We start from the raw sequence: 56,095 nt of genomic DNA, 5'->3' as shown, positions 1-56,095 counted from the left end.
TGGCCCGCGCCGCCGAACGCCGCGCCATTGAAATCGCCGAAGGCGCGGTGGCCTGATGCGCTACGCCATCCCCCTCGTCGTCCTCGTCGCCCTGATCGGCCTGTTCATCTTCGGCCTGCAAAGCGACCCGCGGCTGGTGCCCAGCCCCCTCATCGGCAAGGCCGCGCCGGCCTTCGACCTGCCCACGCTCGACGGCCAGCCGCAGCGCATGTCGCAGGCCGATCTCCAGGGCGCGCCGGTGCTGGTCAACTTCTTCGCCAGCTGGTGCGCCGGCTGCCAGGAAGAGCACCCTTACCTGATGCAGCTCTCGCGCAATAGCCAGGTCAAGCTGGTCGGCATCGACTACAAGGACGCCGAGGCGGACCTGCGTCCCTGGCTCACCCGCAAGGGCAACCCCTACGGCCAGATCCTCACCGACCTGGAGGGCAGGGCGGGCATCGACTGGGGCGTCTACGGCGTGCCGGAAACCTTCGTCCTCGATGCCAAGGGCACCATCCTCTACAAGCAGGTCGGACCGATGACGCCCGAGGTCTGGGAACACGAGATCCAGCCGCTGCTGAAGGCCACGTCCTGATGCCCTTCGACGCAAACACGCCGTCGTCCCCGCCCGGGCGGGGACCCGGTTTTGCTTTGCACATGCATTTGCGTAACGCCAAAAACTGGATTCCCGCCTGCGCGGGAATGACGAAGAGGCTGGGGGCGGCGCTGTTGCTGCTGACCATTTTCACGGCCAACGCAGAAGTCGAAACCGTCCATCCCCCCATCCCGCTCACCGAGCAGCAGGAAGCCCTCTACAAGGGCCTGCTGCCCGAACTGCGCTGCCTGGTCTGCCAGAACGAATCCCTGGCCGAGTCGCAGGCCTCGCTCGCCGCCGACCTGCGCTACGAAGTGCGCGGCCTCGTCGCCAAGGGGCAGGACGAAGCGCAGATCAAGAAATACCTCACCGACCGCTACGGCGACTTCGTCCTCTACAAGCCGCCGTTCGAGCAGCGCACCGCCTTGCTCTGGGCCGGCCCCGGCTTGCTGGTGTTGCTCGGCTTGATCATGCTCGTCGCCTACACGCGCCGGACGCGCGGTGTCCCCACAGCGCCTCCGAAAAACGACGAAGCCGCTCTTAAAAAGATTCTGGACGACGCACCATGACGCAGTGGTTCCTGATGGCGGCGCTGCTCCTCGCCGCCGCGGCCGTGATGACGCGCCCCTGGTGGCGCGGCGCCAACCGCAAGACCCTGCGCCGCCGCGGCGCCAATATCGCCGCCTACCGCAGCCGCCTCGACGAGCTCGAGATCGAGCGCGAAGCCGGCCTGGTCTCGGCCGACGACGTCGCCGCCCTGAAGACCGAGCTGGACGCCCGCCTGCTCAGCGAAGCCCAGGTGGAAGACCAGGCCATGCAGGCCGGCAGCGGCCGAGGCTGGCTGCCGGCGCTGCTCACCAGCCTCCTCCTGCTGCTCTTTGCCGGCGGCTGGTACATCATGGGCGGGAGCTGGAAGGCGGAGCAGCAGCTCGCCGCCGGGGCCACCCAGCAGGAGCAGGTCGCCGGCATGGTGCAGATGCTGGCGGATCGCCTGCAGAAGCAGCCGGACGACCCCGAGGGCTGGGCCATGCTCGGCCGTTCCTACTTCGTCACCCAGCATTTCGACGCCGCCGCCAAGGCCTACGGCGAGGCCAATGCCCGCGCCGCCGCGCCCAACCCGGAGTGGCTGGCGGGGCAGGGTGAGGCCCTGGCCTTCGCCCGCGACCGCGACCTGCTGGGCACGCCGCTGGAGCTGTTCCAGCGCGCCCTGGCGGTGGACCCCGACTACGGCAAGGCCCTCTGGTACGCCGGCATGGCCGCCGCGCAGGCCGGCGATACCGCCACCGCCCGCGCCCGCTGGAGCAAGCTCCTGGCCCAGACGGACCTGCCGCCGCAGATGCACGACGTCATCCAGACCCGCTTGCAGGAGCTGGATGGCCAGCCCCCGGCCGGAGCCGGCCCGATGGCCGCCGCCGCTGGAGCCCCCGCGGCTGGCGGACCCGCCGGCCAGTCTGGAGCCCCGGCCGGCGCCCCGGTAGCCGCCGGTCCGGCCCTGATGTTCCACGTCAGCCTGGCCCCCGAAGTCGCCGCCAAGGTGCCGCCGGGCGCCGTCCTCTTCGTCTTCGCCAAGGCCGAGCAGGGCCCGCCCATGCCCCTGGCGGTGCAGCGCCTGCCGGGCCAGACCCTGCCGGCCGACATCAAGCTCGACGACAGCATGGCCATGGCCCCGGCCCTGCGCCTGTCCGCCTTCGACCGCTACATCGTCACCGCCCGCCTCAGCGGCGGTGGCGGCGCCCAGGCCCAGTCCGGCGACCTGGAAGGCATTTTGCATGTACAGCGCGCCCAGGCCGGGCAGCCGCTGGATTTGCGTATCGATCACGTCGTGCCCTAAAAAAAAGATGAACGCAAGCCGACCGTACAGGTCAATGGCGCAATCTGAATGGTGATGAAGCCCGGCGTAGGGCGGCCTGTGGCCGCCGGGACCGCTGCGGCGAATCTGCCCGGTGTTTGTAAGCCTTCGAACCCAGGTCCGTTCGCCCCGAGTGCCCGCGCAGCGGGCGTATCGAGGGGCCGGCACGGGGCTCTTTCACCGGCTCGCAGTCCTTCACGTTTGCATTGCAACCCTGCAACAGCCCGCATTCCGTCACCAAACCCCTTTAAAATGCCGCTCCCGGCCCGATTTTTCACATTGCCACGATGACCAATCCCCAGGTATTCGATCTGCCGGCCCTGCCGCCGACGCTGCCGTCATTCGTCAAGGCCGGCCTCTCGGCCTCGCGGCGCCCCAAGGGCACGCCGGTGCTGCCGGACTGGCAGGTGCGGGTCCGCGCCCTACGCGTCGACCGCGCCCGCCTCAATGCCTACAGCGCCCTCTGTGGCCTGCCGGAATCGCCCGAGCTGCCGATCCTCTATCCCCAGGTCCTCGCCACCCCGCTGTTCCTCAACCTGATGACGCGCCCCGGCTTCCCCCTGCCGCTGCTGGGCCTGGTGCATGTGCGCAACGACGTGGCGCAGCAGCGCCCCCTGCGCGTCGACGAAACCTTCGACCTCAGCATCCGCATCGGCGAAGGCCGCGAGGTCAAGGCCGGCTTCGAATTCGACCTCATCATGGAAGCCACCCCGGTGGAGAGCGAGCCGGTCTGGCGCGCCACCATGACCGTCATCCACCGCGGCCCCAAGCAGCCCTCCAAGGGCCTCTCCCGCAGCAAGGCGCCCTCGTCCGTCGTCGACGCCCGCCTCTCCGAATACCTCGCCCTGTCCGCGCCCGAGGACACCGGCCGCCGCTACGCCGCCGTCTCGCAGGACTACAACCCCATCCACCTGTACAGCCTCACCGCCAAGCTGTTCGGCTTCCCGCGCGCCATCGGCCACGGCCTGTGGTCCGCCGCCCGCTGCCTGGCCCTGCTGCAGGACCGGCTTGGCGCCGCCCCCAAGGCTTATTCCGTGCAGTTCAAGCAGCCGCTGCTGCTGCCGGGTAGGGCAGCGCTGCGCTACGCCGTCGAAGGCGGTGTGATCGACTTCTCCTTGCTCTCCGCCAGCAGCGACAAGGTCCATCTGAGCGGCACGCTGCGCTAAACTATTACGTCTAAACCGTCACACGTACACCTCACCCGTCACACGTCTCCAACTAGCTGAAAGGATTCAGCACTCACGAGTTTTTCTCGGGATTCGAATTTATGAGAATCAGAAAAGCAGTCTTCCCGGTCGCCGGCCTCGGCACCCGCTTCCTCCCGGCCACCAAGGCCAGTGCCAAGGAAATGCTGCCCATCGTCGACAAGCCCCTGATCCAGTACGCGGTGCAGGAAGCCATCTCGGCGGGCGCGGAAGAACTGATTTTCATCACCGGCCGCTCGAAGAATTCCATCATGGATCACTTCGACAAGGCCTACGAGCTCGAAGCCGAGCTCGCCAGCCGCGGCAAGAACAAGCTGCTCGAAACCGTGCAGGAAATCCTGCCCCCGGGCATCACCTGCATCTTCATCCGCCAGGCCGAAGCCCTCGGCCTCGGCCACGCCGTGCTCTGCGCCTGGCCGGCGGTGGGCGATGAAGACTTCTCCGTCATCCTCGCCGACGACCTCATCGACGGCCGCCTGCGCCCTTGCCTCGCGCAGATGCAGCGCGTGTACCAGGAATACGGCACCAGCGTCATCGCCACCGAGCGCGTGTCGCCGGACGACGTCTCCAGCTACGGCATCGTCGACACCCAGCCGGTCGGTCCGGGCCTGGGCGAGATCCGCCGCATCGTGGAGAAGCCCAAGAAGGAAGATGCGCCGAGCAACCTCGCGGTGGTCGGCCGCTACATCCTGACCCCGCGTATTTTCAAACTGCTGGAGCGCACGCAGCGTGGCGCCGGCGGCGAGATCCAGCTGACCGATGCGATCAGCATGATGATCCAGGAGCAGACCGTGCTCGCCTACGAGTTCGAAGGCGTGCGCTACGACTGCGGCAGCAAGCTGGGTTATCTGAAAGCGAATGTGGAATATGCACTCAAGCACCCGGAGCTGGCGGACGGCTTTCGGGAATATCTGGAAGACCTGACCGGCGATTGGAAGCAGCCGGAAAAAGCATTGAAAGCCGCAAAGAAGTGAGGGGCTAGAGGTTCAGCCTGCCGTTTGATTTGTCATTCGACGTACAGCGAAGGATCTGGTCCCCCGACCAGGCGGCACCTTCGCGGCACCTGGAATGACATCCCAAGCGGCACACTGGACGCCCGGCCTCCCTGACAGCGGCGACGGAGCGTGCAATGAGCGGAGCGAAGTATCAGAGCCTGATCGAGTCATCCTCGATCCAGGGCGGTAATGCGGCCTACGTAGAAGACCTCTACGAGCAATATCTCAACGACTCGAACTCGGTCGACCCGGAATGGCGGGCCTATTTCCGGGGGGTGCAGGGACCAACCGGCACGCCGGATGTACCGCACGGCCCGGTGCGCGCCAGGTTCGAAAAGCTGGCGCGTGACGGCGTACGCGCCGCCGCCGTCGCCACCCCGGCCGCGGACGTCCGCGCGCTGGAGAAGCAGGCGGCCGTGCTGCGCCTGATCAACTACTACCGCGTGCGCGGCCACCAGGCGGCGCGGCTCGATCCGCTCAACCTCTCGCCGATCCCGTCGGTGCCGGATCTGGACCCGGCCTTCCACGGCCTCGGCCCCGAGGACATGGACACGGTGTTCAACACCGGCTCGCTCGCCTCCGCCGACCGCATGTCGCTGCGCGACATCATCAAGCTGGTCAAGTCGGTCTACACCGACACCATCGGCTCCGAGTACATGTACATCACGGAGACGGCGCAGAAGCGCTGGATCCAGAAGCGCCTGGAAGGCGAGGCCTTCAAGCCGCGCCTCACCGTCGAGCAGAAGAAGGAAGTGCTGACCCAGCTCGCCGCCGCCGAAGGCATCGAGCGCTACCTGCACAACAAGTACGTCGGCCAGAAGCGCTTCTCGCTCGAAGGCGGCGACTCCCTCATCCCCATGCTGGACGAGGTGATGCGCATTTCCGCCACCCGCGGCGTCGAGGAAATGGTCATCGGCATGGCCCACCGTGGCCGCCTCAACGTGCTGATCAACGTGCTCGGCAAGTCCCCCAAGGACCTCTTCGCCGAGTTCGAGGGCAAGTACTCCGCCGAAAGCCTCAGCCGCGCCGGCGACGTGAAGTACCACCTGGGCTTCTCCACCGACGTGGAAGTGGCCGGCAAGCGCCTGCACCTCGTGCTCGCCTTCAACCCCTCGCACCTGGAAATCGTCAACCCGGTGGTGGAAGGCTCCGTCAAGGCCCGCCAGACCCGCCGCAAGGACGAGCGCGGCGACCGCGTGCTGCCCGTGCTGATCCACGGCGACGCCGCATTCGCCGGCCAGGGCGTGGTGATGGAAACGCTGCAGCTCTCGCACTCCAAGGGCTACAGCACCGGCGGCACCATCCACATCATCGTCAACAACCAGATCGGCTTCACCACCCCGAACCCGATCGAAGCCCGCGAAGGCCACGAAGCCCGCACCTCGCGCTACTGCACCGACATCGCCAAGATGCTCGAAGCGCCGGTGTTCCATGTGAACGGCGACGACCCCGAGGCCGTGGTCTTCGTCACCCGCCTGGCCACGGACTTCCGCAACCAGTTCCACAAGGACGTCATCATCGACCTGTGCTGCTACCGCCGCCATGGTCACAACGAGGCCGACGAGCCTTCGGCCACCCAGCCGGTGATGTACGCCGCCATCAAGAAGCAGCCCACCACCTTCACCCTCTATGCGCAGCAGCTCGCGCAGGAAGGCGCGGTGCCCAAGGACGAAGGCGAGCGCCTGGCCAAGGCCTACCGCGACAGCCTGGACAAGGGCGAGAACACCGCCCGCACCACGCTCGGCATGGTCGGCAACCAGTACACCGTCAACTGGGCCAACTACCAGAAGGGCACCTGGGATACCCCCGCGGAAACCGCGGTGAGCGCGGACACCGTCAAGAGCCTGGCCGCCCGCCTCAACAAGCTGCCGGACGGCTTCGTCCTGCACCCGCGCGTCGACAAGATCCACGAAGACCGCATCAAGATGGCCGCCGGCGAAATCCCCATGGACTGGGGCTTTGCCGAAACCATGGCCTACGCCACCCTGGTCAACGAAGGCTTCGCCGTGCGCCTCTGCGGCCAGGACTCGCGCCGCGGCACCTTTTTCCACCGCCACGCCACCCTGCACGACGTGAACAACGGCGCCCGCTACACGCCGCTGCGTCACCTGGATGCCGACAAGAACCGCTTCGTCGTCAACGACACGCTGTTGTCGGAAGAGGGCGTGCTCGGCTTCGAATACGGCTACAGCAGCACCGATCCGGACTCCCTCGTCATCTGGGAAGCCCAGTTCGGCGACTTCGCCAACGGCGCCCAGGTGGTGATGGACCAGTTCATCGCCGCCGGCCAGTCCAAGTGGGGCCGCCTGTGCGGGCTCACCCTGTTCCTGCCGCACGGCTATGAAGGGCAGGGGCCGGAGCATTCCTCCGCCCGCCTGGAGCGCTATCTCCAGCTGTGCGCCGGCAACAACATGCAGGTCTGCGTGCCGTCCACCCCGGCCCAGTTCTACCACATGATCCGCCGCCAGATGAAGCGCAGCCTGCGCCTGCCCCTCATCGTGATGACGCCCAAGTCCCTCCTGCGCCACAAGCTCTCCGTCTCCACCCTGGACGAGCTGAGCAAGGGTACCTTCCAGTACATCATCGGCGAGACCGAGCCGCTGGATGCGCAGAAGGTCAAGCGCATCGTCTTCTGCTCCGGCAAGGTGTATTACGACCTCATCGAAGGCCGCGCCAAGCAGAAGAAGGACGATGTGGCCATCGTCCGCATCGAGCAACTCTATCCCTTCCCCCGCGCCGAGTACGAAGCCGCCATCGCCGTTTACCCGAACGCGAAGGACGTGGTGTGGTGCCAGGAAGAGCCGGAAAACCAGGGCGCCTGGTACCAGATCAAGCACCGCCTGCGCACCTACCTGGCCGAAGACCACCAGCTCTACTACGCCACCCGCAAAGGCAACTCCACCACCGCCGTGGGTTACCTCAAGGTGCACGTGAAGGAACAGGAAGAACTCGTCAACGAAGCCCTCAACGCCGGCCTCCCCCTCAAGGGCGGCGCCTGAGACTCATGACTTCTGCCGTGCCCTCCCCAATACCCCCTCGTCATTCCCGCGAAAGCGGGAATCCAGGGCAGGTGAGTGCGCGGCCCGAGTCCCGAGCCACAGTTCACAGAATGACGCTCAGCCTCTCCCCCGGACGCAGTTCGCCCTCTCCCCACGAACGTGGGGATAGTGCTGGGGTGAGGGGCAAGCCCTAACAGGCTGCAACACCAACAAAGCACACCGAACTCCAATGCCTCTCTCCCCCTACAAAGCAGCATCCCCTCTCCCCTTGCGGGAGAGGGCCAGGGAGAGGGGTGCGCCGGCAAAACCGGCGTAATCCAGGCGCAAAGCCACCTCAGACAACCCCAAAAAACAAAACCCCCGGAGCCCAAATGAGCATCGAAATCAAGGTCCCCAACCTGCCCGAATCGGTCAGCGAAGCGACCGTCGCCACCTGGCACATCAAGGCCGGCGACAAGGTCAGCCGCGAGCAGAACCTGGTGGACCTGGAGACGGACAAGGTCATGCTGGAAGTGCCCGCCACCGCTGACGGCGTGCTCAAGGAAATCCGCATCCAGGCCGGCACCACCGTCAAGGCCGGCGACGTCATCGGCGTCCTCGAAGAAGGCTCCGGCGCCGCTGCCGCCGCCCCCGCTCCGGCCGCCAAGGCCGAAGCCGCCGCCCCGGCCACCGCCACCGCGACCGCCGCTCCGGCCAAGACCGCCGAAGACGACGCCCAGAGCCCCGCCGTCCGCAAGCTCCTCACCGAGCTGGGCCTCTCCGCCGGCGACATCACCGGCAGCGGCAAGGGCGGCCGTCTCACCAAGGAAGACGTCCAGGCCTACGCCGACAAGCAGAAGTCCGCCCCGGCTCCCGCTCCCAAGGCTGAAGCCCCCAAGGCCGCCGCCGCGCCCGCCGCCAAGCCCGTCATCGGCGCCCGCACCGAGCAGCGCGTGCCCATGACCCGCATCCGCGCCCGCATCGCCGAGCGCCTGGTCGAAGCCCAGGCCACCGCCGCCATGCTCACCACCTTCAACGAGGTGGACCTGAAAGCCGTCTCCGAACTGCGCGCCAAGTACAAGGAGCCCTTCGAAAAGGCCCACGGCATCAAGCTCGGCTTCATGAGCTTCTTCGTCCGCGCCAGCATCGAAGCCCTCAAGAAATACCCCGCCGTCAACGCCTCCATCGACGGCTCGGATGTCGTCTACCACGCCTACTACGACATCGGCGTGGCCGTCTCCACCGAGCGCGGCCTGGTCGTGCCCACCCTGCGTGACGCGGACGGCCTCAGCCTGGCCGACGTGGAAAAAGGCATCGCCGAGCTGGGCGTCAAGGCCCGCAACAACAAGCTGACGATGGAGGACCTCACCGGCGGCACCTTCTCCATCACCAACGGCGGCGTCTTCGGCTCCATGCTCTCCACGCCGATCCTCAACCCCCCGCAGGCCGCCATCCTCGGCATGCACGGCATCTTCGACCGCCCCGTCGTCGTCGGCGGCCAGATCGTCGTCCGCCCCATGATGTACCTGGCCCTCACCTACGATCACCGCCTCATCGACGGCCGCGAAGCCGTGCTGTTCCTCAAGACCATCAAGGAACTGCTGGAAGATCCGGCGCGTTTGCTGCTGCAGCTCTAAGCGTTTCGTTACAGAAGGAGGGCGGGTCAGCCAAGCGCTGACCCGCCCTTTTTTATGGGCGGCGGGAAGCTAAAAAGGCCTGCCGCCAACTCTCACCCTCTTGCCGCCCCCTCACACCCCGTCATTCCCGCGAAGGCGGGAATCCAGTTTTGCTTTAACCTCAAGCGCCGACTAACTCTATTTCAATTACAGATCGGCTGAAATCCAGCGACCGTAGGGCGCAATAAGCGAAGCGCATTGCGCCGAATGAAGGGGCTGCCCGTTACACAAAAGTGCGGCTTGACCAATCACTGACCCGCCCTCTTCTGCGCGCGCCGCAAGACGGCGACCCTGATGTATTCCATGCATCCCGGTGCTTGAAACATGGAGTCCATGGACTACACGGCATACATGGAGCCAAGGCAGGCCCGCTCCACCCTCGATCCGGCACGGAAAGCCCTGGCTTTGAACCGGCTGCCGGCGGCATCAAGCCTCCCGTATAAGCGTCTAACATATTGATTAAGTGCACCATTCTGGAAATTAATGATTGGTTAGTCGCCAAAGGTAGTAAATCAAAACGCTGAATGGTTCTATCTGGCGTCGCCAGAAGATGACGAGACCAAGTCACGTTCTGCAAGCAACAGCATCGACGTCCGCTGGCCCTCTCACGGAAGGCGGCTAAACCGCAGGAATCGTTCAAAAGGAGTTTGGTAATGAAAGCCGTCAAGAACCCGGGCCTCGCCCTGCTCGCCGTCGTCCTCTTCTCAGTGGGCCTGGCGGATTCCGCTTCGGCTCAATCCACGCCCCCCGCTGCCGGTGCTACCGCTGCCGCACCGGCCGCCACCGACGCTGCCCCCGCCGCCAAGCCGCACAAGAGCAAGAAAGCCAAGAAGGCGGCGCCCGCCGTCGTCGCGCCCCAGACCAATATTGAGAGCCATCAGCATTGAGGAGCGCTCGGTGAGCGTGGGGCGCAAGAAGCCGATTCCGGATAGCCCGCTTCGCGGACGGATCGAGGGGCGAGGGGCATTGCGCCTTACCAGCTGCGGAGAAGTCTCTCCGCGCACATGTCCAGCCCAATACCAGGGGTGAAGCGCCGTGCGCCGTAGCGCCGGCCAATCTGGAAGGGATTTCCAAGGTGTTGATGTTTTAGCCCGCTGGGCTGTCTTGAGAGTTTCGAGACGGCCCTTTTTTATTCCTGGGAATAGTTGAGGTCAGGGCCATCATTCATTTCCAGCAACGCGAACCCTCAATCTACCGTAGGCTCCCTCACATATGTAGCGTTTTGAGACGTGCCATACATGGTATACATGGTACGGAAGTAGGGTGCTAAAACAAACGTGACTTGCCAATTTTATTGAAAAATCAATAAGGTATTTGGGGGATGTTTTGGAAGGCCAAGCTATATTCTTCGGTACGTCATTTACTGTGGAAGGCAGTTGGTACGTCAGGCTCGAAGGCGAAAAAGGGGTTTTATTCCCCGTCGAGGGCAACAACGAAGCCTGTGCACAACTAGTCCATGGCCGGGCCTTTAGATTCCGTGGACTAATTGTTCGCAATCATCAGGGCTGCCCATTCAATTTGCGCATTTCAACTATTGAGCCGATTGGTATCAAGAATAGTCGGGGTTAAGACAAATGGCGGTCCTGCGTCAGGCGGTAATTAATCCCAACGCACGAAGCAATCCTGATATATCAGGTCCACGCGCTTCGCATTCCCAAATAGTCACAGCGTGCCAACCCAGTGCCTCAAGATATTTGAGTGAAGCTTCGTCGCGTTCCTTGTTTTTTCGAAATTTCTCTTTCCAGAATTCGGATCTCGATGAAGGAATCTTCCCGATATGGCACCCCTCATGGTGGTGCCAGAAGCAGCCATTGATGAAGATGGCAATTCGGCGCTTGGGCAGCACAATGTCGGGTGTTCCTGGAAGGTCGCGACGATGTAACCGAAATCGCACGCCCGAATTATGGAGCAATTTCCGGACAATGATCTCCGGCTTTGTGTCCTTGCCCTTAAAGCGAGCCATAAATTTACGGCGGACAGTAGGGCTAGTGTTCGATACGACCATACATTGTGAATAGTAGCCAAGCATAGCCATGGAAAAAAGGTTCAAGATTAGTTCAGCCCTGAAGGACATCATTGGGCGTGACCTCATCACTAACGATTTCGTCGCTATATTCGAACTCGTAAAAAATGCATTTGACGCGCATGCAAAGCGCGTTGATATCGAGTTTGATGGAGATTCCCTGATAATTTGGGACGACGGCAAGGGGATGTCACAAGAGGACATTACTTCTAAGTGGCTTTTTGTTGCGTATTCAGCCAAGCGTAACGGAGAGGAGGATGTCAATCTTCCGCGAGATTATCGCGACGAAATATCCTTGCGTCGAGGTTATGCTGGCAACAAAGGTATAGGGCGATTTTCTTGTGATCGTTTGGGCAAGCGCCTTGATCTTTATTCACGGCCAATAGGTGGGAAGCGTGTTGAGCACCTGCACGTCGATTGGACTAGTTTCGAGGAAGATTCGAAGCGTGAATTCGCCACAATCGACGTCGGACTATCACACAAAGCTGATTTCCCGATGCCAAAGCGAGCAAAACCTCCAAAGGCTAATGGGGTCATGCTCGTTATTAGTGATCTCCGCGAGATGTGGGATTACGACAAGATCCATCGTTTGCGCTCTTACTTGGCAAAGCTCGTGGATCCGTTCCAAGCCACGGCAGATCTGAAAATCTTTACACACGTCGCGGGCCAGAAATGGCACGACGTTGAGGGTAGAGTTGGCAATAAAATTGTTGACCTTCTCGACGAAAAGACGGCCAGAATTGTAGTGACAGTAAAGGATGGCACGATCCACACGACGTTACGTGATCGTGGTGTGCTTATTTACGAAATTGAGGAAGCTAGCCCTTACTTAGAGCTTGCAGCAAGTGAAGTGGAGACGCGACTCTATTTCCTTAATCGGAGCGCAAAGCACACCTTTACGGGCAGGATGGGGTTGCAGCCGGTCCAATTTGGCAATCTCTTTCTCTTTGTCAACGGTTTCCGAATCTACCCAGTTGGTGAACCTACAGACGATACCTTCGGGATCGGTCGACGAAAACAGCAGGGCACATCCCGCTACCTTGGATTGCGCGACATATTGGGGAAGATAAGTGTTTCCGCGCCTGTGGGAATATTCCGTGAAGCTTCAAGCCGCGACGCGGGGCTGACAGATACGCCGGCTAAGCTGCAGCTCTATGAAATGATTATGCGTCATGTGGTCCAGAGACTTGAGCGATATGTGGTGACTGTCAATTGGGCTGATAGCCTTGATCAAGACAGTGACAATGCAAGTGGATTGCGTTCCGATAGTGCGCGGACGCGGATTATTCGGGTGGTGCAAGCACTCGTTGGCTCGCAGAAGATTAAATTGATCGACTATGACCGTGAGTTGATTGACATCGTCAATGAGCGTTCAACGGGTTTCGAAGAAGCTATGGAAGGGCTTGCGCTCGTCGCTCAGGAGACCGGCGATCCAGTTTTGCTTGCTCGCGTGGAGCGATCGCGTCAGCGCTTCGAAGAGCTAAAGCAGGCCGAAATTGAAGCAAAGCAGCACGCAGAAGAGGAAACCCAGGCGCGGCGTGTCGCAGAAGGCCGCGCCCGGGCTGCAGAACTACGAGCCCAAGAAGTGGGTGTTAAGTTGCAGCGGGTCGAGAAGCAAGCCCAAATGCTTCTCAATTCCCAGGCGCAGGGGAGCGAGGAACTACAACTTCTCCATCATCAAGTCATCATCTACGCCACTGAGGTTCAGGCGCTTACGCGACGTAGCATGCGCCGACTTGGTGCCGCGACCCTCCAGTTGGAATCGGTAATGGCTGACCTTGAGCAGATTGCCTTTCAAAACAGCAGGATCTTGGCAGTAACCAGACTTGCTACACAAGCCAACTTTAAGCTCAATGCGGACAAGATACAGGCCGACATACTCCAGTACCTCAAAGAGTATGCCGAGAAGGTCGCTACGCTCTATGGGGACATCGGATCGGCTGCGTTTAATGATAACGGCCTGTCTCTGGAAAGAACTTTTCGCCCAATCGATATCGCCATTGTCATCGACAATCTCTTTAGTAATTCTGGCAAGGCAGATGCACGTTCAATGACATTCAACTGCCGAAAATCATCAACGGGCGGTGCTGTCGAAATTGTTGTCTCTGACGATGGTCGCGGCATAGATCAAAGTGTCGTCGACACAGCTAAACTCTTCGAACGAGGCTATAGCGGTTCGCCACGCGGCTCTGGTCTTGGGCTCTATCATGCGAAGCAAGTTCTTGAGGATATGGGTGGAAGCATTGGGCTAGATCCTGAGCGGCCTGCGGGTAAAGCACAATTCGTAATTCGGCTGCCGAGGGAGGCGAAGAAGACATGAGGCTTGAATTTAGGATTCTGTGGTTCGAAAACCAACCGCAGGATGTGCGGACGCAGGTCGAGGAGATTAAGGAATATTTGGTAGAAGTTGGTTTTATTCCAAGGATTGATATGGAGATTGACGGTGGCAATATCTCTGAGCTATCGATCCGCCAGCAAAAATATGATGATTTCGATTTGGTGGTTGTTGACTTTGATCTGGGTGATCCTGCCAGAAATGGAGATCAGGTTGCCAAAGAAGTCCGCAGGGGATTTGGATTCACTGACATAATCTTTTATAGCGGAAAGCCGAGGGTGGATCTGCGAAAGCTGGTGCATGACAACAACATTGATGGCGTTTATTGCCTTGCACGTACGGAATTAGCGGAGAAGCTTGGCGTCCATATCGATCAAGCAGTGAAGCGGCTTTCGAGGTTGGAAGCAATGCGTGGTTTGATAATGGGGACCGTTGGCAAGGCTGATGACGAATTCCGTGCCCTTCTATCCGCTGCCTTTGCCAGCGCCGAAGCATCTTCGCAGGCGAAGATGACAAAAGAGTTGGATGATCTGGTCGCTAATGCAGCTGGGCTTGCACAGGAGAAGTACGCGGCTTGCAAATCATTCAATGAACGGCTTGTAAGCAGGGCCGTGACGAGCTTTCATTTGCAGAAGCTCGCGCTGTTCATCCTTAAGGGCGATGCGGTATTTGCCAACTGCCGCAAGATCCTCGCGCGCTATGACAATGAGGTGCTTTCTCCGCGCAATACGCTGGGGCACGCAACCGAAACGCGCGGCGAACGTGGTTGGGAGGTTTCGTCGCATGGCAAACCTGCAATTTCCAGTGCAGATTTTGTGAAGCTACGCCAAGGCATGGCAATCCACCTCGACAATATCTGTGCGCTTCGACCGTTGCTCGATGGGAAGAGGGCGGAGCAATCCAGCTAGCATCTCGGCAAGAGCTTGTGCGAGGAGTGGTGGGACAGCGTTGCCCACTTGGGTGTAACGAGGGCAAGCGATCTTCCTGCGCGCCCCGCCGCTAGTATATGGTCCCTCAAATTTGAACCAATCTGGAAAGGACTGAAGGCGAGCATGCTCGCGTACGGTCAATATCCGCGGTTCCGCATAGTGGATTATGTCGTCGGGAAGTGTCGTGATCGTGGGGGAGGGAAGTTCGGGCGACATGGGTGTCGTCGAACGTTTCTTGATGCCAAGTTTCCTGCGATTCTCGGGGGAGATGCAGTGCCCCTTAGGGCATGTCTTTAGGATTTTCTCAAACCGCTTTGTTACAAGTGTCGAATGTTGCGGCAACCGCATGTCGGTTGGTTGGGATCGTATACCGTCACGAGCCCAGCGACCGTAGCTAGAAGGGGCGCCTGATTCATGGTAATCGAGAGTGTCAAATCCCAGGTAGCCGAATTCCGGATCTGGCACTGTTGACTTGCCATCGGTGCGGAGATCGTCAAGAGCTTCGCTTGCCGTTACGGGCCTATCGAACGGTAGGCCTCGCGCTGCAAGGAAGGATTTTCGAAGTGTCCTTAGCCGCTGGAAGGGATTAACACCCCGTAGCAGGCCTTTCTTCACCGCAACTAGAAAGAACCGAGGTCGTCGCTGCGGAACTCCCCAGTCTGAAGCGGTAAGGAGTTCGGACCAGGTGTCGTAGCCGAGACGATCAAGTGCGCCGAGAACGAATTGCGAAAATGTCTCGTTCTCGTCGTGTGGCATGGAGGTAAAGCCCCGCACATTTTCGATCAGGACCATGCGAGGCTTGAGCAGTGAGACGAGTTCCAGATAGCTCTTTACCATCTGGTTTCGAGGATCGTCTTGTCGCCGCCTGCCATTTGTTGAGAATCCCTGACATGGCGGCCCCCCTATAATGATTTCAACTTGGCCGGCTAACTGTCGAAGCCGCTCCCGATGTTCCTCAATAAAATTAACAATATCGTGAGCTTGCTTCGGGAGCCAGCTCGGCCAATTAACCTGCGCGCTGGCCCGTTCAAGCAAATTTGTGCGGTAAGTGGAAAATGCATCTTTATGGCCCTCGATGGCAAATTCGAGTTGCCATCCGGCACGCTGAAATCCTAACGAAAGGCCTCCACACCCAGCAAATAGGTCGACAAATGTCTTCATGGCGCGAAGACTTTGCCAACATCTAAGGCGAATGTCCAGGACCTCGCTATAGGCCCTCTGATTTCATGAAAAATTTTGTAAAAACTGACGTCAATCTAGCTGGATTTTCTCCCTAGAAATTGCCAGATGCGCAGCCACGGGAAGCCTGCGGCAATCCACGGGCTTCTGAAGCTATTGTTCTGTAGCGGACTCCAAGCTTTCTGGTTCAGCCATGTATTCCATGAAATCCATGTGTGCCGCTATTTATAGCGCGAATTCCATGGTCTACATGGAACGCCAAAGTCCGGCCTCCTGAAGCCTCCCGGTCACCACCAATCAACCCGCTCAAAAACCGATCAGCTAAACGCTAAAAATGGGGGACAGAGACCACAATTAAATCCTGAAATTCTCCGATTGACGGAAATAATCGTGGCCTGTCGCCCTCAGAGCCCTGGTAGATGCGATGCGATCGCCGGCCAGCCGGGCAGGACAATGCCGGCGATACCCAGGATCACCGCGCTTGCCAGCAAGCCGGCGCCGAGCTTGGTGGCCCAGTGAATATGGCCGAGTGTGCGGCTATCGTGAAAGAACAGCGGAATGACCGTGCACCAGGCGAGTGACTGCTGAATGATGTGCCCAGTCAGGACGGGCGGTGCGATGGGGAAGCGGCCAATCGCGGGGCCCATCAAAACGAGTGCCGCGCACAGCATGAGCCGCTTGTGTGCCTGCCCATTGCGGCGTTGACGCCATCCCAGGTAGATCAGCGCGATAAACGCGGCGAGTGAGCCCAACGGCACCGCGGTCCAGGCCAGCGGGGTTGTAAAATGCGGTGCGCTCCCTCGGGCAACGCCACCCACCGCGGCGAGGTACATCAGCGGAACCAGGGCGACTGCCAGCAGCATGCCGCCGATGCCCAGCTTCATATGCAGATCGCGGCGCCCGGCGCCAATCAGCCTCGCCTGCGTCCAGAAAATCAGCATCCACACGGTGAACAGGGTGCCGTGCAGGATGATGAGCGGATTCAGCGTCGGATTGGGCCTGGGGTAGTGGACGAGACCTCGAAGATAAAAACTGGGCGCAAAGCCGATCAGGGTACAGACGATCATGAAGATCGCCATCGTCGAAAAGAACCGACGCCCTGACGTGCGCTCCCCAGCGCTTGCCGTAGCAGCCATCCCCATCCCCCTTTTGTAATCCCCGCCTGGATTCTATGCGGCTGCGGCGCGCTTTACAAAGGTCATCAAGGCCGGATTTAAGAACAATATGGCGTGAAGAGCAATATGGGTGGAAATGATTGTGCGCGTTCCCCGGTTGCTTATCGTTGTTTCATCCGGGCTAAGCCTGCCGCCAACTACGGGATGGACTGCAAATAGGCTCCCAGGTCATCCATCTCTCCAGGCTTCAGCGAGCGGGCGCAATAAGCCTGTCCCGAGTGCGTTGCGGAGCAACGTGTATCGAGGGGCGCAGCGCATTGCGCCGTAAGCAGGGTTCAATTCAGATGCAAGGCCTAATCCTGCGCCACACTCCGCCCTTGTTGCGTCCTTTTCCTGTAAGAAACCTAACGCTGCGCCGAAGCCCCCCGCATCAAGAAATCCTGCAACAACTCATCCTCCCGCCCCGGATGCCGCAACCGCCAAAGCAGCGTCTCCATCCGGTCCCCACCCCAGAACAACTCGCCCTTGAAACAAAAGGTCGGTACCCCGAACACCCCCGCCTTGATCGCCGCCGCCGTGGCCTCCATCAGCCGCGCCTTGATCTCCGGCCGCTCCGCCGCCGCGTTGAGCTGCGGTCCATCCAGCCCGCAGCGCTCGGCGATCCGCTCCAGCGTCTGTCGCTCACTCAGGTCCTCGCCAAGCTCCCAGCAGCCTTCCAGCAGCGCCTGCGCGAACTTCAGCCGCTCATCCGCCCGGTCGATCGCAATACACATCCGCAGCGCCCGCAGTGGATTGAAGGGATGCGAAGGCGGTCCCTTGAACGCATATCCCTTCTGCGCCGCCACCCGCAGCACATCCCCGAACACATAAGCCCGCTTCGCCGGAATCTCCGCCGGCCCCTTCTGCCCATGCGCATTCAGCAGCCCCGCGAACAGCACCGGCCGGCAGTCCACCACCAACCCCGCCGCCCGCAAGGCCCCGATCTGCTTGAAAGCCAGCCACGCATACGGGCTGACCGGGTCGAAGAAAACCTGCACCTGCGATGATTCGGAATTCATGAGCCATCCTGGCAAAAGACTGGAGAGGGAAGGGGGTGCTTCCACAATTCTGCATCAACAAGGAGCCCGCCTCTATTCCGGCCAAGCAACGGCCGCGGCGTACTTGATCCGGGCCAAAGAAGGCGGAATCCGGGCCCAAGAATCGGGGTTTCCGCGCCAGCAGATTCACACGCTCGCCGCATGCGTGCCAACAAAAAACCTTGGCACGCATGGCACGCATGGTGTTTTTTGGGCGAAAACCTGCGTACACGTTACCGCCGACCCGGGCCCCTTCCCCGTTCAGCCCGCTGGCTCCATCCGCAACCTGGCCCGCGCCGCCGCCCCGTTGCGCAAGGCCCAGCGGAACGTTGGCGCCATCGCCCGCACCGCCGGCCGCAGCAATGCCCGCCGCGCCAGCGCGCCGCCTTGCACGCCCATCATCTGCTGCGCCCAGTCCGGCAGCAGGTCTTCCCCGGCTTCCAGGAACAGGCGGCTGAACGGCTTGATCGCCGCGTTCGGCGCCGGCGTGCTGAACAGGATGCGGCGCACCTCGCGGGCGCGATCCGAATAGTCGAGCTGCGTCCGCAGGCGGCGCAGGTACTGCTCCACCTCCGCCCGCGACTTCGGCACGCCCTGCGCCCCCAGCATCTCCGCCACCCGCGAAGTCTCGGCGTAGTAGCGATCCTGCTCCGCCTCGCTCAGCTTCTTCACCGCATAGCGCTGGTAGGAACGCAGGAAGCTGGAATGCTCCGCTACATGCACCCAGGTCAGCAGATCCGGATCGCTGGCCGCGTAGGTAGTGCCGTCGGCGGTGCTGCCCGTCACCCGCAAATGGATCCGCCGCACCCGCTCGATCAGCATCTCCGCATCGCGCCGCCCGGCGAAGGTGGTACTGCCGACGAAAGCGGAGGTGCGCCGCAGCCGCCCGAGGATGTCCTCGCGGAAATTCGAGTGGTCCCATACCCCGGCCAATGCCAGCGGATGCAGCATCTGCAACAGCAGCGCGCAGACCCCGCCCACCATCATGATGGTGAAGTCCCCATGCACCCGCCAGCACACCGACTGTGGCCCGAACAAACCCGGATCGCCCGCCGGCTCCAGGAAATTCAGCCGCGGCGCCCCGGCGCCGGAAGTCAGGCCGAAGATCGCCATCTCGATGCGCCGCCGCAGCGGCTCCGTCCCCGGGATGCGGCTGCGCCCGCCCGGCAGGATGTCGGGACCGAGATGCGCGGCGGGTGAATCCTGGGAGGGTTTCTTCATGCCGCCGTATTGAACCCCGTACCGGAGGTGGAGACAAGCGCGTGCACAATCCGCCTTACCCGCATGCGCCGGTGCCGCGCTGCGGCATACTGCGCGCATGAGCCGCCCGCCCTACACCGCGCCGATTCCGTTCCTCACCTTGCCCAACTGGATCAAGGCGGCGGCGCACTGCGGCTTCAACATCGAGCCGATCTTCCGCCACAACGGCATCGACACCGACCTGATCCACCTCGAAAGCGCCACCGTCAACCCGATGCAACTGCAGCAGGTGATGGCCGAGTGCGTGGCGCGGGCGAAGAACCACCACTATCCCTTCGTGCTCGGCGAGAGCTTCGCCTTCGAGTACATGCCGGACATCGGCACCTTCCTCGCCACCAGCTCCACCCTGCGCGATACCATGCGCGTCTTCGACTGGGTGCGCGAGCTGATCAACCCCGCTCTCAATGTGCGCCTGGAAGAGCGGGGCGACGAAGCCTGGTTGTTGCTGGAGTTCGGCGTCGACAACACGCCCGCGCCGTACTTCACCGAAACCACCTTCGCCTCCATCTACAAGTTCGGCCGCACCCTGCTGGGCGAGCGCGCCCGCTTCGCCCGCCTGTGCCTGCAACATGCGCCGCCGCCTTACGCTGCCGAGTACGACAAGTACTTCGGCATCGAAGTCCGCTTCGGCCAGCCGCAGCAGGCCCTGGTGTTCGACCGCGGCCTGCTCGACGTGCCGCTCGAAGGCGCTTTCCCGGCCCTGCACCGGCAGGCCGAATACCGCGTGCAACGCCAGCTCACCGCCTTGCCCAAGGCCTCGCCCACCGGCGCCATCGTCGCCCAGATCGAGCAGACCTTCGCCGCCCGTCCCGAGCTGCTGGGCCAGGGCATCGAGCGCATGGCAGAGGCCCTGGGCCTGCACCCGCGCACCCTGCAACGGCGTCTCCAGGAAGAAGGGAAGGGCTACGCCGAGCTCCAGTCCCGCGCCCGCTTTCGCAGTGCGGCGGCGTGGCTGGAGAACGGTGACATGAGCATCGAGGCCATCAGCGAACGCCTCGGCTTCTCCGACCGCCGCAGCTTCACCCGCGCCTTCACCCGCTGGGCCGGTATTTCCCCCAGCAGCTTCCGCAAGAAGCCGGAAAAGCTTTAAAAGCAGCCGCTTACGGTCTGATTTGGCGGGGTTTTTCCATCTGTCGCAAAATGTTCCCTCGCGTCGTTCCCGGTCATAGCCACCCGCCCGCGCACCGCCTACAGTGGCCACAATCAGAAACAAGCGTTCGAGGAGACGACATGGAACCGGCAGGCCAGAATCCCAGACCCGCGCATTACGAGATCGTGCCCCGCCAGGGCCTCGACTTCGGCCTGGACGGGGACATTCCCAAGTACTGGCTCGGCGGCGATCCATTCAAGACCCGCTTCTTCGACGCCATGTCCACCCTGTTCCCGGAAGGCGAGAAGTTCTTCATCACCTGCGTGCGCGATTACCGCGACCAGATCACCGACCCGGTGCTGAACCAGGAAGTGAAGGACTTCATGCGCCAGGAAGGCCAGCACGGCATGGTGCATACCCAGTTCAACAACCGCCTCAAGGCCCAGGGCGTCGGCGTCGACGGCATCGAGGAGCAGATGAAGCGCATCCTCGGCCGCATCCGCAAGATCATGCCGCGCACCTTCACCCTCGGCCAGACCGCCGCCGCCGAACATATGACCGCGATCATGGCCCACAGCTTCTTCCACCGCCGCGAAGTGATGGAAGACGCCGACCCGCGCATCCGCGCCATGTACGCCTGGCACGCGGTGGAGGAGATCGAGCACAAGGCGGTGGCCTACGACGTGCTGACCAAGGTGGCCAAGGCCAGCTACTTCATGCGCATCTTCACCATGCTGTACGTCTCGCTGATTTTCCCGCTGCACACCTTCATGATCATGAGCCACATGTTCAAGGTGGACGGCTTCGGCTGGCGCCAGCGCGCCGGCCTCTGGTTCAAGGGCCTGTGGTGGCTGTACAAGCCGGGCGGCCTGTACCTGCCGGTGATCCCGCATTACCTGAAGTACTACGTCCCCGGCTACCATCCCTGGAAGGAGGGCAAGATGTTCTCCTACGAGCGCTGGCTGGAAGTCTTCGGCCAGACCAACGATCCCATCGCCGCGGGCAACGCCCTGCACGCCACCGGGATCTGAAGCACCTTCGCGGCAGCTGGCGGCGGCGTCGCCTGACGCCGCCGTGTCACCCGAAAGTCACATTTATTTACAGCCGTCCCCCGGCGTGTAAACTCGCGCAACCCGTTAGCTCTTCGCGGCGCGATGCCTTCACCTTCACCGTTTCGCAAATACTTTTCCTGGCCCACGCAGACCGGGCGCGGGCCGGCATGGCTGGGCCTGGCCTGCTGCGTCATCCTGGCGGTCTTCGGCAGCTGCGGCCGTCCGGCGCCCTCGCGGGGCGGCGGTGCGCAGAGCGGCGACGAGCTGGTCATCATGGCCAGCAACGGCCTGCAGGATCTGGGCTTCCTGCAAAAGCCGATGGAAGCGGCGGTGGGCCACAAGATCCGCTTCGACTACGTCGGCACCGTGGAGATGGCCGACCGCCTGCGCAACAGCGGCGCCAGCGCCGCCGACTTCGCCTGGCCGGCCAGCGGCTTCTACGTGCACCTCAACGCCTCGGCCAGGATCGCCGCTTCCGAGAAGATCATGCTGTCGCCGGTGGTGTTCGCGCTGAAGAAGCCGCGCGCCCAGGACCTGGGCTGGGACGAGAAGCCGCCGAGCTGGGACGAGATCGCGCACGTCGTGGCCCACGACGGCATGGCCCTGGGCATGACCAGCCCGGTGGTTTCCGACCTCGGCCTCGCCGCTCTGTTTTCCGCCGGCCTCGCCACCGCCAAGAATGACGCCCTGAATCCGTCCGATCTCGACCTGGTCAAGCTGCGGCAACTGTTCAGCGGCACCCGCCTGCTCGGCGGCAGCGCCCACTGGCTCGCCGATACCTACGTCAAGCAGGAAAACCGGCTCGACGGCATGATCAACTACGAGGCGATCGCCCTCAACCTCGACGCCGGCACCCAGCTCGGCACGCCGCTGGAGGTGATCCACCCGCGCGACGGCTCGGTGATGGCGGATTACCCGCTGATGCTGATCAACCCGGCGCGCAAGGCCGAGTACGCCCGCCTGGTCGCCCTGCTGCGCAGCCCAGCGATCCAGCAGCAGATCGTGGACCGCACCTGGCGTCGTCCGGTGATTCCCGGTATCCGCCTGCCCAAGGAACTGGAAGCCAAGCTGCCCAAGCCCCTGGCGGAACCGGCGCGGCCCGATTTCGTCGATGCGGTGCTGGACAGCTACCAATCCAAGGTGCGCATTCCGGCCCATTCCTACTTCGTGCTGGATGTCTCCGGCTCGATGGCGCAGGAACACCGCATGGACGAACTGAAGGCGGCGCTGCACCTGCTCTCCGGCTCCGACCAGAACACCCTGGCCGGGCGCTACGCCCAGTTCCTGGCGCGCGAAAAAGTGGACCTCACCACCTTCGACAGCCATATCGTCGACCACCTCGGCATCGATTTCGGCGGTCCGGGCGGCTACGACAAGATCCGCGGCCAGTTCGAGGACTTCGTCGCCTCGCTCCAGCCCAAGGGCGGCACCGCCATCTACGACGCCCTCCAGGCCACCTACCAGCAGGCCCTCAACGACCGCAAGAAGCAGCCCGGCTACTACCCCAGCATCGTGCTGATGACCGACGGCGAGAGCAGCAGCGGCAGCAATTTCGAGGCCTTCCGCAACTGGTACCAGGCCCTGCCGGATACCGCCCAGGACATCCCGGTGTTCACCATCATGTTCGGCGACGCCGACTCCGAGGAAATGAAGTCCCTGGCCGAGCTGACCGGGGGCCGGGTGTTCGACGCCGGCGGTTCCAGCCTCAGCGCGGTGTTCAAGGAAATCCGCGGCTACCAGTAGCCCTCATTTCACATCTGCAATGCACCGTATTGCAGCGCCGCGGCAAGCGGCGCGAAACCGCGCGCGCAGCCGGAAAAGCAGCGACCGCCAGAGGCGCAAGCCGCTGCTTTTTGCGGTAAAGTGCGCGCCAGCCGGCCCCGGACCGCCCCCGCGGTTCCACGTCGATTTTCGACGACCTGGCGGGCCGCCAGAACGGAACAGGAAATGAGCGAAAACTACGACATCATCGTCATCGGCGGCGGCCCCGGCGGCTACCCCACGGCCATCCGCGCCGCCCAGCTCGGCATGAAGACCCTCTGCATCGACAGCTGGATCAACACCGACGGCACGCAGTCCTTCGGCGGCACCTGCCTCAATGCCGGCTGCATTCCCTCCAAGGCCCTGCTCGAATCCTCCGAGCTGTACCATCGCGCCCAGCACGAATTCGCCGTGCACGGCATCGGCGTGGGTGAAGTGAAGCTGGACCTGAAGAAGATGCAGGAGCGCCGCACCGCGGTGAGCAAGGCCAACTCCGGCGGCGTGAAGATGCTGTTCCAGGGCAACAAGGTCACCGGCCTGTTCGGCTTCGGCAAGCTGCTCGGCGGCGGCAAGGTCGGCTACAAGTCGCACGACGGCAAGGAAGAGACCTTCACCGCCAAGCACATCGTCATCGCCACCGGCTCCGAACCGGTGAACCTGAAGATCGCGCCGGTCGACAAGGACCGCATCATCGATTCCTGGGGCGCCCTGGAACTCGCCGAAGTGCCGGAAACCCTCGGCATCATCGGCGCCGGCGTCATCGGCGTGGAGCTGGGCAGCGTCTGGTCGCGCCTGGGCGCCAAGACCACCATCCTCGAAGCCCTGCCGGGCTTCCTGCCGATGGTCGACCAGGCCATCGCCAAGGAAGGCCTGAAGCAGCTGACCAAGCAGGGCCTGGACATCAAGTTCGGCGCCAAGGTGCTGAACGCCAAGGCCGGCAAGAAGGATGTCACCGTCGAATACGAGCAGGACGGCAAGAAGGAAACCATCAAGTTCGACAAGCTGATCGTCGCCGTCGGCCGCCGCCCGTTCACCAAGGACCTGGGTTGCGACGTGGCCGGCGTGCAGCTCGACGAGCGCGGCTTCGTCAAGACCGATGCCCACTACAAGACCAGCGCCGAAGGCATCTACGCCGTGGGCGACGTCATCGGCGGCGCCATGCTGGCGCACAAGGCCATCGAGGAAGGCGTGGTCCTGGCCGAGCAGCTGCATGGCGAGAAGAGCGAGGTCAACTACCGCACCGTTCCTTCGGTCGTCTATACCAACCCGGAAATCGCCTGGGCCGGCATGTCCGAAGAGCAGGCCAAGGCCGCCGGCCACGAGGTCAAGACCGGCTCCAGCCCCTTCGCCGCCAACGGCCGCGCCCGCGCCATGGAATCGATCGTCGGCATGATCAAGATCATCTCCGACGCCAAGACCGACCGCGTGCTGGGCGTGCACATGATCGGCCCGTACGTCTCCGAGCTGGTCACCGAAGCCGTCACCGCGATGGAATACGGCGCCACCACCGAAGACATCCAGCTCACCATGCACGCCCATCCGACCCTGTCGGAGACGTTCCATGAGGCGGCGCTGGCGGTGGACGGCCACGCCATCCACTCCGCCAACAAGCGCAAGCCGGCCGCGGCCTAAAGCCTCGCTTTTGTCATTCCGGCGCAGCGAAGGATCCGGCCAGATCCTTCGCTGCGCTCAGGATGACAGTGATCTGATAGTGTGAGAGACGCTTTGCTTATTTGAACAGTTCGGGCCATGGATGGCCCGGTGCGTGTCAGGACGACATACTTTAATTAAATACACAGGTCTGAATCATGGGTCGTGGCCCAAGCATCGAAAACCGCAAGAACGCCGAGGACGCCAAGAAGGCCAAGACGTTCACCAAGTTCATCCGCGAGATCACCATGGCGGCCCGCGCCGGCGGCGGCGACCCGGCCGGCAATCCGCGGCTGCGCACCGCCATCGACAAGGCGCTGCACAACAACATGACCCGCGACACCGTCGAGCGCGCCGTCAAGCGCGGCACCGGCGAGGGTGGCGGGCAGGCGGTGGAGGAAGTGCGCTACGAGGGTTACGGCCCCGGCGGCGTGGCGATCCTGGTCGACTGCATGACCGACAACACCACCCGCACCGTGGCCGAAGTGCGCCACGCCTTCAGCAAGCAGGGCGGCAACCTCGGCAGCAGCGGTTCGGTGGCGTTCCAGTTCGCCGAGACCGGCGAGATCATCTTCGACATCCGCGAAGAGCCGGCGCTGGAGGAGAAGATCCTCGAACTGGCCCTGGACGGTGGCGCCGACGACGTGCAGAGCGAAGACGGCTTCGTCGACGTGCTGACCAGCCCGGCCAACTTCGAGACGGTCAAGGCCAAGCTCGAAGCGGCCGGCCTCAAGCCCATCGAGGCCGAGGTGGTGATGCGTCCGTCCAATCGCGTCGCCGTCGCTGGCGAAGCGGCGGAAACCCTGCAAGCCCTGCTCGACTGGCTGGAAGAGCTGGACGATGTGCAGGAGGTCTACCACAACGCGGACCTGCCGGCCGCTTCGTGAGCAATACGATCTCCCGTCATCCCCGCCAGGGATTGGCGGGGACCCAGTGACAGGGATGTCTAAGACTTCCGTTCTGCGCATCATTGGCATCGATCCCGGCTCGCGCATCACCGGCTATGGCGTGATCGAATCCGATGGCCCGCGCAACGTCTGGCTGGCCCATGGCCGCATCCGTTGCGGCGACCAGGGCATGCCGGAGCGCCTGTTGCAGATCTTCAAGGAGCTGGCCGAGGTGATCCGCGAATACGCGCCGCGCGAGGCGGCGATCGAATCGGTCTTCGTCAATCGCAACGTCAACAGCGCCATCGTGCTGGGGCAGGCGCGCGGCGCCGCCATCTGCGCCCTGGCCCATGCCGGCCTGAGCGTGGCCGAGTACGCCCCGGCCCAGGTCAAGTCGGCCATCGTCGGGCAGGGGCGGGCGGAAAAATCCCAGGTGCAGCACATGGTCAAGGCCCTGCTCAAATTGAACGAGGCGCCGCCCGCCGACGCCGCCGACGCCCTGGCGGTGGCGCTGAGCCACGCCCACTTGCGCAATGCGCCCGCGGTAAGGACTGGTGCCAAGCCAAGCGGCGGCCGTTGGACCCTGGCCCAGGTTGCCGCCCTGTCGCGTGGAGGCAAATCATGATCGGCCGTCTCACCGGGGTCCTGCTGAGCAAGCAGCCGCCGCACCTGCTGCTGGACGTGCATGGCGTCGGCTACGAGGTGGAGGCGCCGATGTCCACCTTCTTCCGCCTGCCGGCGGCGGGCGAGACCCTGACCCTGCACACCCACCTGGTGGTGCGCGAGGATGCGCATTTATTGTTCGGCTTCGGTTCGATGGCCGAGAAGACCCTGTTCCGGGATCTGATCAAGATCTCCGGCGTCGGTCCCAAGGTGGCGCTGGCGGTGCTGTCCGGCGTCAGCGTCGAGGAATTCTGGGGCACGGTGCGCAGCGGCGAGACCGGCCGCCTGGTCAAGCTGCCGGGCATCGGCAAGAAGACCGCCGAGCGCCTGGTGCTGGAGATGCGCGACCGCGCCGGCGTGACCAGCGCCGAAGGCACCGTGGCCGGCCTGCCGGCCGTGCCGTTCGGCGCCCTCTCCGAGGCCCGCGCCGCCCTGGCCTCGCTGGGCTACAAGCCGGCTGAGGTGCAGCGCCTGAGCGAAGCGGTGTACAAAGAGGGCATGACCACCGAAGCCATCATCCAGGAAGCGCTGAAGCGGGCGCTGCGCTAAATGACCACCCCGTCAGACCGCCTGATTTCAGCGTCCGCCGCCGGCGAAGAGGAGCGCTTCGAGCGCGCTCTGCGTCCGCGCAAGCTGACCGAGTACGTCGGCCAGCCGGCGGTGCGCGAGCAGATGGGCATCTTCGTCGATGCCGCCCGCAAACGCGGCGAGGCGCTGGATCACACCCTGATCTTCGGGCCGCCGGGCCTGGGCAAGACCACCCTGGCGCACATCCTGGCCGCCGAGATGGGCGTGAACATGCGCCAGACCTCCGGCCCGGTGCTGGAGCGGGCGGGGGACCTGGCGGCGCTGCTGACCAATCTGGAGCCGCGCGACATCCTCTTCGTCGACGAGATCCACCGCCTGTCCCCGGTGGTGGAGGAAGTGCTGTACCCGGCGATGGAGGACTACCAGCTCGACATCATGATCGGCGAGGGGCCGGCGGCGCGTTCCATCCGCCTGGACCTGCCGCCGTTCACCCTGGTCGGCGCCACCACCCGCGCCGGAGCGCTGACCGGGCCGCTGCGCGACCGCTTCGGCATCGTGCAGCGCCTGGAGTTCTATTCCATTCCGGACCTGTCTTCGATCGTGAAGCGCTCCTCGGCCATCCTCAAGGTGCCGATCGACGAGGCCGGCGCCAACGAGATCGCACGGCGCTCGCGCGGCACCCCGCGTATCGCCAACCGCCTGCTGCGGCGGGTGCGCGATTTTGCCGAGGTGAAGGGCACCGGCATCGTCAACGAGGACATCGCCGCGGCGGCGATGAAGATGCTGGATGTGGATACCAACGGCTTCGACCTGATGGACCGCAAGCTGCTGATGACCCTGATCGAGCGCTTCGACGGGGGGCCGGCGGGGCTGGACAACCTCGCCGCCGCCATCGGCGAGGCGAGGGACACCATCGAGGATGTGATCGAGCCCTTCCTGATCCAGCAGGGCTACCTGCTGCGCACTCCCCGCGGGCGCATGGCCGGCAAGCTGGCCTACCAGCACTACGGTCTGCCGCCGCCCCGCCGCAGCGAGCCGGACCTGTTCGCCGAATAGGCCTCGAAAATCGTCTGAAACTGAACCTCGGCGCGCTTTCGGGGTCTTTGCTGCGTTCCCGCATCCGGTACAATTGCGCACCCTTACACCTTTAAAACCTTGAATATTCCGGTGTTTGCCTGGCCTATCCGCGTGTACTACGAGGACACGGACCTGAGCGGTGTGGTCTATCACGCGAATTATCTGCGCTTTCTGGAGCGCGCACGCACCGAATGGCTGCGTGCCCTGGGCTTTTCGCAGGAGCGCTTGAAGGACGAGATGGGCGTGGCGTTCACGGTGGCGGGAATGGAAATCGATTTCCGCAGGCCGGCGCGGCTGGACGACCTGCTCGAAGCGACTGTGGCGCTGGAAGGCCGCAAGCGCGCCAGCCTGAACTTCGTGCAGACCCTGCGGCGCGCGGACGATGCAACGGTGGTGTTGACGCAGGCGCGGGTGCGGGTGGCTTGTGTGTCGATGGCGACGTTCAGGCCATGCGCCTTGCCAGGCGGGATTTTTGCTGCGACCGAGGCTTGATCCGGCCGCTACGACGTGGACAACAGAAGACAACAGGACTCCGCATGAACGGAAATATGTCGATCATTCAACTGCTGCTGCAGGCCTCTCTCCTGGTCAAGGTGATCCTGGCCCTGCTCGCCGCGGCTTCGGTGCTGTCCTGGACGGTGATCCTGGCCAAGCGTTCCCTGCTGTCGCGCACCGAGAAGGCCGCGGCCGCTTTCGAGAACCGCTTCTGGTCCGGCGGCACGCTGGGTGATCTGTACGAGAACCTGCGCCGCGGCCGCGACAAGAGCGACGAGGGCCTGCCGCAGGTGTTCTGCGCCGGCTACGAGGAATTCACCCGCCAGCAGGGTTCGCGGGTCGATCCCGACGATGCGCTGGCCGCGGTGCAGCGCCAGATGCGCGTGACGCAGACCCGCGAGATCGAGCGCCTCGAAGGCGGTTTGTCGATGCTGGCCACGATCGGCTCCACCAGCCCTTACGTCGGCCTCTTCGGCACGGTGTGGGGCATCATGACCGCCTTCATCGCCATCGGTAACGTCAAGCAGGCCACCCTGGCCTCGGTTGCGCCCGGCATCGCCGAGGCCCTGATCGCCACGGCCTTCGGCCTGTTCGCCGCCATCCCGGCGGTCATCGCCTACAACTTCTTCACCTCCCGCCTCGACCGCATCGAAACGCGCTTCGGCACCTTCGCCGAGGAGATGACCGGCATCATCGAGCGCGGCCTGCGCGGCGCCAGCGGTTCGAGGGCGGCGTAGTGCCATCCGTCAATGCCTCGGGCGGGCGCAAGAAGCGCCGCCTCAATGCCGAGATCAACGTCGTTCCCTATATCGACGTGATGCTGGTGCTGCTGGTGATCTTCATGGTCACGGCGCCGCTGCTGACGCAGGGTGTCGACGTGGAATTGCCACAGACCAGCTCCAACCCCCTCACCAACGAGGATCAGCCGGTGACCTTGTCGGTGGACGCCAGCGGTCGCTACTTCCTCGACGTGGGCAAGGGGAACGACAAGCCGGTATCCGATGACGAGCTCGCCCAGCTGGTGCATGCCGTGGTCGACCAGAAGCCGGACCGCATGATTCTGGTGCGTGCCGACTCGCATGTTTCCTATGACAAGGTGGTCAAGGGCATGTCGATCCTCCAGGGCGCCGGTGCCAAGAAGATCGGCTTCGTCACCGATGCTCCCTCCGCGGGCAAGCCGGACAAGCGCAACCCCTGATGAGCCTGCCGCCCCGTCATCTGATCCTGGCGGTATTGCTCCACGCCGTCCTGTTCGCGTTCCTGCTGGTCGGGGTGCAGTGCACCGACCATGTCGAACCCACGCCGGTGATACAGGGCGTGCTGATCGCGCCGAACGACCTGAAAGCCCTCAAGCCGCCCACGCCGCCGTCGCCGACTCCGACCAAGCCCGAGGACCAGGACGAAGGCCCGCAGAAGATCGTCAAGGACACCGACGTCGTCGCCGATCAGGCCAAGGAAAAGCAGGAAAAGGCCGCCGCCGAGCAGAAGAAGATCGACGACCAGAAGGCCCAGGAACAGCAGCAGAAGGCGGCGGAAGCCGCCGCCCAGGCCGAAAAGCAGAAAGCGGAAGCGGCCAAGGCGGAGGAACTTAAGCGCCAGCAGGAGGTTCAAAAGCAGGCTGACGAGCAGGCCGCGGCGCAGAAAAAGCAGCAGGAAGAGGCCAAGCGGAAGGCCGATGCCGCTGCCCAGGCCGCCGCCGAGGCGCAGCGCAAGAAGGAACTGGACGAACAGGTACGCAAGGAGGCTGAACAGCAACAGCAGGCGCAGGCTGCGGCCATCGCCAGGCAGAAGAAGGCCGAGGATGCGCAGAAGGAAGCGGACCGCCGCAAGCGGGCCGAAGAACTGCAGAAATCGCTCGGCGTCGAGTCTGCCCAGTTGATTGCTCAGGTTCAGAATCAATGGCAACTACAGCTCATTGCGGCAATTCAGCAAGCCTGGGCCTGGCCTCCCGGCACAGATCCCAACACCAAGGCCTATCTGAAAATCAGGTTGGCACCCAACGGTCAGGTGTTGAGCGCCGAAATTTCCACCAGCAGCGGCGTGCCATTGTTCGATCAGACGCTGAAGCAGGCGGCCTACAAGGCCAGCCCCTTGCCGTTGCCCAGTGATCCCAGCGCCTTCGACCCGAATCTGACCATTTGCTTCTCGCCCAACACCAGGAGCTGCCAATAACAATGAAAACCATCTGGATTTTTCTGCTCAGCCTGGCAGTCGCGCCCGCCGCCTTCGCGGATCTGTCGTTCAGTGTCAGCAGCGACAAGAGCCGCGCGCAGCCCATCGCCATCGTGCCGTTCGTGCAGACGCCGGACGTCACCGTCGACATCGCCCAGGTCATCGACGACGATCTCGCGCACAGCGGCATGTTCATCACCCTGCCGCGCGCCAACATGCTGGAAAAGCCGACCGATATTTCCCAGGTCAACACGCACAACTGGCAAGTGCAGAACATGAATTTCGCCGTGATCGGCAAGGTGACGCCGGGCGCGACACCCGGCAGCATCGCCGTGAGCTTCACCCTGATGGACGTGCTGCACGACACACCCATCGCGATCCTCAACGGAGCCGACATCCAGGGCAAGGACAAATTGCGTTGGCGCTCCGCAGGCCACCAGGCCGCGGACATGATCTTCCAGAAGCTGACCGGCATCCGCGGCGTGTTCAACACGCAGCTTGCCTACGTCGATGCCACCGGCACCGGCAACAACCGCAAGTTCGAACTCTACATCGCCGATTCCGACGGCGAGAACCGCCGCACCATCGCCCGCTCGCGTGAGCCGCTGATGTCGCCGGCCTGGTCGCCGGACGGCCGCAAGCTGGCTTTCGTCGGCTATGACCACGGCTATTCGGCGATCTATGTACAGACCTGGGAGACAGGCGAGTTGAAGAAGTTCGTCGGCGAGAAGGGCATCAACGGCGCCCCGGCCTGGTCGCCGGACGGCACCAAGCTGGCGGTGACCCTGTCCTTCGAGCGGAACCCGGACATCTACGTCATCGACGTGGCCAGCGGCTCACGCACCCGCATCACCACCGACCCCGGCATCGACACCGAGGCGGCTTGGTCGCCGGACGGCAAGACCCTGGTCTGGGCTTCGGACCGCGGCGGCCAGCCGCAGCTGTACAGCGCACCCTCCACCGGCGGCCCGCAGACGCGGCTCACTTTCCAGGGAAACCGCAATGAAGATCCGGCTTTTTCGCCCGATGGCAAGTGGCTTGCGCTGGTCAATAGTGATGGCGCGGGCTACCATATCGGGCTGATGGATTGGCAGACCAAGGCGGTGAAGATCATCAGCGACGGTTTCATGGACGAGCACCCGCGCTTCGCTCCAAACAGCCAGGTGGTGATCTACACGACCCAGGGTTCGCGTGGCGAAGAGATGAGAACCGCGACCGTTGACGGACGCGTGCACCAGACCCTGAGCCAGCCGGGGACCAATGTGCGCGAGCCGGCCTGGTCGCCCTGGCCGCCGCAGTAATCGAGCAAAATCATTAAAATAGTTACATGTTCACGCTGTAAAATCACACAAAGTGCCCCCCCGTTCCCCGTAAGGAGTCTCCCCATGCAGTACAAAAATAAATTCCTCGCCGGCGTCGCCGCCGTAGCGTTCGCCGTTGTGATGGCCGGTTGCTCTTCCGGCGGTGAAACCAAGACCGATGCCGGCGCCAAGCCGGTCGACAACGGTGGCGGCATTGCCACCAACCAGGGCTATGGCAACACCAACACCGGCACCAGCACCACTGGTGACCTGTCGGCTCACTCGGTCTACTTCGATTTCGACAAGAGCGACATCAAGCCGGACAGCCTGGGCGTCGTCTCCAGCTGGGCCACCTACCTGAGCGCCAACCCGACCGCCAAGGTCCGCCTGGAAGGCAACACCGACGAGCGCGGCACCCGCGAGTACAACATCGGCCTGGGCGAGCGTCGCGCCAATGCCGTTGCCCAGGCTCTCGAAGCCAAGGGTGTCTCCGCCTCGCAGCTGACCACCGTCAGCTACGGCAAAGAGCGTCCGGTCGCCCTCGGCCACGACGAGGCCTCCTGGGGCCAGAACCGTCGCGTCGACCTGGTTCAGCAGTAAGAGAACCTGAAGGCCGATGATCCGCTCCAGCGTTTCTTCCGGCATCAAGGGGCTGGCGCCGCTGTTCGCGGCGCTGGCCCTTTCCGCTTGCGCCAGCGATTACGGCGCTCCGATCAACGGCCAGCGTGCGCTGAGCCCTGAGGAGCAGCGCCTGCAGTCGGTCGAGAACAAGACGGTGGACCTGAGTCGGCGCCTCGGCGCCATCGAGTCCACGCAGAACGGTTCGCAGGCCGACGATCTGCGTAATCTGCGCGGTGAAGTGGAGCAATTGCGGCACGATGTCGACACCCTGCAGCAGACGCTCCAGCAGCAGAATGTCGACAACGATGCCCGCTTCAAGCGGCTCGAGGGTGGTGGTCAGCTTCCGGCCGCCGGCACCGATCCGAACGCGCTACCGATGCCGGGTGCTGTTCCGGCGCCGCCTCCCGTTTCTTCCGTTGCACCGCCTCCGGCAGCTGCAGTCGCTCCGGCGGCTGCGCCCGTCGCCGCTGCGCAAAACAGCACGTCGGCCGACGAGGAAGCGATTTACCTGAAGAGCTTCGACCTGCTGCGCGGCGGCAAGTATGATGCCGCCATCAGCGGGTTCCGTAGCATGCTCGGCAAGTACCCGCAGGGGAACTACGCCGACAACGCCTGGTACTGGATGGGCGAGTCGTACCATGTGAAGGGCGATGACGCCAACGCGCTCAAGTCCTACCAGTCCCTGTTGCAGCAGTTCCCGGCCAGCCCCAAGGTGCCGGACGCGCTGCTCAAGACCGGGGTGATCTTCCAGGCGCAGCAGAAGAGTCCGCAGGCCCGGGACGCTTATCAGAAAGTGCTGAAGCAGTATCCAAGCTCCAGTGCGGCAGCCCAGGCGCGTACGCGACTGGCGCAGCTGAAGTAGGCCGAATCGTGAATCTTCCGGCCGTCGACAAGGCGCCCGGAACACCGTCGGCGCGTTTAAAACTCACCGAGATTTTCCTCTCTCTTCAGGGCGAGTCCACTCTGGTGGGCTGGCCCACTGTTTTTGTGCGTCTCACCGGCTGCCCGCTGCGTTGCCAGTACTGCGACACCGCTTATGCCTTCCATGGTGGCGAGTGGCACCAGCTGGATCAGGTGCTGGAGCAGGTCGCCAGCCATGGCGTGCGTCACGTCTGCGTCACCGGTGGCGAGCCGCTGGCGCAGAAGGGCTGCCTGCCACTGCTCAGCGCCCTGTGCGACGCCGGCTACGTTGTCTCCCTCGAAACCAGCGGCGCCATCGATATCTCGATGGTCGATCCCCGCGTGATCCGCGTGGTCGACATCAAGACTCCCGGTTCGGCCGAAGTGGCGCGCAACCGCTGGGACAACCTGGCCCTGCTCAACGAGCGCGACCAGATCAAGTTCGTGCTGTGCAGTCGCGAGGACTACGACTGGGCCAAGGGCATCCTCGAGCAGTACAGCCTGCCTGCGCGCTGCGCCGTGTTGTTCTCGCCCAGCCATGGCCAGGTCAGCCCGACCGAGCTGGCCGACTGGATCGTGGCCGACCGCCTGCCGATCCGCATGCAGATGCAGCTGCACAAGATCCTGTGGGGAAATACTCCTGGCCGCTAATTATTGAACCCCTCTCCCTACGGGAGAGGGGCAGGGGTGAGGGACGCACCGTCAAGCACAGGGATCGCCACGCTGAAGTGGTGTCCCTCACCCGCCGCTTCGCGTCGGCCTCTCCCGGAGGGAGAGGCGATACGATGCGCCGAAACTTGCAGGTGAATACACCATGACCGAATCACCCAAAAAAGCCGTCATCCTGCTCTCGGGTGGCCTCGACTCCGCTACCGTGCTGGCCATCGCGCGCAGCGAGGGCTACGAGACCTACGCCCTGTCCGTCTCCTACGGCCAGCGCCATGTCGCCGAGCTGAATGCCGCGGTGAAGGTGGCGCAGCGGCTGGGTGCCAAGGGCCGACAGCAGATGCAGGTCAACCTGGACGCCGTAGGCGGCTCGGCCCTGACCGATCGCTCCATCGCGGTGCCCGAATCGGGCCCGACGACGGGCATTCCGGTGACCTATGTGCCGGCCCGCAACACCCTGTTCCTGTCCCTGGCCCTGGGCTGGGCCGAGGTGCTGGGGGCGCGGGACCTGTTCATCGGCGTCAACGCGGTGGACTACAGCGGCTACCCGGACTGCCGCCCCGAATTCGTCCAGGCCTTCGAAACCCTGGCCAATCTGGCCACCAAGGCCGGCGTGGAAGGGGTGAAATTCCGCATCCACACCCCCCTGATCCAGCTCAGCAAGGCCGACATCATCCGGCGCGGCACGGAACTGGGGGTGGATTTCGCCGAAACCGTCTCCTGCTACCAGGCCGACGCCGAAGGCCGCGCCTGCGGCCGCTGCGACTCCTGCCGCATCCGCAGTGAGGGCTTCGCCGCCGCCGGAATCCCGGATCCGACCCGCTATCAGGCCTGAGATCTGCTCAAAACGGTCTGTAACAAGCCTGAAACCTGTGCTGCCGGTCCGCCAGCAGCTATAATCTGCGACCCCGCAGCATCCCCCTCGATGGGTCGTTAGCTCAGTCGGTAGAGCATCGGACTTTTAATCCGCTGGTCGCTGGTTCGATCCCAGCACGACCCACCACCAATCAGTGATTTGCACGCTGTTCGAAGTACGTCCACCCCGGACTATTTCGGGAGCAAGCCCAGCGCATCGCTGTAGACATATCCCTTGTAGCTCTCCACCAACTGGTGGTCTTCGCAATCGTCGAGCTTGCCTGCACATAGCCGGCGCATGGCCGATAAGGCGGTGAAGTGCCGGTCTTCGGTGACGCCGGCCAGGTCGGCGACGAGGCTGGGCAGGAAGGCGATGTCCATGGTCGGGGTCTGCGGCACTTCCGCGCCGGGAAAGTTGGTGCGCAGGCGGTATTGCGTGATGAAGTTGGGATCGGGGAGGGTGTATCGATACTGTGGCGGCGGCTCTTCGAAGTAGGCCTGGTGGTCGCCGAAGTAGCACAGCATGGCCACGCGTGAATCGGATTGCAGGAAGCGGCCAAGGCCGTTGACGGCATCGCTCAGCACTTTCAGGCGGCCGATGTAGTCGGACAGCCGGGAGGACAGGGACGGGGTGATGCCGGTGCGGTCCAGGCTGTAGGTCACCTGCGTGCGCCTGGAGTAGGGGGCGTGTTCCATGATCGACAGCATGTACAGGAACAGCGGCTTGTCGGCGTCTGGGCTTTTGCGATGGTCGCGGATCAGCTTGGCCGCGGCTTCGCCCAGGCGCGGGCTGGTGGCGATGTCCCATTCGTCGCCAGGGACGTTGTCGTATTCGTGGAAGTCGCGCAGCGTCAGCACTTCGTCGAAGCCCATCTTTTCGTAGACGCGACCGGCGTCGTAGAAACGCTTGAAGGTGGGCATCAGCACCACGGCGTGATAGCCGTTGCTCTTCAACAGACGCACCAGGTCGCCGCGTAGCGGATCAGGGCAAGCGCACGCCCCAACCAACGCAAGGCAACGCCCGCAAATCGCGAGCGACCGTTATCTGACATCGAGATTCCCTGAGATCCTGCGTTTGAATGCTGAACATGGCGCCGGCCGATCCGTGCCTGTCCGGACCGAAAAGCCCGAAATCCAGCAAAAAGACCTTGATTATAAATGAATATTACATTTCGATGACGCCGTGGCTGCCGCTCGATACTCTTGCTTCATCGTGCGCGCCCGATGGCGCGGCACCGGGACCGGTGGTTACGTCATACACTGCGTCGAAATACTTGCCGGAAACCGAATTTCTTCATGATCAAGAAGCCCGACACCGCCAAACTCGACCGCATCGTGGCGGATGCGCGGCGCAATGCCGAGCAGCGCGACCTTGGCTATCGCGAGCAGGCTCTGAAGATGTATCCCTGGATCTGTGGGCGCTGCCAGCGCGAGTTCACCCGCGTCAACCTGCGCGAACTGACCGTGCATCACCGTAACCACGATCACGATTTCAATCCGTCCGACGGCAGTAATTGGGAACTGCTGTGCGTGTATTGCCACGACAACGAGCATTCGCGCTATCTGGATCACACTGGCGGCGCGTCGAAGCCGAATGACGCAGCGGTGGCGACGGGCAATCCCTTCGCCGACCTGAAGGGGCTGATGACGCGGAAGCCCTGAACGCCAGCGCGCTTGCTAGCGCTTGGGTGGCGTGCCGCTGACGACGATGGGAATCCGCGGAGCGGCCTTGCCATACCAGGCAGCCCGTTCTTCGCGGCAGTCGTAGCCGCCCATGTCGAAGCCGCGGCAGATGGTCGGGCGCAGTTCGTAGATGGAGCAGCGCAGGGTGTCGCGATCGAGCGCGGCGCACCAGCCGTCGTCGCCTTTCGCCACGATCTCCAGGCCGTGCGCGTCGTGATCGACGTAGCGCGCGGGGATCGCATCCTCCGGCATCAGCAGTACCGGCAGGCGACAGCAGATCGCCTCACAGGCGCTGCACTTGACCGTGGGGTCGATGTCCTCTAACTGCGTGGGTGCCGTCTCCATGGCGCGCAGTATCGCCGCAATTACCTGGGCGTGCCTGGACACGCCGGGGCTCCAGCCCGGTGAATCAGCGCCGGATCACCACAGCCGGTTCCACCGGGACCTTGTTGCCATGCGCATCGCAGCTGAAGGTGGCGTAATGGTGGCCGGTCAGCTGGTTGTCCAATTGGGCCTGGCAGATATGCCTGCGGTAGTCGTCCTGGTCGGCCTGGGTAACCTGCGGCTCGGTCTGTCTTTTGCGCTCTTCGGCATCGAGCCTGCTGCGTTCGGCTTGCTGCTGGGCGTGGTCCTGGTCCATCTGGCTCAGGTAGTTCTGGTAGTGGGCGGAAGCCGAGTCGCCGCCCAGAGGGGTGACGTAGCCGCCTTTCACCGTACCCGCATCCTTGGCGCCGCCGTCGCAGGGATGGTCCTGGTAGACCAGCTGGCCAGCGGCGTTCTTGCACTTGTAGACGTCCTGCGCCATGACCGGGAACGCCATCGCGCCCAACAGCGCCAGGCTTGCCAGCTTGATCATTGTTTTCATGACACTCCTCCTGCAACAGGCGGCAGCTTTACGGTTTGTGCACCCGGCTGGTGACTTCGATGCGGATCTGGCGCAGCTTGTCCTTCACGATCGCCTCGTTTGCGGGACCCATGCGGACCAGCATCTTCTGGCCGGCAGAAAGGGCTTCCAGTTCGGGATCGGCGTAGGTGAACAGCACGTTGGGCTGATCCAGGCGCACCGGGGCGGCCGGCGTGGGTGCGGCGAGCAGGTTGTCGATGACCTGCACCAGGCGGTCGTTGAAGTAACCGTCGGGGTAGCCGAGGCTGACGTAGGTCTGCTGGAACAGGGGATACAGGTGGACGTAGACGGAGACCAGCTTCTTTGCATCCACCACCTGCGCCGCGTGCACATAGGGGGTGTAGCGCGCGTAGTTTTCGGCGGCGATGCTGCGGCTGCCTTCCGCGCCGTCCACGGTGAAGTGCCCAGGCACCGGCTTGACCGCCAGCAGGCGGCCGGCGACCTTGTCGCGCGGCAGGTTGTCGATGGTGGCGACGATGCGGCGGATGATGCCCTTGAGCTGGAACAGGTCGACCAGGGTCTGCTGGCCGAACACGCCGCCCAGGCTTGCCTGGGCCTCGGCGTCGCTCTCATCGAGACCCGGCAGGGGCTTCGGTGGAGTCGGAGCGGCGACGGGTTCTTCCTCGATGGGGTAATGGCTTTGCGGCGCGGGGGGAGGCGCCTCCGGAGCGGGCTGGACGGCGGCTACCGGGGGCGGCTCCGTGCGCTGCGTATGCAGGTAGTAGGCGATACCGCCGACGGCGGCGACCAGGATCACTATCAGCACAGGCCAGATCGACTTTTTCATCAGCAAGGCGCCTTGTCCGCCGGACTGGAACGTACCCCAGTGTACTGCGCTTCGGGGTCTGGATACGCGAGCCTGGGCTCAGTCATTGGGTCCGGGCTCAATCTATGTTTTTCTTGGGGAAGTCGTACCACTGCACCACGCCGCCGCCGTGGCGGATGTCGCGCCATTGCCGCGCTTCGAAGCCGATGGTGACGACGGCGCAGGTGGGCAGGTCGGTGAACGGGCAGGGCGCCAGCAGCTGCGCCAGCTCGCTGAAGCCGGGGTTATGACCGAACAGCAGGACGTGGCTGTCGGCGTCGTCGCCTTCGCGCACGATGCCGAGCAGGGTGCCGCGGGTGGCTTCGTAGATGCGCGGGTCGATGCGGATGGCGGTGTTGGGCACCGCCAGTGCAGCGGCGAAGATGTGGGCGGTGGTGATGGCGCGTAGCGCCGGGCTGGAGATCAGCCGCAGCGGGCGCTCCAGCTGCGGTGCCAGCCGGGCGGCCATGACGGGCGCATCGCGGCGGCCGCGGGCGTTGAGCGGGCGTTCGAAATCGCTCAGTTCGGCGTAGTCCCAGGAGGATTTGGCATGGCGGATCAGGGTCAGGCGGCGCATGGTGGGCAGGCCTTGGGAAGATATTGCTGAGTGACCCGGATCAACGGCGTTGGTTCGATCGCGGCGGTGAATCCGGCCAGATCCTTCGCTGCGTTCAGGATGACAGGTTCGATTTTGCTGAAGCGCGGGGAAATGTGGAAGCCGCGCGGTGCTCAGGCCGGACGGACGGCGCTTTTCAGATACACGTCGAAGCGCAGCTGGGTCGAGCTGAGCGACATGGAGGGCTCGATGCCGCCCAGCCAGGGGGCCTTCAGCGGGCGCTTCACCACCACGCGCAGGCGGGCGCAGGCCAGCGCCGGCTGCAGCAGGAGGTCGGCATCCTCGTCGCCGCCGGTGAGGTCGCGCAGGATCTGCATTTCCTTGCTGGGCAGGGCGGCCTTGCCGTCGTCGGGGTACATGGGGTCGAGGTAGACCACGTCCCATTGCCGTTCGCCGCCGAAGACGGCACGGGCCTCGGCGGCGATGATCTCGATGCGCTGGCCGATGGCCTGGTTTTGCGGGTCCGCCAGCACGCGCTGGTGGGCGTTGCGCAGCAGTTCGACGATGCTGGGATTACGCTCCACCAGGGTGACGTGGGCGCCCAGAGCGGCGAGGGTATAGCCGTCGCGGCCGAGGCCGGCATTGGCGTCGAGCAGGCTGGGCGCCGGCTCCTTGTGCAAGCCGGCGGCGCGGGCCAGGGGCTGGCGGCGGCCACCGGAGATGCGGCGCTTCAGCTCGGCGCCGCTCCAGTCCGCCGCGATGGGGCCGTACTGGCGGCGGTGCAGGGCGCGCAGCTGGAGGCGGTCGCCCTGTTGTTCGAATTCGAAGCGCAGGTCCGATTCCGGAACCGGGCCCTGGTCTTTCTTGAGGCTCAAAAAAAGAGACCCCGGACCTTGCGGTCCGGGGTTTCCGTATGCGTGTCGCCGTGCGGCTGCTTAGGCAAGCTTGGCCGGGTCGAACAGGCCGCCGATGCGCTGGGCGAGCATGAGGTCGCCGTCGAGCTGCAGCTTGCCGGTCATGAACGCGGTCATGCCGTTGAGCTCGCCCTTCATCAGCGCGATGAGGTCGTCGTCTTCCATGGTCAGGGTGACGTCGGGGCTGCCGGCGGTGCCGGCGGCAACGGTGGCGGCGCCGCCCTTGATGGTGACGTAGTGCGGCTGGGAGGTGTTGAACTGGATCACCGCATCGGTGCCGGCTGCGGCATCGGCGTTGAGGGCGGCGGGCAACTTCTGCAGCAGGTCGGCTACGCTCATGGTCATTCTCCAAAAGGGACCCGAATCCTAACCTCGGGTGTGCGCCAGAGGCAATGATTCCAGCGCCACTAGGTAATGGCGCTTACTGCGCCTCGGACAGGCTTTCGCGGACCAGTGCGGCCGCTGCCGGAGCGAGCAATACGGGGTTCACGGAACTGCGGTAAAGGCGGCCCGCGGCGTGTAATTGCGCCGCCAGGGCGCCGTATTGGCGATGATCGAGCACGACGAAGTCCCGCCCCTCCACCAGCCGCGGCAACAGCCGCTTGAAAGTGCGGAAGGAAGCGCCCTTGTCCCGCCCCAGTTCGGTATCGAGTTCGCGCAGGCTGAGCCAGCCCGAGTAATCGCCGCTACCGCCCCCTGCGTCACCGTCTTCAGGCGGGTTCATCGCCGGCCAGGAGGAAATGGGCGCGGGCCAGGGCCACCGGTTTGGCGGGGTTGGCCTGCCAGCAGCGGATCTGTACCTGGGCGACGCGTCGGCCGAGGCGTTCCACCGCGCAGCTGGCATAGGAATCCTCGGCGTGGGCCGAACGCAGGTAGTCGATGGAGAAGTCGATGCTTTTCGGCACGCGCTGCTCGTCCAGCATCAGCAGCAGGTGCATCAGGGCGGCGCTTTCCATGAAGCTGGCGACCACGCCGCCATGGATGGCCGGCAGGGCGGAGTTGCCGATCAGGGATTTTTTGAACGGCAGGTGCAGGACCGGGGCGGCGGGGTCGGCCATGTCGATGTGCAGGCCCAGGTAGACGGCGTAGGGGACCAGGCCGAGCAGGGCGGCGCTGTCCTTCTGCTCCCGTGCCAGGCGGCGCGCTTCTTCCATTTTCATTGCAGGCCGCTCCGTTCGCTCTTTTCGCCGGGGCGGCCGGTGCGCATGAAGGCGGCCAGGCAACTGGCGACCGGGGCGGCGGGGTCATCCTGCCAGACGGTGGCGCGCAGGAAGGCGATCTGTTCGGTGAGGCGGTAGCACTCGGCCCGGCACACCAGGTCCTTGCCGGGACGGCTGGGCCGCAGGTAGTCCACCCGCAGGTCGAGGGTGGCGATGCGGGTGGGTTTGCCGATGTGGGCCAGCAGGGCGATGCCGCAGATGGAATCGATCAGGGTGGTGATGACGCCGGTGTGGATCAACTGGCGCTCGACGTCGCCGAGGAATTCCGGCTTGCAGGGCAGGCGTGCCTCGGCGGCTTCGCCGTCGATGCGGGTCAGCTCGATGCCGAGCTCGCCCACATGGGGTACCGAGGTGGCATAGCTGCGCCGCAGGATGTCGTAGAAGGGCTGGTTGGACATGAGGCTTTACGCGGTCGGGTCGAAGATCTGCCGGCGCCAGCTATTGGCGTCGCAGATGAGGTATTCCCGGTGCCGAGGGCGCCAGTCCGCCAGCACGATGCGCTCGCGGGGCCGGCCATCGACTTCGTAGGCGTGCTCGGCGGGACGGTGGGTATGGCCGTGGATGATGCGCCGGACGTCGTAGCGGATGAAGGCTGCGCGTACCGCGGTGTCGTTGACGTCCATGATCATCGAGGGCTTGTTCTCGCTGCCGGCGCGTGCCGTGCCGGCCACCCGCAGGCGCATCGACTCCGGCAGCCGGTGGTAGATCGCCTGGGCCAGGGGATTGCGCGAGAAGCGGCGCCAGCGCTGGTAGGCGTGGTCGTCGGTGCAGAAGATGTCGCCGTGCGACAGGAGGGTGGGGACGCCGGCCATTTCCAGCCGCAGCGGGTCGGGCAGCAGCTCGACGCCGGTGGCGGCGGCGAAGTCCTTGCCGACGAGGAAGTCGCGGTTGCCGTGCATGAAGCGGACGCGCACGCCGCTGTCGCCGAGGGCGCGCAGGGCGGCGAATTCGGGGCCGTACTCGCGCCGGCCGACGTCGTCGCCGATCCAGTACTCGAACAGGTCGCCGAGGATGTAGACGGTTTCCGCCGCGCGGGCCGGGCCGGCCAGGAAGCGCGCAAAGGCGTCGCGCAGCGGCGAGGGCTGGTTGGGCAGGTGGATGTCGGACAGGAGCAGCGTGGTCATTGGACCTGCGTTACCACCAGTGGCAGGACGGCGACTTGGCCCTGTTGATCAGTACCGGTTCCAGGGGAACGTTGGAGAAGTCGTCGTTGACGGCATGGGTGGGCAGGGCCGCGATGCGGTCGACCACGTCCATGCCTTCGACCACGCGGCCGAACACGGCGTAGCCATGTTCGCGCCCGGGAATTTCCGGGTGCGGGTTCAGCTTCAGGTTGTCGACGAGGTTGATGTAGAACTCGGCGTCGGCGGTATCCGGCTGCATATCGCGCGCCATGGCCAGGGTGCCGCGCAGGTTGGACAGGCCGTTGCCGGATTCCAGTTTGATCTGCGGGTGGCGCGGCCGGTCGCTGAGGTCCGCGTTATAGCCGCCGCCCTGGATGACGAAGCCGGGGACGATGCGATGGAAGACAGTGCCGTCGTAGTGGCCTTCGCAGGTGTAGCGCAGGAAGTTGTCGACGCTGAGCGGGGCGTGGTCGCGGTCCAGCTCGAGGGTGATGTCGCCTTGCGAGGTTTGCAGGAGGACGCGCGGGTGCTGGGGATCCTTCGGCCCCATCAGGGCGCAGCCGCTGACGGTGAGGCCCAGGCAGAGCAGGGTGCTGAACTTGAGTGCGGATTTGAACAAGGTCGTGGCTGGGGTCATGGGTGGGGTCACGAGTGGATTCCCATCAGGCAGCGGCGGATACGGCATTGTCTTCGGGCCGGCGCTCGGTCAGGGCGATAGCGTCCTCGACCACTGCCCAGCCTGCATTCTTACGATGTGCGTTTTCCGACAGGTGGCGGCGGAAGGCGCGGCCGCCGGGCTGGCCCTTGTACAGGCCGAGGATGTGCCGCGTGATCTGCCCCAGGGATGTGCCGGATGCCAGTTCCTGCTCGATGTAGGGGCGCAGGCGCAGGGCGGCCTCGGCGCGGGTCGGCGGCGTGCGGGTGTCGCCGAACAGACGGCTGTCCACCTGGGCCAGCAGGTAGGGGTTTTCGTAGGCTTCGCGGCCGAGCATGACGCCGTCCACGTGCTGCAGGTGCTGCTCGCAGTCCTCCAGGGTACGGATGCCGCCGTTGATCGCGATGGCGAGCTGCGGGAAATCCTGCTTGAGGCGATAGACCTGCTCGTAGCGCAGGGGCGGGATTTCCCGGTTTTCCTTGGGCGAGAGGCCGGACAGCCAGGCCTTGCGCGCATGCACCACGAAGACCCCGCAGCCGGACGCGGCCACGGTTTCGACGAAGGCGCGCAGGAAGACGTAGTCCTCGCTGTCGTCAATGCCGATGCGGCATTTGACCGTCACCGGTATCCCGCAGGTACCGCGCATGGCCGCTACCGCGGCAGCCACCCGTTGCGGCTCGGCCATCAGGCAGGCGCCGAAACGGCCTTCCTGGACCCGGTCCGAGGGGCAGCCGCAATTGAGGTTGATCTCGTCGTAGCCGTACTCGGCGCCGATGGCGGCGGATTGGGCCAGGGCCTGCGGCTCGCTGCCGCCGAGCTGCAAGGCCAGGGGGTGTTCGTCCGGGTGAAAGCGCAGGTGGCGGTCGGCGTCGCCGCGCAGGATGGCGCCCGTGTTGACCATTTCGGTATAGAGCCGGGTGTGCTGCGACAGGAGGCGCAGGAAATATCGGCAATGGCGGTCCGTCCAATCCATCATCGGCGCCACGGAGAAGCGGTAGGGGGAAAACACAGTCATGCCCTATTCTCGCATAGAGCATGTAACTGCATGAATCTAAAGCGTTCCACGGGTCTGATTCGGCTGTAAGCGCAAGTCTTGGGAAACGGGGGATGCGAGGTGCTTGCCTGTCTTGTGGATGAGCGGATCTGCTGAGAGGGGGGGCGACGGAAAATCCGCATCTCAGCCTAATTTTTAGGGGGTCCCATAAGGTCTCTATAAAAGCTCGACTGGAGCTGAAGGCCTTGCGGAGCTGGGCTTATACGGCCGTCCAATACTTGTGTCTGAGGTGGGATGACGGATTTGTAGACTTTTCGTTACTGATTCCGGCCTTGCGACGATTACCTCCTGTGCTTACCATCCTAGAACATCGGGTGTTGATGCAATCAAATGCAGGCCGATGTAATCGAAGGTCAGTCCGCGCTGGTGACGTAACGTAACGTACGTAACGAGGCATTCTCTCGGGATTGCGTCAGGGTCAGAAAGCTGCTTGGGCGTGGCGCCCGGCTTGAAGATGGATTGCGATCCATGGACAAGGCTGCAAGCTCGGCCTTTGTGTAAAATGGAGGAAAGATGCGTGCACGGACGTCTGCGAACGCGAAATAGGGGCCTGGAATCCAAGATTCCAGGATCAGGGGATGCCGGTACGGGCGCGAGTGACTCGCTACGTACTTCCAATCAGCTTTTTTTCGTCCATTTCTCCGCAAGTTCGGTGAACTGTGCACGCCGGTGCGGAGCGTTTCTTGCAGTATGAATCGAATCCGACCCCCGATACGGTGTGGTCATGTGCGCTGAATCACACTTCGACGCCAAGAGTCTGATTATTTGGCGCGAAAAGTGATTACTGTGTCTCATATTGTTTGCTCAGCTTCGCCCCCTATAGACGGAATATTTGTATAAACCGATGATTTCAATTGTCCTGTGAGTGCGCTTAACGAAGCGGACTGGATGCCGGAACCCGTTCCCGGGGCGTCGCGACGCAACTATCTCTTCCTGCAGGGACCGATAGGTACGTTCTTCAGCAGGCTTGCCGCCCGGCTGCGGGGCCAGGGGCATGGCGTCCATCGCATCAATCTCAACGGCGGAGATCGCATTTTCTGGAACCTGCCCGGCGCCCTCGATTTTCGCGGGACGGTGGAGCAGTGGGCCGAATTCCTGAACGACCAGCTTCTGCGGCGAGACATCACGGATATCGTCCTGTTCGGCGATTGCCGGCCGCCGCACCGGACCGCTACCCGGCTGGCGCGTCGCCACGGCATCCGGGTCCATGTCTTCGAAGAAGGCTACCTGCGCCCGAACTGGGTGACCCTGGAGAGCGGGGGGGTGAACAGGAATTCCTTGATGCCGCGGGATCCGGAGTGGTTCAAAAGTGCCGCCGATCAGGTGGGGCATTGGGATAGCGGCGTGCCGGTATTGAGCAGTTTCGTGCGCAGGGCGGCGGAGGATGTGCTTTACAACCTGACGATCGTATTCACCGCCTGGCGCTACCCGGCATACCGGACGCATAAGCCCTGGCATCCCTTGGTCGAATATGCGGCAGGCGCCAAACGCTTCCCTATGAAGCCGTGGAGCAAGCGGCGCAAGCTTGCCTTGTTGCAGCAGATCCTGGGCAGCGCGCAACCGTACTATCTGTTCCCCTTGCAGCTGGATGCCGATTCGCAAATCCGCTTTCATTCGCCATTCGGCCGCATGGCGCCGGCGATCAAGAAGGTGATCGACTCCTTTGCCAACTCTGCGCCGGCGGACGCGCTGTTGGTGATTACCGAGCACCCGCTCGACACTGGCCTTGTCGAACTGGGGCGCATTACCCGCGAATGCGCCGCTGCCGCCGGTGTGGCGGAGCGCGTCGTTTATCTGCAGGGTGGCAGCCCGGATGAGCTGGTCAGGGGCAGCGCCGGCGTTGTCACCGTGAACAGCACCATGGGCATACTCGCCCTGACTTTCGGTGTGCCCGTCGTGGCTCTGGGGCATGCCATCTACGATATGCCCGGCCTGACCTTCCAGCACGGACTGGACGACTTCTGGAGCCGCGGAACCTCGCCGGATGCTGCGGCATTCGATGCGTTCCGCCGAGTGGTTGCCTCACGGACGCAAGTAAACGGGGGCTTTTACAGCCACATGGGTCTCGAATTGGCAGTAGCAGGATCGTTGGCGCGGCTGGAAATGGCGGCGAAGGATTATCCCGTCAGGGCGTTGTCGGCAATAGCTGCGGACGATGACATCCGGAGCGGTGAGCGCGCGGTCGAACTGATGCCGGGATTGGTCACCCAGGTATGGGATGACGTGGAAGCGATTTCGGAATAAATTTCATCATGTTCGATACGATCAATTGGCATTCCGTGATAGCCGGGGCCGTACTGGCCTTTGCCGGCTGGGTGGTGCTGCGCATCGCTTGCGGGGCGGGACTGCGTTGGTCGGCGGCGATGCTGTTGGACGCTGCTCTTCCCGCGGCTTGTTTTGCGTCACTTGCGGCAGCTACGGCGAGGCCGGTTTTCGCTGGTGTTATCACCCTTGCCCTTTCGGGGGGATACGCCTATGCCAATCGGGCTAAGCTCAAGGTACTCGCCGAGCCGGTGGTTTTCACGGATGTATTCCAAGCCTTTGACATATTCCGGCATCCCCGACTCGCGTTGCCATTTCCACATAAAGGCAGGGTGCTCATCGGCGCCGCAACGGTCATCGGAATTTTCGTCCTGCTATTCCATGTCGAACCCGCGGTATGGCCGCTGTCGCCGTGGCCGGTGTTGTTGTTGCTGAGCCTCTTCTTCCTGATCTCCTGGGCAGTCGGCGGACGATTCAGTACGCGTGCGGCGACGGCTTTAAGGAAGCTTCGGCTTTCAGGCGACCCTGTGCGTGATGCCGCAAATTTCGGCGCCTTGGGCATGCTGCTTACTTACGGCATCGTTGCCCGCGGCGAGCGGGCCGGACGGCAGGCTGCCGCCTTGCCTGTGGTGAGGTCCACGGCTGGACATTTTCGCCAAGCTGTTGCCCAGCCCGTGGTTGTTGTGCAGTGCGAATCTTTTTTTGACGCACGGCGCATGCATCCTGCGATCAGCGCCGACTTGTTGCCGGTCTTTGATCGTTGCCAGCGCGCTGGAATCCAGTGGGGGCGATTGCAGGTTCCTTGTTGGGGGGCCAACACAGTACGCACGGAGTTTGCGGTTCTCTCGGGGATGAGCGAGCGCGCAATTGGATTAGATCGGTTCAATCCCTATCACCGTTTCGTCAGCGTGCCCGTTACATCGCTGGCATGGCGACTGCGTGCCGAAGGCTACCGCACGATTTGTCTGCACCCCTTTGACCGCACGTTCTATGGACGTGATCAAGTAATGCCGAATCTCGGGTTCGACGAGTTTCTGGGAGAAGAGGCATTCACCGGTGCACGGCGGGTCAACGGATACGTTACCGATGTGGAAGTTGCACACAAGATAGCGGAGATCGTGCAAAGCTACGGGCCGAAGGTTTTTGTTTTTGCCGTCACCATGGAAAATCACGGGCCATGGTCGGCGCCTCGTGAGCAGCCGATTGCCAATCTGTTGCCGGATGTCTCACTGCCCCAGGCGGATAAAGTGGCATTGGAGCGCTATCTGCAAAGCCTGCGCAGCGCTGACGAAATGCTGGGGGTATTAACACAGATTCTGGGTGAAAAACGGGCATCTGGAGTGCTCGCCTTTTATGGTGATCATCTGCCTGCATTCCGCTCGGCGTTCGCTGCATTTGAGTTGCACGATTTTCGCAGTGACTATTTCATCTGGGGTGCGGGGAAAGGCAGCGGCATACGAAAAGATATCAAGGCATGTCAGCTTTCAGATGCTATTTTGGAAGCATGGCGGGGACCGGTAGCAACAACTGTGGCTCCGCGTTTTTGGCAGGGAAGCAAGACGGCGTAAGGTGGAAGCAGTTTCGCTGTCTTGGAAAGACTCGGTGCTTGAGTGTCTGGTGTCAAGGTGCGATTCCATTCAATGCAAATTATCGGCTGGGTTCGAGCAACCGTGCATAAGCATAAGGTCGGAGATAGGAATTCAATATGAATTCCCGGATCCGTGAAGGGCGAAGGTGACCTCCGTTTTCTGCACTATCGCTACGCCAAGCCATTTGCATCAGGCGGTGGCGTGTTTGATAAGCATTCGTGAACATCACGACAATGCACAATGTGTCTTATTGCTGGTTCATGGGGGCGGACGCAGTCAGAAGCTTCCTAAGGGAATTTCCTGTATGCAGCTGGAAGATTGTATTCCGCCTGAAATACTCGGAGAAATGGATAGACGCTATACCGTTGCCGAACTGTGCTTTGCTGTAAAACCTTTCCTGATTGAGGCTTTGCTTACATCAGAGGTTGAGCAGGTTCATTACTTTGACGGCGATTGCCTCGTCCTGGACGATACGAAGTCGCTGCGTGAAGAGTTGGACAAAGCCGATCTGCTATTGACCCCTCATAGCCTTACTCCCATTCCTGACGATGGTTTGAGTCCTAGACCGTTGACCATTCTCAGGGCCGGAGTTTTCAATGCTGGATATATCGGAGTGCGGAATACGGTACAGGGGCGGAATTTCCTGAAATGGCTCTGCTCCATGACTCTGAAATATGCCAAGAATGAGCCTAAGTCAGGCATGTGCGGCGATCAAAAGTGGCTTGATCTTGCGCCGGCGCTATTCAGCGGGCTAAGGATATGCAGGCACAGCGGCGCGAACATGGCTTATTGGAATCTGCATGAGAGAAAACTGGAAATTGATGCTCAAGGTCGATTCCAGGTCAATGGACAATCGCTGATTTTTTTTCATTTCAGTGGTTATGTTGCCGCGCAACCACTTCAGATATCCAAGTATCAGAACAGGAACCAGCTTATTTTGGGTTCGCCGCTCCATCGGCTCTTTCAGGCATACCATGCCCGTATTACGGCCGCCTACGGAAGTTTTGCAGAGCAGGGTAGTTCTACTGCAAGGAAGTTTCGATTGCTTTGGAGGTAAACAGGCGTGCGACTTGTTTTATTTCCAGATGCGGAGCAATCCGCTGATGGAAAACGGCCGGAGCTTTCTTTTCTGAACGAATGAGCCCAGCCCGAAAAGTTCATTGTGCTGAAGTTTGGAGTGAGCTTCTCGCACAATCTGCGGTGGCTTTCTGATCAGCTGAGCCCAAAGGCTTAGCCCCAAGGTGCGCAGCTCAACGCTGGATACGGCATATGCGTGAATATAATTTGCCCATATACGCGCCGCATGCAGGACGCCTGCTTGAATGTGGGAAGTGTAGTCATGATATGCCTGATCTTCTTCGGCATTATTCAGGTGAATGCTGGCAATGCCGCCACCCAATGCTCTTTCATAGCCCAGAGTGCTGCCATTAGGCGAGTTGGTCAGCATTTCAATTAGGGACAGTTTGCCAAACAGCTTACTGTGATCTGGGGATGTATTCAGGTTCGGGCCGTATGCTGTTTTTACGGTATTGGAGGGTTGTTTATTCAGGAATTTCTGGAGTCCGAGGTAGTATCCGGAAAATCGGGTGTCCGGCATCAGTAGTGCAATGTTGTCCTGAATCGAACCTCTCCATCCAATATCGACGATGCCGACTTTTCGGTCGTTGCTGGTCAAGCCCTGCTCTTTGAGGTATTCCAGCAGCAATGCTCTCTTGCCCGTTATGAATATCTGCAATGATGCCTGAATCTCCGGGTCGGCGAAGAACTGCTGCACCATTTTTTGCTGCCACGGATTGCGAATAGCTTCTTCGAATGAAAGGTGATGCTTGCTGCACCACTGCGCGGCTGCTTCCAATGGATAGTTCAGGGATTGCGCCAAGGCCTTCATCGACTGGGTGCCGTACAGGCTCCATAAGCGCATCATCTCATTTACAGAGAACTCCTTCAGCGATGCTGCAAAGGTGGCGATTCGGCTTACGCTGAGAACACTGCCGGCCGGAGTGCGAAAACGTGTGCTTTCCGAAGAAGCCGCGCGAAGTGCTTCATACACCCTGGCGAAAAACTCTCCTTCCCGGGTGAAGAAAAACAGCTTGTCCAGTTCGTCGCGCTGCGTGGACTCGAGGATGAATTGGGCATGTCCTATGAACAAGGGGGCGAGGGTGATGCCGTACTCCACGGCGCTTCTGATGCGCTTTTCCGGGGATTTCGGTGCACTCTCACGGCACTCCCTGTCGATCGCCTGATAAAGGACGCTGCGTTCAAGAAACATGTCCTTGCTCAGGGCGCTCCGTGCGCTTTCTTCCCGCGGTGCGTACTGGACAGCTTTTATCGCCAAGCGCGTTGGTACCGCGTAATCCGATATCGGATTGTCGCCAATATGAAGATGTTGGTTCGATTCGGCTGCATAGATGCTCTGCACAAGCTTGAACAGGCGGCCGGAACGTTTATTGAGCTTGTGATCGGAAGAGCTCAAGCCGCCATCGAAAAGTCCGGCGACGTCTTTTGCCTCCAGCAATGAGAAAATTTTTTCCGCCGACATATAAAAGTCTGAAAGGAATACGGTTTTTTCGGCAGAACTTTCGGCCAGGTAGTTCCGGATCTCCGGATCGACATAGCTGACAAACTCTTCATGCCTGAATTCCTCATTCTCCAGTTCCTCAACGAGCGGCGAAATATTGAGCATGCAAGGCGAAGCGGCGGCTCGTATTACCCAGGCAGTCAATACATCCCGCAGGATATATTCGTCGTCCTGCAGGGGATCTAGCGTTGCCGCACATGCCAACTCACCTTCTATCGCGCAACGCAGGTGGAGCAAGGCCCAGCTATCTTGATAAGCCGGAGCGAGGAATCTTCCTTGGCGGAGGATCAGCTTGCGCGCCGTTTCCAGTTTTACCGCATCGGGGTGGCATCTTCTGCGCAGAACCGTATCCCAGATATCGACCGTGCGTAGCTTCGGGATCATCTGCTGCGCAACCAAGCGGCCACTTTGGATGATTTGAAAAGGTTTTGCATATGTCCAAGCCATTTCGCGGCTCGCGTTGCGTGACTTTTGCCCTGGATGATGTTATTTCCGCCTGCTCCGGAGAGGGGGCGGGTAGCCACATGGGGGCCGGGTACTATGGCTGGTTTGGTATAGGTTTTCTGAATCGGATTGATGTTTTGATGCTTCTGTTCATTCAGGAGTCGTATGACGGCCTGCATGAACTGGCTGAAACCGAGATCCAGCGGACGTTGACGCATGTAGGAAAGTGCGGCGCCGCCCATGCGAACGCGCTTCTTGTCGTTGGACAATAAATCCATAATTCCCTCGGCCAAGGCCTCGGGTGTCTGATCGCACAATAAAGTTGCTTCTTCTGGGAAATCATAGAGCGTGTTTTCCCTCCATAGCTCCACGACCGGTAGCCCGGATGCCATCATTTCAAAAGGGACTCGTGAAGGATTTGATGAACTAATACAAAGGCCTACGGAACATTTGTTATATAGTGCATTGCAAGCCTCGAGCCCGATCAATCCCAAATTCGTATGGTTGAACTGGACGGGATTTTTGTGAGTTGAGCCATATAAATAGATATTTACGTCCGGAATTCGATCCTTCACAATACCTAGCGCCTCAATTCCCAGGCGTGAACATCGCCGGGGCTTATCCGGCTGGTAGACAAAACATATGGCTTTTTCTCGTACCGCATCGTTTAGGGGGCGATAAGTGGACAGGTCGGCGCAAAAGTCAAAATAGTCGGTTTCAAGTCCAAAATCGAGGCGCAGCCGGTTTGATAGCCACCTGCCGATGGTGACTGGATGCAGACCGTAGCGATAGGAGGATTCGGCCATTAAATAGCCGTCTCCCATGGGATTGAAGCATGCTTCGTAGTCTTGTACGAAATAGGCCTTTACGCAGGGAAAAGGCAGCTCTTTGACTACCTTGGCGGAGTACCAGACAGTAGCGAATACCAGATCGGCAGATGGTATATTGTCCCATCCGTAGCGAACTCGTTTGAAGTCAAAATCAAATAGTTGCTTGATTTCGGCCGCGGCATCTATTTTTCGACCGTCTGGTTCAATATACAGACTGCAATCGAAGTCCGACTGTTCGAGGATGGCCGCGTGTTGAAGAATGGTTCTATGCCCGCCGGAGCCAGCAATGAGCTTGGGTAAAAGCCAGGCTATTTTGGGATTCATGACCTATGCAATGTGAGGGCGTACAGCCGGCCCAAAGTATGGTTGTTGCGTATTCTATTGTTATTAAAGCTCATAGTGATGCCGAGTTGTCGGAACCATGAAAAAAATTGAGAATTTAGACAGCAAGCTTGCAATTGATGAGGTTTTTCAGAATTACAGCGACGTTTTTTCCAAAACCCTTCACATCTATCACAAAGAATGGTGGGGTATTAAATCGGCAACACTGGTATTGCCCGGACACAAGCTCGAAATACCCGCCAACAGCCCTGTCGATATTCGCATTGCAGACAAGATTCTGGCTACGCGGGGGATCCGGTACGTTTTCTTTCAGGGCTACTCGCATAATGCGGCAGATCTGGCGGAGCACATCAGCGCCTTTTTGGGCGCATCCGTGAAAATGGCAGTCGTTACCCATGTTTCAGTAGCGCAATTCGATAACCAGTTCGAAATAGACATGCTTTCGCTGATGATGAATCAGAAGAAGCGTGGCATCTTGAAAGCGCTCTTCTCGGTGAAGCCGAACTTTCATACCACCTGTGAAGCTGTTGAGCCGTTGTTGCTGGTCAATGCATTGCCTGCATGGGCCGTGGAGTTGCCGGATGTTCGTACGGTCGATGCGGCCTTTATTCCATTGGCGCGCGGGCTACGAAAGAACCTGCATGCCAACCACATCGCCTTGTGCCGATCTTCATACAGCACGGTGTTCAGTTCGCAACATGGCGGCGATTTGCTCGATATCATAGACCACAAGAAAGTCCAGTATCTGGGTTTCATTCCGCCATCGCACATCCGGCAGATTATGGGACGCGTCGGTCTCGTGCTGAATGTCACGCTGATTGAGTGCCAGCCAATGACATTCAACGAGGCGGTGTCCGTCGGTACTCCCTGTCTGACCGGTCCGCTTTTCCTGCCATTTATGGCCAAGCATCCATTGAGGGAATTAACGGAGATTCTCGAGCCTGACAATGTCGAGTTAATCAGGGTCCATGCGGAGCGCATCAAGCAGCTCTGGTGGCACGATCACGATGGTGTTGTGGACATGTGCCGTGACTATCACGAACAAGTTCAACGGGCTTCGGCCGAGTCTTATCTGCTGGCTGTATCGCGGCTCGATTAACTGTCCAGGACATATACATGCGTAGCGTTTGCTTTGTTGTAAACGAGTTATATCCCTTGCATAAGGGCGGCATTGGCCGATTTATCTACAACATGGTGAATCACCCCTGGAATCATCCGGTCGAATTCACCATTCTTCTATATGGTCATAACTTCGAGAACGCCACCGATAAGCTGAAGGACACGCTGCATCGACATTTCGGTAAAAAAGCCCGCTTTATACTCTTGGCGGATGTGTTCAAGCGGAACCCTGTTCCATTCGATATCCACTCCCATAATACTTTCGACGAATACGCCAGAGAGTCCTATTACCTGTATTTCGCGCTGAAGCATCTGCTTGCCACGGGCCGCATCAAACCTGACTATATCGAATTCATTGATATCTTCGGCCCCGCATTCTTTAGTGTGCAGTCGAAATACGGGGAAGATGTTTTTAAGGGCATTGAAATTGGAGTGCGTCTGCACTCCACCAATTCAATCATTACCCATCACGAACTCTACGGAACGTCCCAGACGTCCTGGCACGCGAAGATTCACGATATCGAGCGTAAGGCGCTTCTGGATGCCGACTATGTGGTGGGACATCTGCCGGAAATAGCCTCCGAGAACCTGAATTTCTACAAATTTCCGGCTGACTGGATGTCCCGGACGGTCGTGAATTTTCCGCCCGTCGTCATCGACAAAGAGGTTGAGCGAGAAACACATGAAACCGAAGTGGGCGAAGTTCCGGTTGTTGCCTTTTCTTCCCGGATATGCCCGTTCAAACAGCCGCATTTGTTCATAGATGCAGCCACGATACTTCTCGACAGAGGAGTAAAGGCGCAATTTGTGATCGCATCTTACGGTTGGGATCATGAATACAATCAGAAGATCAAGAACAGGGTGCCGAGCCGGCACCGCGACAGCTTTTCATTTGCCGATGATTTGACTGAAGAGGCCAGGCTCAGGCTGCTGCGCGCTGCGATTACCGTCATCCCCTCCAGTTACGAAAGCTTCTGCTTCTTCGCCTATGAATCGTTGCTGCGTCGTCAACGCGTGATCCTCAATAGGGATTGTGTGGCATTCGGGCAGAATGATTTCTGGAAAGATGGTGAAAACTGCCTGCTCTTCGAGGGATCCGCCGGCGCACTGGCGTCGAGTATAGAAAGGGCTATCGAGTGGACTCCGGTTTCCTATGAAATTCCCCGGGTCGGCACGCCTTATTGGGAGAAGACCGGCGGTATTCCGCGCAGGGTTGCATCAATTCCGGCAGTTCAGGAACTGCCGAAGTCGCCGGTTCCTTCACTCGCCATTATTGCATTTGAACCATTCGGGGTAACCAATGTTCTGGGAAGGCCCAGCCTAGATCTGAATCGACTGTGCAAGATCGACATGTATTTTTCCGATCGCGAAGCGCCGGAACGTTCGATCCTACCGTTCCAATGGCCGGAAGGCCCGAAAATTGTGCAATGGATCCTGCGAGAATTGGATAATGATTACATCTCCATTAATCCCAGTCGCTCAGTTATCCAGGAGGAATTCCTTCGGTTTGCCCTTCAAGTTTTACAGTCGCGGCCTGAAATAGACGGCGTGGTACCGCAATACGCCGACCTTGCGGGAAACTTGACGCGCGGCCTGGTTGGAGGAGACTTGGCGTCCGCAGCAGCAATCGACATCGCCAAGACTATTCCTCTTGGAGCCGTATTCAGGCGTGAGTTCTTCGAAAAATTTTCTCCGTTTGTCGAAGACGGCGAGCACTGGTACTACATGTTGGCCAGCAAGGCCGTTCTGAGCGGCGATGCCCGCTTCATCGCTGCGCCGAACCATGGCTACACGCTTTTCGGCACAACACCGGATACCAATCTGGACCAGCGCATGGCATCTGGCCTGCATATCACCCTGGCGCCGGTGTTCGCGGAAAAATTCGGCCGGCCGCTTTCCGAATGTCATGTTCACCAGCACTTCAGCGAATCCGAACAGCTACGCATTCTGATTGAGCATAAGCAGTCCGCCGAGCAGATGGCCATCGAGCGGCTTCGCACCATTCACGAAAGAGACAGGACGATCGCCAAGCTGCGGAACAGGACTTTCGCTGGCTTGGCCAAGAAGCTGTTTTTGCCCGCAAAGAAAAAAAAGGCCTGAAAATAGAGATTTAATCGCTTTTGATCTAAGATCAATCATCGGCTTCAGCTCATACTTGGGCTGATCTTATTACTCCTTGTCCTTGTAAAACCTCCATGCAAAGCGATTTCGACTACGTTCCAAAATCTTTTTTCCTGGTTCCGGACAGGCTGAAGGCGGCGAACGCACCTGTTGGCAAGGACGAATTGAGCAGTGCGGAGCCTATTCGCCAGCGTTTTCTTTTTAAGAATGACCACTCTCCGTACTTGGACGATGTTACCCGCGCTTTTCGTCTCCTCACAGGAGCCAAAACTTATCTGGAGATTGGCATCTATGACAGGGGGAATCTTGCTTATGTCTCGACTCTTCTAGACCCGTCGGCGCTGATTATCGGTCTGGATATCCAGGCAAATGAAGAGCACGAAAGCCGGCTTCGACAGTTCATCAAGCCTGGGCAAAAGTATGAAGAGGTTATTGGCAATTCCCAGGATGATCAAACCGTACAACGCGTTAGTGCACTTCTAAGAAATCGCAAGGTCGATGCGCTTTTCATAGATGGCGACCACACAGCAGCGGGCGCCTTGTCGGACTATGCGCGCTATGCCGATTTTGTCAATGACGACGGAATTATCTTCTTCCACGATGCGCTATGGGAAGGTAATGAACAGTATAAGGGTGTAAGTGCGGCGATGATGTGTATCGACCGGTTGGATCCCGTTTATTGCATTATTGGGGCCGAGCCAGTGCATCGCTACATCCCCCCGATGTTTCGAAAAGAGGTGTGGGGATGCGTCGGAGTTGTTTTACCGAAAATGATGGCGCATAGAAAAACATCGTTTGAATAATAAAGACCAGGGGCTTTCTGCTTCTGAGGCACCTTAAGCTTAGAGTATTTTTGATTTAATTATTGACAATGCGTTAAACTTTCTTCTGTACTCTTAGGAGTCAGGAGGAGCCATGCAGACGTATTCGCAGGATTTGCGGGATCGTGTGCTCAGGGCGCTGGAACGAGGGGATGGGCCGAC

General features: G+C 61.5%; 55 protein-coding genes and 1 tRNA gene (1 of these 56 cut by a window edge). 36 read left to right on the top strand and 20 right to left on the bottom strand.

The genetic code is table 11. The annotated features are described in order from the left end of the window. The 9 genes from BP26_RS0122790 to BP26_RS0122750 form a co-directional block, all read left to right on the top strand. Positions 1 to 56, top strand: the 3' end of a protein-coding gene (locus tag BP26_RS0122790; protein WP_029922856.1) for a heme lyase CcmF/NrfE family subunit. 1,921 nt of this gene lie to the left of the window's left edge; only the last 56 of its 1,977 coding nucleotides appear in the window; its start codon lies off the left edge, out of view; its stop codon occupies positions 54 to 56. After that, positions 56 to 574: a DsbE family thiol:disulfide interchange protein gene (locus BP26_RS0122785; protein ID WP_051749317.1), complete on the top strand. Its 519-nt coding sequence runs from the start codon at positions 56 to 58 to the stop codon at positions 572 to 574. The genes BP26_RS0122790 and BP26_RS0122785 overlap by 1 nt, the downstream gene beginning before the upstream one ends. Positions 575 to 681: 107 nt before the next feature. Next, a complete protein-coding gene (locus BP26_RS27025; RefSeq protein WP_051749316.1) occupies positions 682 to 1,143 on the top strand; it encodes a cytochrome c-type biogenesis protein in 462 nt (153 codons plus the stop codon). Continuing rightward, positions 1,140 to 2,405: a c-type cytochrome biogenesis protein CcmI gene (gene ccmI / locus BP26_RS0122775; RefSeq protein ID WP_029922853.1), complete on the top strand. Its 1,266-nt coding sequence runs from the start codon at positions 1,140 to 1,142 to the stop codon at positions 2,403 to 2,405. Before BP26_RS27025 ends, ccmI begins: the two co-directional genes overlap by 4 nt. A gap of 305 nt (positions 2,406 to 2,710) precedes the next feature. Further along, positions 2,711 to 3,589, top strand: coding sequence for a MaoC/PaaZ C-terminal domain-containing protein (locus tag BP26_RS0122770; RefSeq protein WP_029922852.1), 879 nt, complete (start codon positions 2,711 to 2,713; stop codon positions 3,587 to 3,589). A gap of 101 nt (positions 3,590 to 3,690) precedes the next feature. After that, complete coding sequence (gene galU, locus BP26_RS0122765) at positions 3,691 to 4,602, top strand: UTP--glucose-1-phosphate uridylyltransferase GalU (RefSeq protein ID WP_029922851.1); 912 nt, start codon at positions 3,691 to 3,693, stop codon at positions 4,600 to 4,602. A gap of 155 nt (positions 4,603 to 4,757) precedes the next feature. Continuing rightward, on the top strand, positions 4,758 to 7,622 hold the full coding sequence (locus tag BP26_RS0122760; protein ID WP_029922850.1) for a 2-oxoglutarate dehydrogenase E1 component: 2,865 nt from the start codon (positions 4,758 to 4,760) through the stop codon (positions 7,620 to 7,622). 371 nt (positions 7,623 to 7,993) lie between these two features. Continuing rightward, a complete protein-coding gene (gene odhB, locus BP26_RS0122755) occupies positions 7,994 to 9,238 on the top strand; it encodes a 2-oxoglutarate dehydrogenase complex dihydrolipoyllysine-residue succinyltransferase (RefSeq protein WP_029922849.1) in 1,245 nt (414 codons plus the stop codon). Positions 9,239 to 9,930: 692 nt separating this feature from the next. Further along, a complete protein-coding gene (locus BP26_RS0122750; protein WP_029922848.1) occupies positions 9,931 to 10,164 on the top strand; it encodes a hypothetical protein in 234 nt (77 codons plus the stop codon). 701 nt (positions 10,165 to 10,865) lie between these two features. On the opposite strand, the gene BP26_RS29005 is transcribed toward BP26_RS0122750, so the two are convergent. Then, entirely contained in the window at positions 10,866 to 11,327 is a 462-nt protein-coding gene (locus tag BP26_RS29005) for a very short patch repair endonuclease (protein ID WP_211255024.1), read from the bottom strand. Between BP26_RS29005 and BP26_RS0122745 the strand changes: the two genes are divergently transcribed. Further along, a complete protein-coding gene (locus BP26_RS0122745; protein WP_029922847.1) occupies positions 11,311 to 13,620 on the top strand; it encodes an ATP-binding protein in 2,310 nt (769 codons plus the stop codon). The genes BP26_RS29005 and BP26_RS0122745 overlap by 17 nt on opposite strands. Next, positions 13,617 to 14,543 (top strand): hypothetical protein, encoded by a 927-nt coding sequence (locus BP26_RS29860; protein WP_029922846.1) that lies wholly within the window; start codon positions 13,617 to 13,619, stop codon positions 14,541 to 14,543. The genes BP26_RS0122745 and BP26_RS29860 overlap by 4 nt, the downstream gene beginning before the upstream one ends. Here the strand turns inward: BP26_RS29860 and BP26_RS31205 are convergent. The 4 genes from BP26_RS31205 to BP26_RS0122725 all read right to left on the bottom strand — a co-directional run bounded on the left by BP26_RS31205 (position 14,457) and on the right by BP26_RS0122725 (position 19,155). Then, the gene (locus BP26_RS31205) at positions 14,457 to 15,725 is read right to left on the bottom strand and encodes a DNA cytosine methyltransferase (RefSeq protein ID WP_084183350.1); all 1,269 of its coding nucleotides are present in this window, start codon (positions 15,723 to 15,725) and stop codon (positions 14,457 to 14,459) included. The two genes, BP26_RS29860 and BP26_RS31205, sit on opposite strands and share 87 nt — an antisense overlap. A 422-nt stretch (positions 15,726 to 16,147) precedes the next feature. Continuing rightward, positions 16,148 to 16,810, bottom strand: coding sequence for a hypothetical protein (locus BP26_RS0122735; protein WP_157572719.1), 663 nt, complete (start codon positions 16,808 to 16,810; stop codon positions 16,148 to 16,150). 452 nt (positions 16,811 to 17,262) lie between these two features. Then, positions 17,263 to 17,916: a 2-hydroxychromene-2-carboxylate isomerase gene (locus BP26_RS0122730; protein WP_036517757.1), complete on the bottom strand. Its 654-nt coding sequence runs from the start codon at positions 17,914 to 17,916 to the stop codon at positions 17,263 to 17,265. 279 nt (positions 17,917 to 18,195) lie between these two features. Next, entirely contained in the window at positions 18,196 to 19,155 is a 960-nt protein-coding gene (locus BP26_RS0122725) for an oxygenase MpaB family protein (RefSeq protein ID WP_084183349.1), read from the bottom strand. A gap of 97 nt (positions 19,156 to 19,252) precedes the next feature. Here BP26_RS0122725 and BP26_RS0122720 point away from each other — a divergent pair, with 97 nt between their 5' ends. The 18 genes from BP26_RS0122720 (at position 19,253) to BP26_RS0122635 (ending at position 35,060) form a co-directional block, all read left to right on the top strand. After that, positions 19,253 to 20,284, top strand: a complete 1,032-nt coding sequence (locus BP26_RS0122720) for an AraC family transcriptional regulator (RefSeq protein ID WP_029922842.1) — start codon at positions 19,253 to 19,255, stop codon at positions 20,282 to 20,284. Positions 20,285 to 20,424: 140 nt separating this feature from the next. Further along, positions 20,425 to 21,315 carry a metal-dependent hydrolase gene (locus tag BP26_RS0122715; RefSeq protein ID WP_029922841.1) on the top strand — a complete coding sequence of 297 codons (891 nt, stop codon included), beginning with the start codon at positions 20,425 to 20,427 and terminating at the stop codon, positions 21,313 to 21,315. A 123-nt stretch (positions 21,316 to 21,438) separates the two neighbouring features. Further along, positions 21,439 to 23,079: a vWA domain-containing protein gene (locus tag BP26_RS0122710; RefSeq protein ID WP_051749313.1), complete on the top strand. Its 1,641-nt coding sequence runs from the start codon at positions 21,439 to 21,441 to the stop codon at positions 23,077 to 23,079. A gap of 204 nt (positions 23,080 to 23,283) precedes the next feature. After that, positions 23,284 to 24,729 carry a dihydrolipoyl dehydrogenase gene (gene lpdA / locus BP26_RS0122705; RefSeq protein ID WP_029922839.1) on the top strand — a complete coding sequence of 482 codons (1,446 nt, stop codon included), beginning with the start codon at positions 23,284 to 23,286 and terminating at the stop codon, positions 24,727 to 24,729. A gap of 176 nt (positions 24,730 to 24,905) precedes the next feature. Next, entirely contained in the window at positions 24,906 to 25,634 is a 729-nt protein-coding gene (locus tag BP26_RS0122700) for a YebC/PmpR family DNA-binding transcriptional regulator (RefSeq protein ID WP_029922838.1), read from the top strand. A 55-nt stretch (positions 25,635 to 25,689) separates the two neighbouring features. Next, the gene (ruvC, locus tag BP26_RS0122695; protein WP_051749312.1) at positions 25,690 to 26,259 is read left to right on the top strand and encodes a crossover junction endodeoxyribonuclease RuvC; all 570 of its coding nucleotides are present in this window, start codon (positions 25,690 to 25,692) and stop codon (positions 26,257 to 26,259) included. Next, positions 26,256 to 26,846 (top strand): Holliday junction branch migration protein RuvA, encoded by a 591-nt coding sequence (gene ruvA / locus BP26_RS0122690; protein WP_029922836.1) that lies wholly within the window; start codon positions 26,256 to 26,258, stop codon positions 26,844 to 26,846. The genes ruvC and ruvA overlap by 4 nt, the downstream gene beginning before the upstream one ends. Beyond that, the gene (gene ruvB / locus BP26_RS0122685; RefSeq protein WP_029922835.1) at positions 26,847 to 27,881 is read left to right on the top strand and encodes a Holliday junction branch migration DNA helicase RuvB; all 1,035 of its coding nucleotides are present in this window, start codon (positions 26,847 to 26,849) and stop codon (positions 27,879 to 27,881) included. Positions 27,882 to 27,986: 105 nt separating this feature from the next. Next, positions 27,987 to 28,394: a tol-pal system-associated acyl-CoA thioesterase gene (gene ybgC, locus BP26_RS0122680; protein ID WP_029922834.1), complete on the top strand. Its 408-nt coding sequence runs from the start codon at positions 27,987 to 27,989 to the stop codon at positions 28,392 to 28,394. Positions 28,395 to 28,438: 44 nt separating this feature from the next. Continuing rightward, positions 28,439 to 29,134, top strand: a complete 696-nt coding sequence (gene tolQ / locus BP26_RS0122675) for a protein TolQ (RefSeq protein WP_029922833.1) — start codon at positions 28,439 to 28,441, stop codon at positions 29,132 to 29,134. Next, positions 29,134 to 29,595 (top strand): protein TolR, encoded by a 462-nt coding sequence (gene tolR, locus BP26_RS0122670; RefSeq protein WP_029922832.1) that lies wholly within the window; start codon positions 29,134 to 29,136, stop codon positions 29,593 to 29,595. Before tolQ ends, tolR begins: the two co-directional genes overlap by 1 nt. Then, entirely contained in the window at positions 29,595 to 30,569 is a 975-nt protein-coding gene (gene tolA / locus BP26_RS0122665) for a cell envelope integrity protein TolA (protein ID WP_029922831.1), read from the top strand. The genes tolR and tolA overlap by 1 nt, the downstream gene beginning before the upstream one ends. Before the next feature lie 2 nt (positions 30,570 to 30,571). Further along, positions 30,572 to 31,870, top strand: coding sequence for a Tol-Pal system beta propeller repeat protein TolB (gene tolB, locus BP26_RS0122660; protein ID WP_036517750.1), 1,299 nt, complete (start codon positions 30,572 to 30,574; stop codon positions 31,868 to 31,870). A gap of 84 nt (positions 31,871 to 31,954) precedes the next feature. After that, positions 31,955 to 32,470, top strand: coding sequence for a peptidoglycan-associated lipoprotein Pal (gene pal, locus BP26_RS0122655; protein ID WP_029922829.1), 516 nt, complete (start codon positions 31,955 to 31,957; stop codon positions 32,468 to 32,470). A 16-nt stretch (positions 32,471 to 32,486) separates the two neighbouring features. Next, on the top strand, positions 32,487 to 33,353 hold the full coding sequence (gene ybgF, locus BP26_RS27975) for a tol-pal system protein YbgF (RefSeq protein ID WP_051749311.1): 867 nt from the start codon (positions 32,487 to 32,489) through the stop codon (positions 33,351 to 33,353). A gap of 8 nt (positions 33,354 to 33,361) precedes the next feature. Beyond that, positions 33,362 to 34,042 carry a 7-carboxy-7-deazaguanine synthase QueE gene (gene queE / locus BP26_RS0122645; protein WP_029922827.1) on the top strand — a complete coding sequence of 227 codons (681 nt, stop codon included), beginning with the start codon at positions 33,362 to 33,364 and terminating at the stop codon, positions 34,040 to 34,042. 163 nt (positions 34,043 to 34,205) lie between these two features. Continuing rightward, positions 34,206 to 34,892 carry a 7-cyano-7-deazaguanine synthase QueC gene (queC, locus tag BP26_RS0122640; protein WP_029922826.1) on the top strand — a complete coding sequence of 229 codons (687 nt, stop codon included), beginning with the start codon at positions 34,206 to 34,208 and terminating at the stop codon, positions 34,890 to 34,892. Positions 34,893 to 34,984: 92 nt separating this feature from the next. After that, positions 34,985 to 35,060: transfer RNA gene (locus BP26_RS0122635), tRNA-Lys, on the top strand. Positions 35,061 to 35,104: 44 nt separating this feature from the next. Here the strand turns inward: BP26_RS0122635 and BP26_RS0122630 are convergent. After that, positions 35,105 to 35,875 carry a sulfatase-like hydrolase/transferase gene (locus tag BP26_RS0122630; RefSeq protein ID WP_157572718.1) on the bottom strand — a complete coding sequence of 257 codons (771 nt, stop codon included), beginning with the start codon at positions 35,873 to 35,875 and terminating at the stop codon, positions 35,105 to 35,107. A gap of 333 nt (positions 35,876 to 36,208) precedes the next feature. Here BP26_RS0122630 and BP26_RS0122625 point away from each other — a divergent pair, with 333 nt between their 5' ends. Then, positions 36,209 to 36,574 (top strand): YajD family HNH nuclease, encoded by a 366-nt coding sequence (locus tag BP26_RS0122625; protein WP_029922824.1) that lies wholly within the window; start codon positions 36,209 to 36,211, stop codon positions 36,572 to 36,574. Between the two features lie 15 nt (positions 36,575 to 36,589). Here the strand turns inward: BP26_RS0122625 and BP26_RS0122620 are convergent, their stop codons facing one another. The 12 genes from BP26_RS0122620 to dusA form a co-directional block, all read right to left on the bottom strand. Beyond that, the gene (locus BP26_RS0122620) at positions 36,590 to 36,940 is read right to left on the bottom strand and encodes a YkgJ family cysteine cluster protein (RefSeq protein ID WP_029922823.1); all 351 of its coding nucleotides are present in this window, start codon (positions 36,938 to 36,940) and stop codon (positions 36,590 to 36,592) included. A gap of 64 nt (positions 36,941 to 37,004) precedes the next feature. Continuing rightward, the gene (locus BP26_RS0122615) at positions 37,005 to 37,460 is read right to left on the bottom strand and encodes a DUF4124 domain-containing protein (protein ID WP_084183347.1); all 456 of its coding nucleotides are present in this window, start codon (positions 37,458 to 37,460) and stop codon (positions 37,005 to 37,007) included. A 28-nt stretch (positions 37,461 to 37,488) separates the two neighbouring features. Beyond that, positions 37,489 to 38,286 (bottom strand): DUF3014 domain-containing protein, encoded by a 798-nt coding sequence (locus BP26_RS0122610; protein WP_029922821.1) that lies wholly within the window; start codon positions 38,284 to 38,286, stop codon positions 37,489 to 37,491. A gap of 97 nt (positions 38,287 to 38,383) precedes the next feature. Further along, positions 38,384 to 38,881: a SixA phosphatase family protein gene (locus BP26_RS0122605; protein WP_029922820.1), complete on the bottom strand. Its 498-nt coding sequence runs from the start codon at positions 38,879 to 38,881 to the stop codon at positions 38,384 to 38,386. A 152-nt stretch (positions 38,882 to 39,033) separates the two neighbouring features. Beyond that, on the bottom strand, positions 39,034 to 39,735 hold the full coding sequence (locus BP26_RS0122600) for a class I SAM-dependent methyltransferase (protein WP_051749310.1): 702 nt from the start codon (positions 39,733 to 39,735) through the stop codon (positions 39,034 to 39,036). Between the two features lie 60 nt (positions 39,736 to 39,795). Next, positions 39,796 to 40,113, bottom strand: a complete 318-nt coding sequence (locus BP26_RS0122595; RefSeq protein WP_051749414.1) for an SCP2 sterol-binding domain-containing protein — start codon at positions 40,111 to 40,113, stop codon at positions 39,796 to 39,798. A gap of 82 nt (positions 40,114 to 40,195) precedes the next feature. Beyond that, complete coding sequence (locus BP26_RS0122590) at positions 40,196 to 40,498, bottom strand: hypothetical protein (protein WP_051749309.1); 303 nt, start codon at positions 40,496 to 40,498, stop codon at positions 40,196 to 40,198. Further along, on the bottom strand, positions 40,485 to 40,934 hold the full coding sequence (locus tag BP26_RS0122585; protein ID WP_029922816.1) for a PaaI family thioesterase: 450 nt from the start codon (positions 40,932 to 40,934) through the stop codon (positions 40,485 to 40,487). Before BP26_RS0122585 ends, BP26_RS0122590 begins: the two co-directional genes overlap by 14 nt. Continuing rightward, a complete protein-coding gene (locus BP26_RS0122580) occupies positions 40,931 to 41,392 on the bottom strand; it encodes a PaaI family thioesterase (protein WP_051749308.1) in 462 nt (153 codons plus the stop codon). Before BP26_RS0122580 ends, BP26_RS0122585 begins: the two co-directional genes overlap by 4 nt. Before the next feature lie 6 nt (positions 41,393 to 41,398). Next, positions 41,399 to 42,118: a UDP-2,3-diacylglucosamine diphosphatase gene (locus tag BP26_RS0122575; RefSeq protein ID WP_036517745.1), complete on the bottom strand. Its 720-nt coding sequence runs from the start codon at positions 42,116 to 42,118 to the stop codon at positions 41,399 to 41,401. A gap of 10 nt (positions 42,119 to 42,128) precedes the next feature. Next, positions 42,129 to 42,755 carry a peptidylprolyl isomerase gene (locus BP26_RS0122570; protein ID WP_029922813.1) on the bottom strand — a complete coding sequence of 209 codons (627 nt, stop codon included), beginning with the start codon at positions 42,753 to 42,755 and terminating at the stop codon, positions 42,129 to 42,131. Between the two features lie 25 nt (positions 42,756 to 42,780). Beyond that, the gene (gene dusA / locus BP26_RS0122565) at positions 42,781 to 43,788 is read right to left on the bottom strand and encodes a tRNA dihydrouridine(20/20a) synthase DusA (RefSeq protein WP_029922812.1); all 1,008 of its coding nucleotides are present in this window, start codon (positions 43,786 to 43,788) and stop codon (positions 42,781 to 42,783) included. Positions 43,789 to 44,715: 927 nt separating this feature from the next. On the opposite strand from dusA, the gene BP26_RS0122560 reads away from it, so the two are divergent. From BP26_RS0122560 to BP26_RS0122550, 3 genes are all read left to right on the top strand, one after another. Continuing rightward, positions 44,716 to 46,071: a capsule polysaccharide biogenesis protein gene (locus BP26_RS0122560; RefSeq protein WP_029922811.1), complete on the top strand. Its 1,356-nt coding sequence runs from the start codon at positions 44,716 to 44,718 to the stop codon at positions 46,069 to 46,071. A gap of 8 nt (positions 46,072 to 46,079) precedes the next feature. Next, positions 46,080 to 47,657: an LTA synthase family protein gene (locus BP26_RS0122555; RefSeq protein ID WP_051749307.1), complete on the top strand. Its 1,578-nt coding sequence runs from the start codon at positions 46,080 to 46,082 to the stop codon at positions 47,655 to 47,657. Between the two features lie 325 nt (positions 47,658 to 47,982). Further along, positions 47,983 to 48,735 (top strand): hypothetical protein, encoded by a 753-nt coding sequence (locus tag BP26_RS0122550; protein ID WP_157572717.1) that lies wholly within the window; start codon positions 47,983 to 47,985, stop codon positions 48,733 to 48,735. Positions 48,736 to 48,753: 18 nt separating this feature from the next. On the opposite strand, the gene BP26_RS0122545 is transcribed toward BP26_RS0122550, so the two are convergent. Together BP26_RS0122545 and BP26_RS29855 are read right to left on the bottom strand one after the other, a co-directional pair. Further along, positions 48,754 to 50,703, bottom strand: coding sequence for a hypothetical protein (locus BP26_RS0122545; RefSeq protein WP_157572716.1), 1,950 nt, complete (start codon positions 50,701 to 50,703; stop codon positions 48,754 to 48,756). Continuing rightward, positions 50,637 to 51,854: a rhamnosyltransferase WsaF family glycosyltransferase gene (locus BP26_RS29855; protein WP_157572715.1), complete on the bottom strand. Its 1,218-nt coding sequence runs from the start codon at positions 51,852 to 51,854 to the stop codon at positions 50,637 to 50,639. The genes BP26_RS0122545 and BP26_RS29855 overlap by 67 nt, the downstream gene beginning before the upstream one ends. Before the next feature lie 97 nt (positions 51,855 to 51,951). On the opposite strand from BP26_RS29855, the gene BP26_RS0122530 reads away from it, so the two are divergent. The 3 genes from BP26_RS0122530 (at position 51,952) to BP26_RS0122520 (ending at position 55,915) form a co-directional block, all read left to right on the top strand. Further along, positions 51,952 to 52,971, top strand: a complete 1,020-nt coding sequence (locus BP26_RS0122530; RefSeq protein WP_029922806.1) for a hypothetical protein — start codon at positions 51,952 to 51,954, stop codon at positions 52,969 to 52,971. Between the two features lie 56 nt (positions 52,972 to 53,027). Continuing rightward, entirely contained in the window at positions 53,028 to 55,091 is a 2,064-nt protein-coding gene (locus BP26_RS0122525) for a glycosyltransferase (protein WP_029922805.1), read from the top strand. A gap of 95 nt (positions 55,092 to 55,186) precedes the next feature. After that, entirely contained in the window at positions 55,187 to 55,915 is a 729-nt protein-coding gene (locus BP26_RS0122520; protein WP_029922804.1) for a class I SAM-dependent methyltransferase, read from the top strand. Positions 55,916 to 56,095: the final 180 nt, after the last annotated feature.

The sequence above is a fragment of the Nevskia soli DSM 19509 genome (genome assembly GCF_000711955.1).
Lineage (GTDB): Bacteria > Pseudomonadota > Gammaproteobacteria > Nevskiales > Nevskiaceae > Nevskia > Nevskia soli.
The sequence above is the reverse complement of the archived record's forward strand: the minus strand, read 5'-3'. Positions and strand labels throughout refer to the sequence as shown.

What these genes read in the sequence shown, in the direction of transcription:
- BP26_RS0122785 (WP_051749317.1), top strand. Translation starts at nt 56, where the DNA reads ATGCGCTACGCCATCCCCCTCGTCGTCCTCGTCGCCCTGATCGGCCTG.
- BP26_RS27025 (WP_051749316.1), top strand. Translation starts at nt 682, where the DNA reads ATGACGAAGAGGCTGGGGGCGGCGCTGTTGCTGCTGACCATTTTCACG.
- ccmI (WP_029922853.1), top strand. Translation starts at nt 1,140, where the DNA reads ATGACGCAGTGGTTCCTGATGGCGGCGCTGCTCCTCGCCGCCGCGGCC.
- BP26_RS0122770 (WP_029922852.1), top strand. Translation starts at nt 2,711, where the DNA reads ATGACCAATCCCCAGGTATTCGATCTGCCGGCCCTGCCGCCGACGCTG.
- galU (WP_029922851.1), top strand. Translation starts at nt 3,691, where the DNA reads ATGAGAATCAGAAAAGCAGTCTTCCCGGTCGCCGGCCTCGGCACCCGC.
- BP26_RS0122760 (WP_029922850.1), top strand. Translation starts at nt 4,758, where the DNA reads ATGAGCGGAGCGAAGTATCAGAGCCTGATCGAGTCATCCTCGATCCAG.
- odhB (WP_029922849.1), top strand. Translation starts at nt 7,994, where the DNA reads ATGAGCATCGAAATCAAGGTCCCCAACCTGCCCGAATCGGTCAGCGAA.
- BP26_RS0122750 (WP_029922848.1), top strand. Translation starts at nt 9,931, where the DNA reads ATGAAAGCCGTCAAGAACCCGGGCCTCGCCCTGCTCGCCGTCGTCCTC.
- BP26_RS0122745 (WP_029922847.1), top strand. Translation starts at nt 11,311, where the DNA reads ATGGAAAAAAGGTTCAAGATTAGTTCAGCCCTGAAGGACATCATTGGG.
- BP26_RS29860 (WP_029922846.1), top strand. Translation starts at nt 13,617, where the DNA reads ATGAGGCTTGAATTTAGGATTCTGTGGTTCGAAAACCAACCGCAGGAT.
- BP26_RS31205 (WP_084183350.1), bottom strand. Translation starts at nt 15,725, where the DNA reads ATGAAGACATTTGTCGACCTATTTGCTGGGTGTGGAGGCCTTTCGTTA.
- BP26_RS0122735 (WP_157572719.1), bottom strand. Translation starts at nt 16,810, where the DNA reads ATGATCGTCTGTACCCTGATCGGCTTTGCGCCCAGTTTTTATCTTCGA.
- BP26_RS0122730 (WP_036517757.1), bottom strand. Translation starts at nt 17,916, where the DNA reads ATGAATTCCGAATCATCGCAGGTGCAGGTTTTCTTCGACCCGGTCAGC.
- BP26_RS0122725 (WP_084183349.1), bottom strand. Translation starts at nt 19,155, where the DNA reads ATGAAGAAACCCTCCCAGGATTCACCCGCCGCGCATCTCGGTCCCGAC.
- BP26_RS0122720 (WP_029922842.1), top strand. Translation starts at nt 19,253, where the DNA reads ATGAGCCGCCCGCCCTACACCGCGCCGATTCCGTTCCTCACCTTGCCC.
- BP26_RS0122715 (WP_029922841.1), top strand. Translation starts at nt 20,425, where the DNA reads ATGGAACCGGCAGGCCAGAATCCCAGACCCGCGCATTACGAGATCGTG.
- BP26_RS0122710 (WP_051749313.1), top strand. Translation starts at nt 21,439, where the DNA reads ATGCCTTCACCTTCACCGTTTCGCAAATACTTTTCCTGGCCCACGCAG.
- lpdA (WP_029922839.1), top strand. Translation starts at nt 23,284, where the DNA reads ATGAGCGAAAACTACGACATCATCGTCATCGGCGGCGGCCCCGGCGGC.
- BP26_RS0122700 (WP_029922838.1), top strand. Translation starts at nt 24,906, where the DNA reads ATGGGTCGTGGCCCAAGCATCGAAAACCGCAAGAACGCCGAGGACGCC.
- ruvC (WP_051749312.1), top strand. Translation starts at nt 25,690, where the DNA reads ATGTCTAAGACTTCCGTTCTGCGCATCATTGGCATCGATCCCGGCTCG.
- ruvA (WP_029922836.1), top strand. Translation starts at nt 26,256, where the DNA reads ATGATCGGCCGTCTCACCGGGGTCCTGCTGAGCAAGCAGCCGCCGCAC.
- ruvB (WP_029922835.1), top strand. Translation starts at nt 26,847, where the DNA reads ATGACCACCCCGTCAGACCGCCTGATTTCAGCGTCCGCCGCCGGCGAA.
- tolQ (WP_029922833.1), top strand. Translation starts at nt 28,439, where the DNA reads ATGAACGGAAATATGTCGATCATTCAACTGCTGCTGCAGGCCTCTCTC.
- tolA (WP_029922831.1), top strand. Translation starts at nt 29,595, where the DNA reads ATGAGCCTGCCGCCCCGTCATCTGATCCTGGCGGTATTGCTCCACGCC.
- tolB (WP_036517750.1), top strand. Translation starts at nt 30,572, where the DNA reads ATGAAAACCATCTGGATTTTTCTGCTCAGCCTGGCAGTCGCGCCCGCC.
- pal (WP_029922829.1), top strand. Translation starts at nt 31,955, where the DNA reads ATGCAGTACAAAAATAAATTCCTCGCCGGCGTCGCCGCCGTAGCGTTC.
- ybgF (WP_051749311.1), top strand. Translation starts at nt 32,487, where the DNA reads ATGATCCGCTCCAGCGTTTCTTCCGGCATCAAGGGGCTGGCGCCGCTG.
- queC (WP_029922826.1), top strand. Translation starts at nt 34,206, where the DNA reads ATGACCGAATCACCCAAAAAAGCCGTCATCCTGCTCTCGGGTGGCCTC.
- BP26_RS0122625 (WP_029922824.1), top strand. Translation starts at nt 36,209, where the DNA reads ATGATCAAGAAGCCCGACACCGCCAAACTCGACCGCATCGTGGCGGAT.
- BP26_RS0122620 (WP_029922823.1), bottom strand. Translation starts at nt 36,940, where the DNA reads ATGGAGACGGCACCCACGCAGTTAGAGGACATCGACCCCACGGTCAAG.
- BP26_RS0122615 (WP_084183347.1), bottom strand. Translation starts at nt 37,460, where the DNA reads ATGAAAACAATGATCAAGCTGGCAAGCCTGGCGCTGTTGGGCGCGATG.
- BP26_RS0122610 (WP_029922821.1), bottom strand. Translation starts at nt 38,286, where the DNA reads ATGAAAAAGTCGATCTGGCCTGTGCTGATAGTGATCCTGGTCGCCGCC.
- BP26_RS0122605 (WP_029922820.1), bottom strand. Translation starts at nt 38,881, where the DNA reads ATGCGCCGCCTGACCCTGATCCGCCATGCCAAATCCTCCTGGGACTAC.
- BP26_RS0122595 (WP_051749414.1), bottom strand. Translation starts at nt 40,113, where the DNA reads ATGAGCGTAGCCGACCTGCTGCAGAAGTTGCCCGCCGCCCTCAACGCC.
- BP26_RS0122590 (WP_051749309.1), bottom strand. Translation starts at nt 40,498, where the DNA reads ATGAACCCGCCTGAAGACGGTGACGCAGGGGGCGGTAGCGGCGATTAC.
- BP26_RS0122585 (WP_029922816.1), bottom strand. Translation starts at nt 40,934, where the DNA reads ATGAAAATGGAAGAAGCGCGCCGCCTGGCACGGGAGCAGAAGGACAGC.
- BP26_RS0122580 (WP_051749308.1), bottom strand. Translation starts at nt 41,392, where the DNA reads ATGTCCAACCAGCCCTTCTACGACATCCTGCGGCGCAGCTATGCCACC.
- BP26_RS0122575 (WP_036517745.1), bottom strand. Translation starts at nt 42,118, where the DNA reads ATGACCACGCTGCTCCTGTCCGACATCCACCTGCCCAACCAGCCCTCG.
- BP26_RS0122570 (WP_029922813.1), bottom strand. Translation starts at nt 42,755, where the DNA reads ATGACCCCAGCCACGACCTTGTTCAAATCCGCACTCAAGTTCAGCACC.
- dusA (WP_029922812.1), bottom strand. Translation starts at nt 43,788, where the DNA reads ATGACTGTGTTTTCCCCCTACCGCTTCTCCGTGGCGCCGATGATGGAT.
- BP26_RS0122560 (WP_029922811.1), top strand. Translation starts at nt 44,716, where the DNA reads ATGCCGGAACCCGTTCCCGGGGCGTCGCGACGCAACTATCTCTTCCTG.
- BP26_RS0122555 (WP_051749307.1), top strand. Translation starts at nt 46,080, where the DNA reads ATGTTCGATACGATCAATTGGCATTCCGTGATAGCCGGGGCCGTACTG.
- BP26_RS0122550 (WP_157572717.1), top strand. Translation starts at nt 47,983, where the DNA reads ATGCAGCTGGAAGATTGTATTCCGCCTGAAATACTCGGAGAAATGGAT.
- BP26_RS0122545 (WP_157572716.1), bottom strand. Translation starts at nt 50,703, where the DNA reads ATGGCTTGGACATATGCAAAACCTTTTCAAATCATCCAAAGTGGCCGC.
- BP26_RS29855 (WP_157572715.1), bottom strand. Translation starts at nt 51,854, where the DNA reads ATGAATCCCAAAATAGCCTGGCTTTTACCCAAGCTCATTGCTGGCTCC.
- BP26_RS0122530 (WP_029922806.1), top strand. Translation starts at nt 51,952, where the DNA reads ATGAAAAAAATTGAGAATTTAGACAGCAAGCTTGCAATTGATGAGGTT.
- BP26_RS0122520 (WP_029922804.1), top strand. Translation starts at nt 55,187, where the DNA reads ATGCAAAGCGATTTCGACTACGTTCCAAAATCTTTTTTCCTGGTTCCG.